At 66.2% G+C, this 57,671-nt stretch carries 51 protein-coding genes and 1 pseudogene (2 of these 52 cut by a window edge); 35 read left to right on the forward strand and 17 right to left on the reverse strand.

All coding sequences use genetic code 11. The features are described 5' to 3' along the window. Positions 1 to 266, forward strand: partial view of a non-ribosomal peptide synthetase gene (locus M8859_RS22170; protein WP_195071291.1) — the final stretch only. Its footprint begins 3,286 nt before the window's first position; only the last 266 of its 3,552 coding nucleotides appear in the window; its start codon lies beyond the left edge, outside the window; the stop codon is at positions 264 to 266. A 45-nt stretch (positions 267 to 311) separates the two neighbouring features. Here M8859_RS22170 and M8859_RS22175 read toward each other — a convergent pair whose 3' ends face one another. Beyond that, the gene (locus M8859_RS22175; protein ID WP_195071290.1) at positions 312 to 1,019 is read right to left on the reverse strand and encodes a siderophore-interacting protein; all 708 of its coding nucleotides are present in this window, start codon (positions 1,017 to 1,019) and stop codon (positions 312 to 314) included. A gap of 122 nt (positions 1,020 to 1,141) precedes the next feature. Between M8859_RS22175 and M8859_RS22180 the strand changes: the two genes are divergently transcribed. After that, positions 1,142 to 2,431, forward strand: coding sequence for a SidA/IucD/PvdA family monooxygenase (locus tag M8859_RS22180; RefSeq protein ID WP_249644095.1), 1,290 nt, complete (start codon positions 1,142 to 1,144; stop codon positions 2,429 to 2,431). 10 nt (positions 2,432 to 2,441) lie between these two features. Here the strand turns inward: M8859_RS22180 and M8859_RS22185 are convergent, their stop codons facing one another. After that, complete coding sequence (locus M8859_RS22185) at positions 2,442 to 3,107, reverse strand: GNAT family N-acetyltransferase (protein ID WP_195071289.1); 666 nt, start codon at positions 3,105 to 3,107, stop codon at positions 2,442 to 2,444. 264 nt (positions 3,108 to 3,371) lie between these two features. On the opposite strand from M8859_RS22185, the gene M8859_RS22190 reads away from it, so the two are divergent. Further along, positions 3,372 to 4,526, forward strand: coding sequence for an AMP-binding protein (locus tag M8859_RS22190; RefSeq protein WP_249644096.1), 1,155 nt, complete (start codon positions 3,372 to 3,374; stop codon positions 4,524 to 4,526). Positions 4,527 to 4,619: 93 nt separating this feature from the next. Here the strand turns inward: M8859_RS22190 and nbtC are convergent, their stop codons facing one another. The 3 genes from nbtC to M8859_RS22210 are packed head-to-tail and all read right to left on the reverse strand — an operon-like array spanning position 4,620 to position 11,014. Then, positions 4,620 to 8,861 carry a nocobactin polyketide synthase NbtC gene (gene nbtC / locus M8859_RS22200; protein ID WP_443678224.1) on the reverse strand — a complete coding sequence of 1,414 codons (4,242 nt, stop codon included), beginning with the start codon at positions 8,859 to 8,861 and terminating at the stop codon, positions 4,620 to 4,622. 55 nt (positions 8,862 to 8,916) lie between these two features. Further along, positions 8,917 to 10,239 carry a beta-ketoacyl [acyl carrier protein] synthase domain-containing protein gene (locus tag M8859_RS22205; protein ID WP_249644097.1) on the reverse strand — a complete coding sequence of 441 codons (1,323 nt, stop codon included), beginning with the start codon at positions 10,237 to 10,239 and terminating at the stop codon, positions 8,917 to 8,919. 16 nt (positions 10,240 to 10,255) lie between these two features. After that, positions 10,256 to 11,014, reverse strand: coding sequence for a thioesterase II family protein (locus tag M8859_RS22210; RefSeq protein WP_195071285.1), 759 nt, complete (start codon positions 11,012 to 11,014; stop codon positions 10,256 to 10,258). Between the two features lie 400 nt (positions 11,015 to 11,414). Here M8859_RS22210 and M8859_RS22215 point away from each other — a divergent pair, with 400 nt between their 5' ends. Together M8859_RS22215 and M8859_RS22220 are read left to right on the forward strand one after the other, a co-directional pair. After that, entirely contained in the window at positions 11,415 to 16,025 is a 4,611-nt protein-coding gene (locus M8859_RS22215) for a non-ribosomal peptide synthetase (RefSeq protein WP_249644098.1), read from the forward strand. Positions 16,026 to 16,066: 41 nt separating this feature from the next. Beyond that, positions 16,067 to 21,163 carry a non-ribosomal peptide synthetase gene (locus M8859_RS22220; RefSeq protein ID WP_249644099.1) on the forward strand — a complete coding sequence of 1,699 codons (5,097 nt, stop codon included), beginning with the start codon at positions 16,067 to 16,069 and terminating at the stop codon, positions 21,161 to 21,163. A 97-nt stretch (positions 21,164 to 21,260) separates the two neighbouring features. Here the strand turns inward: M8859_RS22220 and M8859_RS22225 are convergent, their stop codons facing one another. Both M8859_RS22225 and M8859_RS22230 read right to left on the reverse strand, forming a co-directional pair. Then, positions 21,261 to 22,640 (reverse strand): SagB family peptide dehydrogenase, encoded by a 1,380-nt coding sequence (locus M8859_RS22225; RefSeq protein ID WP_249644100.1) that lies wholly within the window; start codon positions 22,638 to 22,640, stop codon positions 21,261 to 21,263. Positions 22,641 to 22,684: 44 nt separating this feature from the next. After that, positions 22,685 to 23,662: an ABC transporter substrate-binding protein gene (locus M8859_RS22230; RefSeq protein ID WP_249644101.1), complete on the reverse strand. Its 978-nt coding sequence runs from the start codon at positions 23,660 to 23,662 to the stop codon at positions 22,685 to 22,687. 255 nt (positions 23,663 to 23,917) lie between these two features. On the opposite strand from M8859_RS22230, the gene M8859_RS22235 reads away from it, so the two are divergent. Continuing rightward, the gene (locus M8859_RS22235) at positions 23,918 to 25,087 is read left to right on the forward strand and encodes a DUF6545 domain-containing protein (protein WP_249644102.1); all 1,170 of its coding nucleotides are present in this window, start codon (positions 23,918 to 23,920) and stop codon (positions 25,085 to 25,087) included. Positions 25,088 to 25,127: 40 nt separating this feature from the next. On the opposite strand, the gene M8859_RS22240 is transcribed toward M8859_RS22235, so the two are convergent. Next, positions 25,128 to 25,562, reverse strand: a complete 435-nt coding sequence (locus tag M8859_RS22240) for a nuclear transport factor 2 family protein (RefSeq protein ID WP_249644103.1) — start codon at positions 25,560 to 25,562, stop codon at positions 25,128 to 25,130. A gap of 320 nt (positions 25,563 to 25,882) precedes the next feature. Between M8859_RS22240 and M8859_RS37700 the strand changes: the two are divergent. Next, positions 25,883 to 26,017: pseudogene (locus M8859_RS37700) on the forward strand (type IV toxin-antitoxin system AbiEi family antitoxin domain-containing protein); the annotation flags it as partial. 624 nt (positions 26,018 to 26,641) lie between these two features. On the opposite strand, the gene M8859_RS22245 reads toward M8859_RS37700, so the two are convergent. After that, positions 26,642 to 28,690 (reverse strand): M13 family metallopeptidase, encoded by a 2,049-nt coding sequence (locus M8859_RS22245; protein ID WP_236565372.1) that lies wholly within the window; start codon positions 28,688 to 28,690, stop codon positions 26,642 to 26,644. 360 nt (positions 28,691 to 29,050) lie between these two features. Between M8859_RS22245 and rplN the strand changes: the two genes are divergently transcribed. From rplN to M8859_RS22270, 5 genes are all read left to right on the forward strand, one after another. Further along, positions 29,051 to 29,419 carry a 50S ribosomal protein L14 gene (rplN, locus tag M8859_RS22250; protein WP_039795505.1) on the forward strand — a complete coding sequence of 123 codons (369 nt, stop codon included), beginning with the start codon at positions 29,051 to 29,053 and terminating at the stop codon, positions 29,417 to 29,419. 1 nt (position 29,420) lies between these two features. Further along, positions 29,421 to 29,738, forward strand: coding sequence for a 50S ribosomal protein L24 (gene rplX, locus M8859_RS22255; protein ID WP_040864865.1), 318 nt, complete (start codon positions 29,421 to 29,423; stop codon positions 29,736 to 29,738). 1 nt (position 29,739) lies between these two features. Next, on the forward strand, positions 29,740 to 30,303 hold the full coding sequence (gene rplE, locus M8859_RS22260) for a 50S ribosomal protein L5 (protein ID WP_040864866.1): 564 nt from the start codon (positions 29,740 to 29,742) through the stop codon (positions 30,301 to 30,303). Positions 30,304 to 30,307: 4 nt separating this feature from the next. Then, positions 30,308 to 30,493 (forward strand): type Z 30S ribosomal protein S14, encoded by a 186-nt coding sequence (locus M8859_RS22265; RefSeq protein WP_014981705.1) that lies wholly within the window; start codon positions 30,308 to 30,310, stop codon positions 30,491 to 30,493. Positions 30,494 to 30,892: 399 nt separating this feature from the next. Then, positions 30,893 to 32,446, forward strand: coding sequence for an acyl-CoA carboxylase subunit beta (locus tag M8859_RS22270; RefSeq protein ID WP_159922794.1), 1,554 nt, complete (start codon positions 30,893 to 30,895; stop codon positions 32,444 to 32,446). A 150-nt stretch (positions 32,447 to 32,596) separates the two neighbouring features. On the opposite strand, the gene M8859_RS22275 is transcribed toward M8859_RS22270, so the two are convergent. Beyond that, on the reverse strand, positions 32,597 to 33,256 hold the full coding sequence (locus M8859_RS22275; RefSeq protein ID WP_159922796.1) for a DUF8020 domain-containing protein: 660 nt from the start codon (positions 33,254 to 33,256) through the stop codon (positions 32,597 to 32,599). A 194-nt stretch (positions 33,257 to 33,450) separates the two neighbouring features. Between M8859_RS22275 and M8859_RS22280 the strand changes: the two genes are divergently transcribed. The 7 genes from M8859_RS22280 to M8859_RS22310 all read left to right on the forward strand — a co-directional run bounded on the left by M8859_RS22280 (position 33,451) and on the right by M8859_RS22310 (position 37,355). Beyond that, complete coding sequence (locus M8859_RS22280) at positions 33,451 to 33,912, forward strand: Fic/DOC family N-terminal domain-containing protein (RefSeq protein WP_201295192.1); 462 nt, start codon at positions 33,451 to 33,453, stop codon at positions 33,910 to 33,912. Next, positions 33,884 to 34,360, forward strand: a complete 477-nt coding sequence (locus tag M8859_RS37705) for a Fic family protein (protein WP_201295193.1) — start codon at positions 33,884 to 33,886, stop codon at positions 34,358 to 34,360. The genes M8859_RS22280 and M8859_RS37705 overlap by 29 nt, the downstream gene beginning before the upstream one ends. Positions 34,361 to 34,433: 73 nt before the next feature. Next, positions 34,434 to 34,796 (forward strand): hypothetical protein, encoded by a 363-nt coding sequence (locus tag M8859_RS22290; protein ID WP_249644105.1) that lies wholly within the window; start codon positions 34,434 to 34,436, stop codon positions 34,794 to 34,796. A 207-nt stretch (positions 34,797 to 35,003) separates the two neighbouring features. Further along, the gene (locus M8859_RS22295; protein WP_159922798.1) at positions 35,004 to 35,318 is read left to right on the forward strand and encodes a WXG100 family type VII secretion target; all 315 of its coding nucleotides are present in this window, start codon (positions 35,004 to 35,006) and stop codon (positions 35,316 to 35,318) included. A 14-nt stretch (positions 35,319 to 35,332) separates the two neighbouring features. Beyond that, complete coding sequence (locus M8859_RS22300; protein ID WP_249644106.1) at positions 35,333 to 35,632, forward strand: WXG100 family type VII secretion target; 300 nt, start codon at positions 35,333 to 35,335, stop codon at positions 35,630 to 35,632. After that, on the forward strand, positions 35,629 to 36,942 hold the full coding sequence (locus M8859_RS22305) for a polymorphic toxin type 24 domain-containing protein (RefSeq protein ID WP_249644107.1): 1,314 nt from the start codon (positions 35,629 to 35,631) through the stop codon (positions 36,940 to 36,942). The genes M8859_RS22300 and M8859_RS22305 overlap by 4 nt, the downstream gene beginning before the upstream one ends. Next, entirely contained in the window at positions 36,942 to 37,355 is a 414-nt protein-coding gene (locus M8859_RS22310) for a hypothetical protein (RefSeq protein WP_249644108.1), read from the forward strand. Before M8859_RS22305 ends, M8859_RS22310 begins: the two co-directional genes overlap by 1 nt. 392 nt (positions 37,356 to 37,747) lie before the next feature. On the opposite strand, the gene M8859_RS22315 is transcribed toward M8859_RS22310, so the two are convergent. Both M8859_RS22315 and M8859_RS22320 read right to left on the reverse strand, forming a co-directional pair. After that, positions 37,748 to 37,954 (reverse strand): DUF397 domain-containing protein, encoded by a 207-nt coding sequence (locus M8859_RS22315; protein ID WP_249644109.1) that lies wholly within the window; start codon positions 37,952 to 37,954, stop codon positions 37,748 to 37,750. Further along, a complete protein-coding gene (locus M8859_RS22320) occupies positions 37,944 to 38,843 on the reverse strand; it encodes a helix-turn-helix domain-containing protein (RefSeq protein WP_249644110.1) in 900 nt (299 codons plus the stop codon). Before M8859_RS22320 ends, M8859_RS22315 begins: the two co-directional genes overlap by 11 nt. Before the next feature lie 519 nt (positions 38,844 to 39,362). On the opposite strand from M8859_RS22320, the gene M8859_RS22325 reads away from it, so the two are divergent. From M8859_RS22325 to M8859_RS22335, 3 genes are read left to right on the forward strand one after another with little or no spacing between them, the layout of a single operon-like run. Continuing rightward, entirely contained in the window at positions 39,363 to 39,605 is a 243-nt protein-coding gene (locus M8859_RS22325; RefSeq protein ID WP_051168537.1) for a hypothetical protein, read from the forward strand. After that, a complete protein-coding gene (locus M8859_RS22330) occupies positions 39,602 to 40,138 on the forward strand; it encodes a hypothetical protein (RefSeq protein WP_249644111.1) in 537 nt (178 codons plus the stop codon). The genes M8859_RS22325 and M8859_RS22330 overlap by 4 nt, the downstream gene beginning before the upstream one ends. Then, on the forward strand, positions 40,135 to 40,344 hold the full coding sequence (locus tag M8859_RS22335; protein ID WP_249644112.1) for a hypothetical protein: 210 nt from the start codon (positions 40,135 to 40,137) through the stop codon (positions 40,342 to 40,344). Before M8859_RS22330 ends, M8859_RS22335 begins: the two co-directional genes overlap by 4 nt. 129 nt (positions 40,345 to 40,473) lie before the next feature. Here the strand turns inward: M8859_RS22335 and M8859_RS22340 are convergent, their stop codons facing one another. Continuing rightward, complete coding sequence (locus tag M8859_RS22340; protein WP_249644113.1) at positions 40,474 to 40,722, reverse strand: ribbon-helix-helix protein, CopG family; 249 nt, start codon at positions 40,720 to 40,722, stop codon at positions 40,474 to 40,476. A 109-nt stretch (positions 40,723 to 40,831) separates the two neighbouring features. Further along, positions 40,832 to 41,485: a Uma2 family endonuclease gene (locus tag M8859_RS22345; protein WP_249644114.1), complete on the reverse strand. Its 654-nt coding sequence runs from the start codon at positions 41,483 to 41,485 to the stop codon at positions 40,832 to 40,834. A 283-nt stretch (positions 41,486 to 41,768) separates the two neighbouring features. Here M8859_RS22345 and rpsH point away from each other — a divergent pair, with 283 nt between their 5' ends. The 9 genes from rpsH to map all read left to right on the forward strand — a co-directional run bounded on the left by rpsH (position 41,769) and on the right by map (position 47,348). Then, a complete protein-coding gene (gene rpsH / locus M8859_RS22350; RefSeq protein WP_039795549.1) occupies positions 41,769 to 42,167 on the forward strand; it encodes a 30S ribosomal protein S8 in 399 nt (132 codons plus the stop codon). A 14-nt stretch (positions 42,168 to 42,181) separates the two neighbouring features. Beyond that, the gene (rplF, locus tag M8859_RS22355; RefSeq protein WP_159922818.1) at positions 42,182 to 42,721 is read left to right on the forward strand and encodes a 50S ribosomal protein L6; all 540 of its coding nucleotides are present in this window, start codon (positions 42,182 to 42,184) and stop codon (positions 42,719 to 42,721) included. A 2-nt stretch (positions 42,722 to 42,723) separates the two neighbouring features. Then, complete coding sequence (gene rplR, locus M8859_RS22360; RefSeq protein WP_159922820.1) at positions 42,724 to 43,131, forward strand: 50S ribosomal protein L18; 408 nt, start codon at positions 42,724 to 42,726, stop codon at positions 43,129 to 43,131. Between the two features lie 70 nt (positions 43,132 to 43,201). After that, a complete protein-coding gene (rpsE, locus tag M8859_RS22365) occupies positions 43,202 to 43,861 on the forward strand; it encodes a 30S ribosomal protein S5 (RefSeq protein ID WP_159922822.1) in 660 nt (219 codons plus the stop codon). Continuing rightward, a complete protein-coding gene (gene rpmD, locus M8859_RS22370; protein WP_039795559.1) occupies positions 43,861 to 44,040 on the forward strand; it encodes a 50S ribosomal protein L30 in 180 nt (59 codons plus the stop codon). Before rpsE ends, rpmD begins: the two co-directional genes overlap by 1 nt. A gap of 1 nt (position 44,041) precedes the next feature. After that, positions 44,042 to 44,485 (forward strand): 50S ribosomal protein L15, encoded by a 444-nt coding sequence (rplO, locus tag M8859_RS22375; protein ID WP_195139484.1) that lies wholly within the window; start codon positions 44,042 to 44,044, stop codon positions 44,483 to 44,485. 171 nt (positions 44,486 to 44,656) lie between these two features. Continuing rightward, positions 44,657 to 45,979 carry a preprotein translocase subunit SecY gene (gene secY / locus M8859_RS22380; RefSeq protein WP_249644115.1) on the forward strand — a complete coding sequence of 441 codons (1,323 nt, stop codon included), beginning with the start codon at positions 44,657 to 44,659 and terminating at the stop codon, positions 45,977 to 45,979. After that, positions 45,976 to 46,521: an adenylate kinase gene (locus M8859_RS22385; RefSeq protein ID WP_159922828.1), complete on the forward strand. Its 546-nt coding sequence runs from the start codon at positions 45,976 to 45,978 to the stop codon at positions 46,519 to 46,521. Before secY ends, M8859_RS22385 begins: the two co-directional genes overlap by 4 nt. 29 nt (positions 46,522 to 46,550) lie before the next feature. After that, positions 46,551 to 47,348 (forward strand): type I methionyl aminopeptidase, encoded by a 798-nt coding sequence (map, locus tag M8859_RS22390; RefSeq protein ID WP_249644116.1) that lies wholly within the window; start codon positions 46,551 to 46,553, stop codon positions 47,346 to 47,348. A 749-nt stretch (positions 47,349 to 48,097) separates the two neighbouring features. Here map and M8859_RS22395 read toward each other — a convergent pair. The 3 genes from M8859_RS22395 to M8859_RS22405 form a co-directional block, all read right to left on the reverse strand. Further along, entirely contained in the window at positions 48,098 to 48,529 is a 432-nt protein-coding gene (locus M8859_RS22395) for a DUF4254 domain-containing protein (protein WP_159922832.1), read from the reverse strand. Next, on the reverse strand, positions 48,526 to 48,984 hold the full coding sequence (locus M8859_RS22400; protein ID WP_159922834.1) for a DNA-directed RNA polymerase subunit beta: 459 nt from the start codon (positions 48,982 to 48,984) through the stop codon (positions 48,526 to 48,528). Before M8859_RS22400 ends, M8859_RS22395 begins: the two co-directional genes overlap by 4 nt. 360 nt (positions 48,985 to 49,344) lie before the next feature. Further along, on the reverse strand, positions 49,345 to 50,868 hold the full coding sequence (locus M8859_RS22405) for a hypothetical protein (protein ID WP_223518775.1): 1,524 nt from the start codon (positions 50,866 to 50,868) through the stop codon (positions 49,345 to 49,347). A gap of 166 nt (positions 50,869 to 51,034) precedes the next feature. On the opposite strand from M8859_RS22405, the gene dtd reads away from it, so the two are divergent. The 4 genes from dtd to M8859_RS22425 all read left to right on the forward strand — a co-directional run. Next, positions 51,035 to 51,478 (forward strand): D-aminoacyl-tRNA deacylase, encoded by a 444-nt coding sequence (gene dtd / locus M8859_RS22410; RefSeq protein WP_249644117.1) that lies wholly within the window; start codon positions 51,035 to 51,037, stop codon positions 51,476 to 51,478. Between the two features lie 179 nt (positions 51,479 to 51,657). Continuing rightward, entirely contained in the window at positions 51,658 to 51,981 is a 324-nt protein-coding gene (locus M8859_RS22415) for a hypothetical protein (protein ID WP_249644118.1), read from the forward strand. Between the two features lie 13 nt (positions 51,982 to 51,994). Then, positions 51,995 to 52,495, forward strand: coding sequence for a YbaB/EbfC family nucleoid-associated protein (locus M8859_RS22420; protein ID WP_249644119.1), 501 nt, complete (start codon positions 51,995 to 51,997; stop codon positions 52,493 to 52,495). Positions 52,496 to 52,532: 37 nt separating this feature from the next. Then, positions 52,533 to 57,671, forward strand: partial view of a WXG100-like domain-containing protein gene (locus M8859_RS22425; RefSeq protein WP_249644180.1) — the 5' portion only. 7,401 nt of this gene lie beyond the right edge of the window; 5,139 of the gene's 12,540 nt are visible here — the first part of the coding sequence; it begins with the start codon at positions 52,533 to 52,535; its stop codon lies beyond the right edge, outside the window.

Here is a 57,671-nt window from a genome sequence, read left to right on the forward strand (position 1 = left end):
GCGTCGGCGTGCACGACGACTTCTTCCAGCTCGGCGGAGATTCGGTGCTGGCCACCACCGTCATCGCGCGCGTGCGCGACTGGCTGGACACCGAGCACGCGCTGGTTGCCGACATGTTCGCGTCCCGCACCGTCGCGGGACTCGCGCAACGACTTCAGAGCAGGGATCCACATGCCGACCGGCTGGCGCAGGTGGCCAAGATGTACCTGGAGGTATCCGCGATGAGCGACGACGAGGTGCTGTCGCAGACTCAGAGTATGGCCTGAGGCCGGGGAGAGGAGCGCCTCGCATCAGGGCGAGGCGCTACCGAACTACTTCCAGTAGGCCTGGTACTTGATCGAAGTCTTCGGCAACTGGTGGGTTGTCTTCAGAGCCTTAACGATCGTGCGGGTCGTGTGACCGTCGCAGCCGGCCCACGCGAAAACGTCCTTGGAGCAGTCCAACTCATGTGCTTGTTCGCGCAGCAGCCTTCCGTCATCGATGCGCTGCACCCAGGTCACCTGGTGGTGCGGCTTGTTGCGTACCGGAAGCGAGGTGTCGGATTCGTACTGCCATTCCAGCCAGACCCTCGCGGGCGCGTCGCCGATCGCGTCGAGCAGCGAATTGATCGCCGGCAGCGAGGCGGTGTCCCCGAAAATGACGTACTCGCTCGGTACGGTGTCGGGCAGCTGAAACTTCGAGCCGAGCACGGACGCCTCGATTTCCTCGCCGACCGCCGCTCGCTGTGCCCACGCGCTGGCCGGACCGCCGTGCAAAGCGAATTCGATGTAGAAGTGGTCGGCCGCGGGGTCTTGATCCACCAGGGTGTACGCACGATGGTGCAACTTGTCGGTGACCGCATCGGGGATCCACAACCGGATGAACTGGGTTGGGTGGACCGGATGGTCGGCGAGCAGACCGCCCGCGGCGAAGCCGATCCGCACATATTTGTCGGTGATGCTCTCGGTGGAGGTGACGCGCAGTCGATAGTCGTCGGCACGCCACAGCTTCAACATGACGCCGTTGGTTCCTTTACCCATGTGATTAAGGTTAGCCTAAGTATACTTGGAAGTCTTGTTCGCCGTTCTATCGGCGGCGGCACAGACGATCCGCTTCGCGGCCGGGCGCCGATCCGGTGGCTGGGATGAAGATGGGAGAACCGGTGGACAGACTTCTGGTGGTCGGCGCGGGTCCGAAAGCCATGGCCGTCGCGGCGAAGGCATACGTCCTGCGTGAACTCGGCCTGCCCGCGCCGCAGGTAGTTGTGGCGGAACCGCATGCGGTGGGTGGCAATTGGTTGCCGAACGGTGGCTGGACCGACGGCCAGCACCGGCTGGGCACCAGCCCCGAAAAGGATGTGGGATTTCCGTACCACTCCACCTGGGCACGCGGGCACAACCGCGAGATCAACGAGGCGATGATGGCGTTCAGTTGGACGTCGTTCCTCGTCGAACGCGGCACGTACGCCGAATGGGTCGACCGCGGCCGCCCCAATCCGCATCATCATGTCTGGGCCAAATATCTGCAGTGGGTCGCGAAGAAGGCCGAGGTCGAGATCGTGCCAGGGGCGGTGCGCAAGATCTCCGCGGCGGCCGACGGCTGGCTGGTCTCGGTGGTCGACGCGGACGGCGTTGCGTCCGAGATCGATGCGGACCGGCTGATGATCACCGGGCCGGGCGACAGCAGGCGTGCGCTGGCCGCTCATCCGAAAGTGTTGAGCATCGCCGACTTCTGGGATCTGGTCGGCCGCCGCCGGTTGCCGGTTTCGTCGCGAGCGGCGGTGATCGGCGGCGGTGAGACCGCGGGCTCCGCGATGGACGAGTTGGTCCGTCACGATGTACTGACCGTCTCGGTGATCTCGCCCGCCGCCACGATCTACACCCGCGGCGAGAGCTACTTCGAGAATTCGCTGTACAGCGATCCCGCCAAGTGGCGGGGGTTGAGCATAGAAGAACGCCGGGACGTCGTGCGGCGCACCGACCGCGGTGTGTTCTCGGTGCGCGTGCAGGAAAACCTGTTGGGCGACAATCGGGTTCATCATTTGCAGGGGCGTGTCGTGCGGGTGGCGGAGCAAGGCGAGGGCGTCGCGCTGACGTTGCGCAACGAGGGGCGCCCGGATCGGGTGCATGTCTTCGATCTGGTGGTGGACGCGACCGGCGGTCAGCCGCTGTGGTTCCTGGAGATGTTCGATGTCGACGCCGCAGATCTGGTGGAACTCGCGATCGGCGGCCCGATCACGCAGCCGCGGATCGAGGCGGCGATCGGCCACGACCTGGCGGTGACCGGCCTCGATGCAAAGCTCTACCTGCCGAATCTCGCTGGTCTGGCGCAGGGCCCCGGATTCCCGAATCTGAGCTGCCTGGGGGAACTTTCGGATCGGGTGCTGCAGGCGGCTCCGACCCGTGCGCGCTCGGTAGCCGTGCGCGCTCAGGGAGGTTCGGCCGGTCGCTAGACGCGGGCGGTCAGCGCCGGATCGCCGGTACGTCCTGCGGCTCACGCGGCAATGTGCACAGAGCGATCCGGCGGCCGGGCCGCACATCGAACTCGCCCAGTTCGAGCCAGCCGTTCTTGGCCAAAGCTCTGCGTACCGAGATGTTCTGGTGATCCGGATCGCCCATCAGGCGGCGGCATTCCGGTTCAGCGGCCCAGATGCCCTCGGCCAGGAGGCCGATCCACTTCGACATGACGCCTCGGCCGATCACGTTCTGGTCCGCGGTCGCGATATGGAAAGCCATGTCCCGTGGGTCGGCGTGGTAGAACCGCGCGCACTCGTCCTTCGCCGGCCGGTACAGCTCTACGTAGGCGACTTCGCGTCGGCCGAGTTCTGGCAAGTCGATGGCTGCGAAATCGAAACTGACGATGCATGGTCGCGAGTAAGTTCCGGCGAGCTGTGCGGCGATGTCGGCCCGTCTGCGCTCCGGGGGCCACGGTTGTTCCCAAGTCCGAGCCAGGTGGGGGAGGCTCATCCATTCGGCGATCGTCGCGGGATCGTCGCTGTCGGGATCGGCCACCCGAAGAGCGAACGGCTCGGGGAAATCGGGAATCACAGGTGCTGGGGCGGCGCGGACATCGTCGGGGATATCGGTCAGTTCTCGCTTGAGAACGTACGGCGTTCCAGTCGGATTCATCGTTCGGCGGCTCCTCGGTCGTCGCGGTCACGTTCGGCCGCAGCACTGGGTCTCGGGTTGTCGGTAAGGTTACCCTATGCTAAGGACGCTTCGGGTGGTTGCTCGGATCGACCAGGAATCGAAGCGCATACGTCGGTCCGGACCGCAACGACTGTTCCAGCCGATACCCGTGCTGCGGGAGCCGGCGCTACGCCGAGATCCTCGTGAGGGAGACGCATGCTTTCGAAGCCGGGCGCCGGCCGCGCGCCATCTGACAATTCGCCGGTGCGCCCGGTGCGCCCGGTGCGCCCGGTGCGCCCGGTGCGAGCCGAGCCCGGTGCCGGTATCGACGCGGGAGTTCGCGTGAACACTCTCGCGGTTCGAGATCCCGCCGGTTCGGCCGACGCCGATCTCGGCGGGACGGATGGGCTGACCGCTGACGAGCGACGGCGGGTGCTCGACGAGTGGGCCACCGGTGTGGAATTGCCCGAGGCGCCCGGCATCGCCGACCTGGTTCGCCGGGCTCGGATGATCCCCGGCATTCGTACCGCTATCCGCTGCGACACAGTGACTCTCACCTATAGCGATTTCTTCGCATGGCTGGATATGCCCGCGGTGGAAAGAGTGTCGGTGAACGCGTCGGTCGACCGCTTGGTTCGACTGGTGGCCATGCTCGGCGATGGAGCCATGGCCGTCGCCGGCGGGGCGCCGGAGATCGCTGTGCTGCCCGGTTCGGCACTGGAAGTGGCTGTCGAGGACCGCCGTACGATCGCCGCCGAACGTCGGTATGGAAAACCAGATTGCGTGTGGGGTTCCGCCGACGTGCGGCTGCTCTCCGCAGGGTGGAGCGACGCTCAGGTCACCGTCGAGCTGCTGGCCGCCCTCGCGGACGGTGCGACGTCGGTCGTCGCCACGCAGCCGCAGTGGAGCGACCCGAACGCGGTGGTCGAACTCATTGCGACATCCGCGGTAACCCACGTTACCGCCGACGTGGCTACGGTCGAACGTATCGCTGCCACGGGCGCCGAGCTACCGACGGTACGGCGCTGGGATGTTACCGGGGTCTGCCCTGCGCCACTGCTTTCCGGCCGACTCGTCACACAGTCGACGGAATCGATCGCCACGTTCGGTTATACGGTGCCCGCCTACGCTGGTGCGGTGACGCGCGGCTCGCTGGACGGAACCGGACACACGAGGCCGATCCCAGGCGCCAGAGTGCTGGTCTTGGACGAGTTTCGGCAACCGGTCCCGCCCGGAGTGATCGGCGAGGTCTACGTGGGTGGCGCCGCGCTCGGCGCCGAGGGTGGGAATCCGTCCGCCCGCAACCGTTTCGTGGACGATCCGTTCCTGCCGGAAGGCCGATTGTTTCGAACCGGCGATCGTGCAGGCTGGACCACGGACGGCTCGCTGGAATGCGCTTGCCGCGCTTGCCGTTTCTGATGAGGCGGCGTGATCGCGGTGGCCCAGCCGATCATGATCGGCGGGGCCACCGCCGCGGTGCAGCCGAGTACAGCCCGCTCGGGCTCCTTGCTCTCAGTCGCGGATCGCGGCGAAGATCCGCTGGTCGAGCATGTGCATCGGATGATCGGCGTCGGGCAGCACCAGCATGGGAGTGAACCCTGAACTGGTGAGCTGATCACGCCACTCGTCTTCGGTGAGGAAAATCCGCGCCCCGGCTCGGATGTCGGAACTGCCGGGGTGCGGTTGACCGGGGCCTGCCGACATCAGGAATTTCATGGATGTCAGCAGCTGGAAGTTCGCCCGGCACGCCTCGATGAAGACAACCGCGCCACCGGGGTTGAGCAGGTCGTGTAGCTGGCGGAGAGTTTCGCCGATGTGGTGGGCATTGTGCACGACATTGGCCGCGAGCACGATGTCGTAGGGCGGCTGCTCCCCGAGGTCGGTATTGAGGTCCATGATTCCGTATCGCATCCACGGATATTCGGAGAACCGCTTCTGCGCCGCGGCGAGGAAGAAGGTCGACAGGTCGGTGAAGTGGTAGTCCACGGACAGTCCCGACAGTCCGGCCAGGACATCATTGGTTGTTCCTCCGATACCGGCCCCCAATTCGAGTATCCGGATCGGTGATCGGTCGCGTTCCAGTCGCTCGGCTATGCCCGCGACGATCTCGCGGGCGGCGGTATTGAGATAGCTACTGATGATGTTGTCCCGATATGCGGCTTCGGCGGTGAGCATGTCGCCGTCGGGGAACAACAACTCCTGGACGCGAACGCGGTCCTGCGCGAGTTCGGTCAGGTGCTCATCGGACCGCTGCAGGAAGGTCGCGAACTCGGGCGAGTAGCCCAGGTCGGCGCACACTGCGAACAAGTCGGGACGAGCCGGCGCCGGTACCGGACCCACGGCGCGATAGCCGTGCGCCGGGACGTGCTCGAGACAACCGTGTGTCGTGAGCTCGTCGAGCCAGCGCTGTAGCAACCACCGATGTCGCGGTGCGAATTCCAGACGCGTGGCGATCTCGTCCACGGTGTGGACGGCGCCATCCCGCAGTACCGGATCCAGAGTCTCCATCATCGCTCGCAGCCCGAAGGTGTCCAGATCCGCGCGTGCGGAGCGCATTCGGTCGGGATCCAGATCGGCTGGCACTGCGTGCGCCGCTGCCAGCCGCGCACGCTCGGCGATGTCCACGGGCTTCGTGGCGTGCACTGCTCGCGCCGGGCGCACCGATTCCGCGGGAACGTCGGGCTGTTGGGAGGATACAGGGCGTGCCGGTGTGCCCGTCCTCGCCGGAATCGGCGCGTGCGAACGGACCAGCGCCACGACGTCATCGACGGACGCTCCGCCGAGAAGCTGCGCGACGGGCAGGTCGTGACCGAACTCCCCGTTGACTCGTCGACGGAATTCCAACGCCTGCAGAGAATCCAGACCGATCGCGACCATCGGAACGGAGGTGTCGATCGTAGCGACGCGATCCACACCTATGACCTCTGCCAGCAGCTTCACCATGCGTCGCGGCAAGTTCTCCCCGGCACCGGGTGCATGGTCCGCGGCGGCCGGTGCAGCCAGCTGCGACAGCAGGGGCCCGTATCCGTATGCCTCGAGAGCGGAATGCGCGCGGCTCCAATCGAACGCCGCGACGATGGCGTTCGTGTGGAGTCCATTCGATCCGAGTGCGATCGCGTCAGCGGGATTCATCGGAACGACGCCCGCTCCAGCGAGCTTCGCCGCGCCCGCGGCGCCGAGATCGAGATGTACCGTCCATTGCCCCCACTGCACCGAAACGCAATCGAGTCCCTCGGCCCGCAGCCGGTGCGCCATCGCATCGAGCATCCGGTTGGCGGCCGCGTAGACGACTTGTCCGCGTCCACCGATCGTCGCCGCCATCGAGGAACACAGCAGCACGCGGCAGTTCTGTGCGCGGGGGAGTACCTCCAGCACCTGCGAGATGCCGATGACCTTCGTCCGCAACGCCTGGTCGACCTTCTCGCTGGTGATCTGCGCCAGCTCGACATCCGAATAATCGACCGCGGCATGAATGATCAGATTCGCGGGCGTATCGCGATGTTCTTCCGCCAACCGCGAGACAGCGGACTTGTCGCGTACATCACAGCGTATGGTGCGGATTTCGGCCGTACCCGTCCGGCGAATGCGGGCCAACTGGTCGGCGATCGCCGGGGTCTCACCTGATCTGCCCACCAGCGTGATGCGGCGTGCGCCGTTGCGGGCGAAGTGAGCGCAGAACTCCAGTCCGAGGTTGCCTGTGCCACCGATGATGACGACGTTCTCCGGCCGCGCGCCGAGCGCATCCGGAGTCATCCGTTCCGCCTCGACGAGTCGCTTGGCGTACAAGCTGTCGCCACGCACCGCCAGTTCCGGTTCACCTGCGGTGTGTATCGCCGCGATGATCGCGCCGGCGGAATCCGGTCGCGTCTGTTCGGGCAACAGATCCAGATGGCGGAAGGCGACGCCGGGGTATTCGGCGCCGATGCACCGGAATCCCGCACTGGCCGCGGCGTGCACCGGGTGCGGCGGCGCGTCCTCGGCCACCACAGTTTCTCCGCCGGCCGTCAGCAGCCAGCAATCGGTCACTTCGCCACCCAATCCTGGCCACCACGATCGCAGTCCGAAGAATTCGGCGGTTCGCGCCACGGCGTTGTGGTCGTCCAGCGGCCCGGGGTTGGCGAGCAACACCACGACTGTGTCGACATCACCGCTGTCGCCGTCGTTCTCGATGTCGATCATGCGCGCCGTGGCGCCGTAGTTCTCCGCTTCGGCGCACAGCGCCGAAGCGAGTTCCGCACAGGCGCCGGTGTGATCGATGAGGCCGAGTTTGCGTGGCGGGACCAGTGAGCGTTGCACCAACCGCACCCAATCCTCGACCAGCAGTTGTGCGGGTGTCGCGGCGGCATTCTCCGGGTTGCCGGTGACCTGCTCGGTGACCGATGACGCGGCGGCGTGCTCGGCCGGTGGGGTAACCGGCCCGGCCGATGCGGCCGAGGGGGAGTTGTATGGCAACCACAACCGCAGCTCGTTCATCCGCACATTCGGGAAGTCGGGCAACGGCAGCGGAATCGTTTTCTCGGATTCGGTGCGCAGCCGGTCCCACGAGTAGTCCACGTCGCTGGTCGCCAGAACCGCCAGATTTCGCGCGAATTCGCTCAGATCGGTGGCGGTACGACTGGACGTACCGGTCACCGTAGCGCTGTGCTCGGCCGCGACAACGCTCAGATTCTCCTGGATCGACAGCTGCAACGTCGGATGTTCGGCGAGTTCGACGAAGGTGTCCACCTGTTGTGCGACCGCCGCGGCGATCGCCTTGTCGAATCGGACGATGTTGCGCAGATTCCAGAACCAGTACTCGTCGACGGGCAGGTCGGAGGTGATCGGGCCGCCGAGCGTGGCCCCGATGCACTCGATCTTCGTCTCGCTGAAGTAATGGCTGCTCAGCCTGCTCTTCACCGCATCCCGGACGTCGTCGCCGAGCTGGTTGATCGAACTGGTATGCGCGGGGTACCGGACGCGGATCACCCGGGCGAAGGTGCCACGCTCGGTGAGCGTATCCACGACGTCCTGCACTGTGCCGCGGTCACCCGATATGCCGACCATGTGCGGAGAATTGATCACCGACAACTGCGCCCATCCCGAGCGGCGCGCGAGCAAGTCCTCGCATTCGTCGCGGTCGGCGGCGACGACCGCCATCGCGTAGTCATCGGAGGCGATCCCGTCCACGGCGTGTGCCCGCGTGCCGACGATGAGGATCGCATCGGCCAGCGTCATCTTGCCCGACACATACGCCGCCGCGATCTCGCCCTGGCTGTGCCCGATCGTGACGTCGGGCTCGATGCCCACGGCCCGCCACATCGCGGCGAGCGCGGCCATCTGCAGGAACAGCGCAGGTTGCACGGTTCGCGCGCTGTCGTCGGCCGGGAAATCCTCATCGAGAACGTAGGTCAGCGGCGACGCGCCGAAGAGTTCGTGGAAGACCTCGTCACAGCGGTCGGCTTCGGCACGGAACGCGGGGGAGCCTTCGTAGTAGAGCCTGCCCATTCCGGGGCGCTGACCGCCTTGCCCCGGGAATACGAACGCGCGCCGGCGGGGCGTGGCGGGACCGTCGTTACGGACTACCGCAGGGTACGCAGTGCCCTCCGCGACGGCCCGCAGCGTGGTGGCGAGGTCGTCTCGGCCGGTGACCATAGCTACGGCTCTGTGTCGGCGCGCGACCCGGGTGCGGAACAGCATCTCCGCGACGCGGCGCGGTGATGCCTCGGGACGATCCGTGACGTAGGAGAGGATGGCCGCGGCCTCGTCTCGTAGCAGTTCAGGCGTATCCGCCGACAGGAGAACCGGAATGGTGCCGTCGGGCAGTCGATAGTCAGAAATCGTCGCGCTCCTCACGAACGGGCATCGCAATGATTGCGTGCGCATTGGCTCCGCCTGCGCCGAACGAGGACACGGCGCCGTAGCGCGCGCCGTTCGTCGGCTCCCACGGCAGCAGTTTCGTAGCCAGCCGCAGGCTCGACCGATCCCAATCCACTTTCGTAGTCGGGTTCTCCGAGAACAGGCTCGGCGGGATATGACCGTGCTCGCCGGCCAGCAGCAGCTTGATCAATCCGAGCATTCCCGCTGCGGCCTGCGCGTGTCCGGCGTTCGATTTCACCGAACCCAACAGCACATCGGCTCCCGCGCAGCCGTAGGTATTCTGCAGTGCGGTCAACTCGACCGGGTCGCCGGCGCGAGTAGCGGTGCCGTGCCCCTCGATCATTCCGACTTCGGCGGGGTCGATCCCCGCGATATCGATAGTTTTACGGATCAGCCGTTCCTGGGCATGCGCGCGAGGAACCAGGATGGGCTTCCCTTTGCCATTGTGGTTGGTAGCGGTGGCCAGGATGCGACCGTAGATCCGGTGTCCCAGCCGACGGGCGCGCGACTCGGGCTCGACGAGCACCACACCCGCGCCTTCACTCCACAGAGTGCCGGTGGCGTCGTCGGCGTACGACCGGCAATGCCCATCAGCCGAAAGGGCGTTGTTCTTCGCGAATTCGTAGAACGCCACCGGCGATCCCATCACGCAGACGGCGCCGGCGAGCGCCCATTCGCATTCTCCCGCTCGTACTGCCGCGGCCGCAAGATGCAATGCGGTCAATGACGACGCGCAGGCGGAGTCGATACACATCGACGGTCCGCCCAGACCCAGGCAGTGTGAGATCCGGCCCGCGACGCCCAGTTGTCCGAAGCCGACGATCCGATGTCCGCTGTAGGCGTTGACCTCCGCGCCTCGCGGGCCGTATTCCATCGGAGATGCGCCGATGAAGCAGCCGCCGTCCTCGCCGTCGAGCGCGCCGGGATTGATTCCGGCGTTTTCCAGTGCCTTCCACGCAACCCGCATGCCGACCCGCTGCTGTGGGTCCATCGCAATGGCTTCCCGTTGCGTGATGCCGAAGAAGGAGGGATCGAAGGCCGCTGCGCCGTCGAGGAATCCGCCCGCGTCGCGGACCTGTCCCCATCCGTCGATGCGGGAAACGGACAGCAGATCATCGAGCGGCCAACCCCGGTCGCGCGGGAACGGGCCGACCAGTTCCCTCGATTCGGCAAGCGCGGACCAGAACGAACGAGGGCTGTCGATTCCGCCCGGCGCCTCGACGGCCATTCCGGAAATGACTATTCCTTCACGGCTCTCGGCCGTCGCTGTTGTCATGACAGATCCCCGTTACTCACGCTGTCCGCTCGGGTTGCGCGCACGGCGCCAACAAATCCGCGATAGCGCCGGCGTGGTCGTTCAGATAGAAGTGTCCCCCGTCGAACATCGTGACCTCTATTTCCTCGGCGTGTTTGGCCCAGCCGTAGAGATCTCGCATCGTGACGACCGGATCCTGATCACCGCAGATCGCGTGGATGCGCGTTGTCACCTTGACGGTTTCGGCGCAGGAATAGGCATCGAATGCCTGGTAGTCGCGTTTGATGACCGGCAGCGCCATCTTCATGACCTCCCGGTTGGCGAAGACATCGGCGCTGGTGCCTTCCAACATGCCGAGGTGATCGAGTATTTCCTGGTCCTCGGTCGGATGCGGTGGTTTGTCCGCGGCGTGGCAGGGCGCGACCGCCGCCGAGATCGTGAGTTGTCGCACGTCGACACCGGCGGCTTCGGCAAGCCGGACGAACTCGAACGAGATCAGCGCTCCCATGCTGTGGCCGAATGTGATGATCGGGACACCGCGGTTGTATTCCGATTGCCGGAATTCGGCGAAGGCCCCTGCGGCGATTTCCGGGAGGGTGGCCAACGCCGGCTCTGTCGCTCGATCCTGGCGCCCCGGGTATTGGAAGACGATGACGTCGAAATTCCTGCTCAATGCCTGAGAGAAGACGCGGTAGGAGGATGCGCCGGCGCCCGCGTGCGGAAAGATCAAGAGTGGGAGGAGTTCAGCTGAATTCGGCTTGTGGAACTGCCTGATCCAACTCGGTCTGCGCTGCATGTACTACTCCACATCTCGATCGCTCTCGCTCGACGATCCGCACAGGAGGGCCGCACATCGAGCGCCGGAATCGAAATCCCGTGCCCTCCCGCATACGGTCCGCTGTGGCGAGCCTCGAGCCGAATGGTAGGTAAGGCTATCATAACTTGGACGACTGTACGTGTCTGCGCGGGTATTGCGTTGCGGGCCATGGATCTCCGCGTTCCGGCGGGCCATCGGGTCGCCGCCGGACCTGGTCGGAAGCGGACCGCCTGGCGGGGCAATATTGTGTAGGCTAACCTAAGTCGCTAGGTTGAGCGGGCCTGAGGGATATCAGGTGCAAGGCAACAGGTAGGTGAGTTCGATCCGCACTTTCGTTGTGGTGCTGATGTCCGAGAACAACCGCTGAGGAGTCGGCTTCATGTCGGAGAAGACACAAGCGCCCGTGGCCGCGCGTGATTCGGCGGCGCTGCCGGAAATCGAGGACGTGCTCGCGTTGAGCCCGTTGCAGGAGGGCCTGTTCTCCCTGGCCGAATTGGCCGGCGCGGACGATCTCTACATCATGCAGATCGAGATCGAGATCACCGGTCCGGTCGATGTGGCGCTGTTGCGCCGCAGCGTCGAGGCGATCGTGCGGCGGCACGCCAACCTGCGTGCGGTGTTCTGGGACCGGGATCTGCCCAGGCCGGTGCAGATCGTGCCGGGCTCCATCGAGCTGCCGTGGTTCGAACGTGCGGCTGACGCACGGGGATTCGCCGCCATCGCGGAATCGGAAGCGCGTCGCGGTTTCGACTTGGAGCGCGGCCCGGCCTTGCGGGTCGTGCTCGCGACGCTGCCCGACGGGTCGCGCAGGATGATTCTGACCGCGCATCACATCCTGATGGACGGATGGTCACTCGGCGTGTTCTTCCGCGAGGTCTTCGCGGTGTATCAGGCGGGTGGGTCAGCCGCCGCGCTGCCCGCGCCCCGGCCCTACCGCGACTACATCGGCTGGCTTTCGGCCCGCGACAGCGACGCCGACCTGCGCCTGTGGGCCGAGTACCTCGGCGATGTCGAGCCGCTCATCCTCGGTGACCGCTCATCATCGATCGTCAACACGATCGTGCCGGAAGTTCACAAGCTGACGCTCGACGCGGTCGACACCGGCCGGGTACGGCGCTGGGCGGGCGCGCACGGACTGACCATGAACACCGTGGTGCAGTTCGCCTGGGCTCTCGTGCTGGGCAGGCTCACCGACCGTCGCGAAGTGGTGTTCGGCACCACCGTCTCGGGACGACCCGATGAACTGTCCGGCGTAGAGACGATGATCGGGCTGTTCATCAACACCATCCCCGTGCGAATCCAGCTGGGCACGGGAGAATTCGATGCCGACCGGGTCGCCGGAACCTGCGCACAGCTACAGCGCGAGGCGGCGGCGATGCGGGACATCGGTTACTTGAGCTTGTCGACCATCCAGCGCGCGGTAGGCCGAGGTGCGCTCTTCGACACCCTTTTCGTCTTCGAGAACGCCCCGGTCGCCGACGTGTTCGGGACGATCACCACGACCGATGGCGCCCGATTCCAGATGTCGGTATCGCAAGGCCTCACTCACTACCCGCTGGCGGTGGTGTCGTATCTGCTGAACGGCGAGTTGTCGGTGGGAGTCGAGGCCGTCCCCGCGTTGCTCGGCCAGCTGTCGGTCTCGGATCTGGTCGCCCGGCTCGTCTCCGTCCTGCGTCGGCTGCCAACCCTCGGCGAGGCGGATCGGGGTGCGTTGGATGTGCTGTTGCCGCACGAACGTCCAAGACCTCCGGAGCGAACGGCGCAGGACGTACTCGGCGCGACGGTGCCGGAGCTGTTCGCCCGTCAGGTCGCGGCGACGCCGGACGCTCTCGCACTGACCACCGAGAACGAGCGGTACACCTACCGCGAGTTGTCCGAGTCCGCGTCCCGCTTGGCGACTGCGTTGACACAGCGCGGGATAGGCGCCGAAGACGTCGTCGCACTTGCCTTGCCGCGATCCGCGCGGTCGATCGTAGCGATCCTGGGGGTGCTCGCCACCGGGGCCGCGTACGTTCCGGTCGACATCGACCTCCCTGCCTCGCGCATCGAATCCATTGTGCGCCAATCCAAGCCGTGCCTTGCGCTGGTGGACGGCGGGGGCGCCGCCGCGCTGGCGGAAGTCGCCGGCCTTCCCTCCGTGCTCGCAGTGAGCGACGCGCTCGACACGCCAGGTCCGGCGATGGACTCACCAGCGTTCGAGCCCGCGCAGTGTGCCTACTTGATCTTCACGTCCGGTTCGACAGGAGAGCCCAAGGGCGTGATGGGTACCCACGCGGCGCTGGCGAGCTACTTCGCCGACCACCGCGACCGGGTCTACCGGCCCGCGGTGGCTCGATTGGGTCGGCCGTTGCGGATCGCGCACGCCTGGTCGTTGAGTTTCGACGCCTCCTGGCAGCCGCTGATCGGGTTGCTCGACGGCCATACGATCCACCTGTTCGATGCCGAGGACATGCGGGACGCGCAACGGCTCGTCGACGGCATGAACCGGCACCGAGTGGACATGATCGACACGACCCCTTCGATGTTCGCTCAGTTGGCGGCAGCCGGGTTGATCGATGATCGTGGCACCGCCGGACCTGCGGTCCTGGCGTTGGGTGGCGAGGCGATCGGCGTGCCGTTGTGGAAACAGCTGTGCGCGCTGCCGAATATCGCGGTGTACAACTGCTACGGGCCTACCGAGACGACGGTCGAGGCCGTGGTCGCCTCCGTGGCCGACGCCGCCGCGACGCCGGCGATCGGCGCTCCGACCGCGGGTATGACCGGATACGTCCTCGATTCGGGGCTTCGGGCGGTCCCGGACGGTGTCGTCGGTGAGCTCTATCTGTCCGGCACGCAGCTGGCCCGCGGCTACGTGGGGAAGTCGGGTGTCACCGCGGAACGATTCGTCGCGGACCCTTTCCGCCCCGGTGAGCGGATGTATCGCACCGGAGATCTGGTGCGGCGGTTGTCCTCCGGTGCTCTGGCGTATCTCGGACGCGCGGACGGCCAAGTGAAGATTCGCGGCTACCGCATCGAGATCGGTGACATCGAAACCGCGCTGCTGTCGTCTCCGCGGGTGCGTGCGGCCGCGGTGATCGCGGTACGTCGCCCGAGCGGGCCGACCCTGGTTGGGTTCGTGGTCGGCGCGGACTGCACGACCACGCAGGTGCGCGCAGACCTCGCCGAGCGCCTGCCCGCATACATGATTCCGCAGCGCATTCTGGCTCTCGACGCCCTCCCGGTGACCCCCAACGGCAAGCTCGACGCCCGGCAACTGGAGGCGATAGCGCGGGAAGCGCTGTCCGGCGCAGGGGCAGAAGCCCCGAAGACCGAGACCGAACGGAGCCTCTGCACTGTGGTCGCCGAACTGACCGGGGGCGCGAAGCCCGGTGTCGAGGAGGATCTGGTCGAGTTCGGCCTCGACAGTATCGTCGCCATCTCATTGGTGAACGCCCTGCGCGGGAGGGGAATATCGACCAGCCCGCGGATGGTGCTCACCGCGGGCACGATCCGGGAACTGGCCGCGCAGATCGATTCCGGAGCGACACCGAGCCGCGCGGCCACGGCGGAGGACTACGGCGCCGTCGGCCGAGTTCCCATCCTGTCGTGGATGCACGAGCACGGCGGATATCGCAGATTGTCGCTGTGCACCCTGCTGGAGCTTCCCCAGGAAATCGACCAGCCGACACTGACGGCCGCCCTGCAGTCCGTCCTGGACGGGCACGACCTGTTGCGGTCCCGCTTCAGCGAGACCGCCACCGGATACGACCTGCACACCCGCGAGCCGGGTTGTGTCCGCGCGGCCGAGATCCTGACTCGGGTGGAGGAGGGCGCGGACTTCCGGGAGACCCTCGCGACCCACGCGCGCAGCGCCGCGGCGCAGATCGACCCGCTCGCCGGTGACCTGGTGCGCGCGGTCTGGTTCACCCGATCCGAGGCTCCCGACCTGCTCCTGCTTTCGATTCATCACGTCGCGGTCGACCCGGTTTCCTGGTACATCATCTGCGCCGATCTAGCTGAGAGCTGGGCCCGGTTCACCCCGCAGGACCATACCGCCGCCGCGCGGATCTCGGCCTTGGATACACCGGGCGAGTACACCGGATACCGCTTGTGGGCGGAGCGGATCCGGGCGCGCGCCGGCGCGCCGGACGTTGCCGCACAGCGCGAATACTGGCTGCGCCAGTCCGCCGGACCGGATCCGGTGCTCGGTGCTCGGCGTCCCGATCCGAAGACCGACACGCTGTCCTCGTGTCACGTCCACCCCGTGCTGGTCCCGGTCGAGACTACGGCCGCGATTCTCGATGGCCTCGTCGGCGAGCTCGGCGTCCGCGAGTTCCTTCTCGCCGCGCTCACCATGACTTTGGCGACTTGGCGCGTCTCGCGTGGCCAGGATCCGACCGGCGGGGCATATGTCGCGATGGAAGGCCACGGTCGAGAAGACGGGTTGCTCGGCGAAGATATCGATACGTCGCGCACGGTCGGTTGGTTCACGAGCATATTCCCGGCGCGCTTCGGGGCGGGTACGGATTACGTGGATATTGTCGCGGCACAGGACGAACCGGCCAACGCGAGGGCACTGATCGATGCCATCGCCGCACAGCTGGCCGAGATCCCGAATCGGGGTCTGGATTACGGCGTGCTTCGCTATCTCGAGGAAGTACCCGAACTCGTCGGTGCACCGGAGCCGCAGGTGCTGTTCGACTATCTCGGGCGCCTCGATCTCGTCGGTGCGAACAAGCCGTGGACGCCGGTGACCGATACCGACCTGCTCGAGCGACTTCCGATGTCACCCGAACCCGCATTCCCGCTTCGGCACGCGATCGACGTGATCGCGGCCGTGCACGCGACCCCGGCGGGCCCGCAGTTGGTCACTCTGCTGCGCTGGAGCGACGCCGTGTTCACCGAAGCCGACGTGCATCGGTTCGCCGGAATATGGCGCGCCGCCGTCGCATCGCTCGAACGCGCGTTGTCGCCGATCTCGGTCGACCGCACAGCGGTTTCCGACCTGTGATCCGCCGGCCCGCAAGCTCCCCCGTCGATTGAAGGACGACCATGTCAGAAGATATTCTCGAGCGTCGGAAGCAACTACTGCAGCAGCGACTGCGTGCGCAGAACCTGCAGGCGCCTACACCGACAACCGTGCCTGCCCGAAGCGGTGGCGAGCCGAGCCCGCTTTCGGCCGCGCAGCGCCGCATGTGGTTCGTGCAGCAGCTCGATCCCGACGACACCACGCTGAACGTGTGCGTCGCTTACCGCTTGGACGGTGAGCTGGAGCCCGAACGGCTCCGTGCGGCGTGCGCCACCGTGGTGGCCCGGCACGAGATCCTGCGTACCACCTACCACGTCGACAAGTCCGGCGAGCCGTATCAGGTCTCTCGCGCCGAGGCCGAGTTCTCCTGGCAGGAGCATGACCTCACCGAACTGCCGGAAAGCGGCCGGAGCCGGCGGATCGAAGTACTCGCGCGCCGGGAGTTCGCTCGTCCCTTCGACCTGTCCTCCGATTCGCCACTGCGTGCGACGCTGGTGCGTACCGGCGCGGCCGAGCACGTCCTCATCTTGGTCGTCCATCACATCAGCTGGGACGACGATTCCTGGCCGGTGTTCTTCGCCGAGATGAACGCGGGCTATCGCGATGCCGTGCTGCCGGAGATCCGCGCGCAATACGTGGATGTCGACGCTGCCGGGCAGGACGGGGAAATCGTCGCCGCCGATCTGGATTATTGGCGCGCCGAGTTGATTCCTCTGCCCGAGCGACTAGAGCTGCCAGGCAAACACGCGGGAAGCGCGCGGTCGAAGAACGCGGGCCGTTGTGTGCGACGACTGGCGCCGGAGCTTCTGAGCAGGGTCGCCGCCATCGGGCGGGAGCACTCGGCGAGCCCGTTCACCGTCCTGCTGACGGCTTTCGAGGCAGTGGTGCATCGCTACACGGCGGCGACGGATTTCCTCGTATCGGTACCGGTGACCAACCGCACCGGCCGCGGCGCCGAGGCCCTCATCGGCTACTTCGGTAACACGGTGCTGATCCGCGCTACCCCCGATGGTGACGAGACCTTCGCCACCCTTCTCGATGCGACCAAAGCCACCTCCCTCGACGCATTCGCACACCAGCGTGCCGGCGTAGATCAGGTGATCCACGCGGTGAGCCCCGAACGAGTGGCCGGACGAGACGGCTTGGCACAGCTCGTCCAGCTGAGTTTCACCACGCGCAGCGCCGCCAATGGGTTCCGACTCCCCGGAATCGAGTGCACCGAATTGGCGCTGGGCAGCGCGGTCGCCCAAGAGGAACTGGGCCTGATGGTGATTCTCGATGACGCGGAGCCTCGCGTCGAGGCCACCTATCTGATCGACGAACTGGACGAGCGCCTCATCGAGCAGTTCCTCGACCACTACATTCAGCTGCTCGACAGCGCACTGCGCGAGCCGAACCGGCGCCTGCACGACATCGACATGCTCGGCGCCGATCGCGCCGACGTCCTCGAAGCCTCGCATGGCACGCTCGTCCCCGAGCGCCCGACCACGGTGGTCGCCCTGCTGGAGGACCAGGTCGCCGCGATGCCCGAACGTGTCGCGGTGGCTTCGGACGAGGTCGAACTCAGCTTCCACACGCTGAACCAGCGTGCGAATCGGCTGGCGCACTGGCTGATCAGCCACGGTATCGGCGCCGAGGATATCGTCGCGCTGAGAATGGCGACCTCCGTCGAATTCGTCGTCGGGACCGTGGCCACGCTCAAGGCAGGCGCGGCCTATCTGCCGATCGATCCCGCCTACCCGGAGGAGCGGATCGACTATCTGCTCGGCGACGCCAGGCCGAGACTCACCCTCGATGCCGAGGCATTCGCTGCGGCGGAAGGGGCCGCGGCGGCGCTGCCCGACACGAATCCGCTCGATTCGCAACGGGTTGCTCCGTTGCGACCGTCGAACACCGCGTACGTGATCTACACCTCTGGTTCCACCGGCAGGCCGAAAGGTGTCTGCGTTCCACACGAGGCGATCGCCGAGCATCTGACGAGCTTCGTCGCGCAGTGGGACCTCACCGCGCAGGACCGGGTATTGCAATCGACCTCGGTGAGTTTCGACGCATCGGTGGCGGACATCTTCCTCACCTTGGTGGCGGGCGCACGGGTGGTCATCCCGAAACCGCACGCCTACCGCGATATTCCCTACGTCGCGGACCTGGTAACCCGCCACGAGATATCAGTGCTGCACATGGTGCCCTCGATGCTGGCGACCTTTCTGATGCTCCCCGACGTCAATGACTGGCGGACACTCCGGCACGTCCCGGTGGGCGGCGAGGCGTTGCCTGGCGAGGTTGCCGACCGGTTCACCTCGCTCTTCGACGCCGAGTTGCGCAACCATTACGGGCCCACCGAAGCGGTTGTGTGCTCCACGCACATGGCGGTCGAGGGACCGCAGGGTACCGGGATCGTGCCGATCGGCGTTCCGAATCGCAACGTCTACGTCTACCTTCTCGATGATTCCTTGCAATTGGTGCCCAACGGCGTGGTCGGCGAGATCTACCTCGGCGGTCGCCAGCTGGCCCGCGGCTATCTGCATCGCCCCGGCCTGACCGCGGAACGCTTCGTCGCCGATCCGTTCCTGCCGGGCGGACGGCTGTACCGCACCGGAGACCTCGCCCGCCGCAACGCCGCCGGCGAGCTCGAATTCGTCGGCCGCGCGGACGAACAGGTCAAGGTGCGCGGATATCGGATCGAGCTAGGCGAGGTGGAAGCCGCGCTCACCGACCACAACGATGTCGCACACGCCGTCGTGGTGGTCACCGAGCACGAGTCGCTCGGTCCCATTCTCGCGGCCTACCTCGTGCCCGTGCCGGCCGCCGACCTCGACATCGACGCGGTCCGCGCGCATATCGCGGCAACATTGCCCGAGTACATGGTCCCGATGGCATTCACGGTGATCGACGAAATCCCGCTCACCGCGCACGGGAAACTCGACAAGCGCGCGCTGCCGACACCCGCACCGACGCTGGCGCGCACCTACCGGGAGCCACGGACGCCGACCGAGATCCGGGTGGCCGACCTCTACCGCAAGCTGTTCGACCGCGACCGGATCGGTGCCGACGACTCCTTCTTCGAACTCGGTGGCCACTCGCTGCTGGCGGCGCGGCTGATCTCGATGATCCGTGCGGAGTTCGGTATCGAGATCGACATGCGGGTTCCGTTCGACACCCCGACCGTCACCGGGCTGAGCGCGCATCTTGTCGCCCAGTTCCTCGACGAGTTCGGCGTCGACATCGATGAGGTCGCCGCATTCGACGAGCCGGGCGGTGAACCGGCCGGGGAGACCGAGACCGTTGCCGAGGCTCGGATATCCGCCCGGCCGGATCTGGTGCGACGGCCGCGGCCGGAACATATCCCGCTGTCCTACTCGCAACGGGTGTACTGGTTGCAGCGGCGGCTCGAGGGCGCGATCGACGGCGAGAACGTCGCTTATCCGCTCCGTTTCGACGGTCCGCTCGACCTCGAAGCCCTCCGTAGCGCCATCGATGACGTCGTGGCCCGCCACGAGTCGCTGCGCACCACGTTCCCGGAGCACGAAGGAACGCCGTACCAGCAGGTGCACCCGGCCGGCCCGGTGCCGGTGCCCACCATCGAACTCGGCGGTGGGGCGCTCGATGCCGCCGCCGAACTCGAGGGGGAGCTGGCACAGGACGCGACTTACGTCTTCGATCTGCAAGGCGAACCGCTGTTGCGACTTCGCCTGTTCATCCTCGATCCGCAGACGCATGTGCTATCGATCCTGATGCACCACATCATCGCCGACCGGCGCTCATGCCAGATCTTCGTCGCCGATCTCACGCGGGCTTATCGCGCCCGGTTGCGCGGCGAATCGCCGGACTGGCCGGAACTCGGCATCCAGTTCGCCGATTTCGCGATGTGGGAGCGCGAGGTCTTCGACCGAGGGCCGGGGCGCGGCGAGGTCAGCGCGTACGGGCAGGCGTTGCTCGATGATTGGCGCGAGGCGCTGGCCGGAATGCCGGACGAGATCGCCGTCGCCCACGACCGGCCGCGTCCACCGGTGCTCGGACACAACGGCCTGAGTACCACCAGGGTCGTCCCCGCGGCCACCTGGCAGATCGCCAAGGCGCATGCCGAGGCGGCCGGCGCGACCGACTTCATGCTGTGCCAGGCGGTGAGTGCCGCGACCGTGCACGCGCTCGGTGGGGGCGAGGACCTGCCGATCGGCGTCGCCGTAGCGAATCGCCTCGACGCGGTGACCGAGGACATGATCGGGCTGTTCGCCAATATGGTGGTACTGCGCAACGACCTATCCGGTGACCCGACGCCGCGCGCGGTGCTCGGCAGGGTGCGTGACTCGGCGCTGGACGCCATCACCAGGCAGGGCGTGCCCTTCGAGCGGTTGGTCGAAACGCTCAACCCGCCCCGGTCGCTCTCTCGCAATCCGCTGTTCCAGGTGGTGATGCATTTCCGCACCCGCGTGCAGCCGACCGACCTCACCGAGGACGGCGCGACGGTCGTGACCAGTATCGCCAAGTACTACGAAGTCTCGTTCATGGACTTCCACCTCGACTACACCGCGGAGGCCAATGGTGACCTGACGGCGCGGGTCGTGGTCAATTCGGATCTCTATGACGCGACGACCGGCGAGATCTTCGCTGATGTGCTGGTGAAGGTGATCGAAGCCTTCACCGAGCAGCCCGATCGAGCGCTCGGTGAACTGGATATCCTGCCGGATGGCTGGGATGCCACCAGATCTGTCGTACATCAGGCATCGACCGCGGTGGCGTCCGATCATCGGGTCGAAACCGCGGCCGCATCGCTGGAAACCGATACCGAGCGCACCCTGGCTTCGATTCTCGAACAGCTTCTCGACATCACCGATATCGGTCGTGAAGACGGCTTCTTCGCACTCGGCGGCGACAGTGTCATCGCGATCCAATGGGCCGCCAGGGCCGGCGAGGCAGGGCTACCGCTGGCGCCACAGATGGTGTTCGAGTATTTCACCATCGCGGAGCTGGCCGCCGCGGTGGACGACGCCATCGCGAATCCGCCCACCGCCGAGTCCTCCGAGCCGGAAAAGGAGGATCGCCATCACGCCCCGATGTCGGTTTCCGGCCTCGATGACGACGCGCTGCGGGCATTGCGCGAATCCTGGTCGGCGCGAGGCTGACCGCCCGCGTTACCGAAAGACGAGGTCCCAGCGCTTTTCGGCGCTGGGACCTCGTATTATGTTGTGCCTGGACAGGGATCGTTCGCGAGCGAGCGAGTCAGCGCGGTGGCGCCGAACCGACGATCATGCTGCCGACGCTGCACTCCTCCAATTCATCGACCCCCGCCGCCGCGACGAAAGCGGCGGTGTCGCCGAACCCTTGGGCGCATGCGCCGAGGCCCATGGCGGTCGCCGCCAGATAGAGCGTCTGCATCAGGACGCCGACATGTTTGAGAATAACGGCGTAGGCGACCTGCTCGTAGGTCCACATCACCCGGCCGGACCGTGCCGCCATGACGAGGAGAACCTGAGGTTCGGCGCCGTTGGTCAACGTCGCGGACGTGGACTTCAAAAGCCGGACTACCGCGGGCGAATCCGCCGCCGCGACCGGCCGCAGCACATGGTCGAACGAGTCGTAGTGGTACATCCCGGGTGCAAGACCGGCGACATTGCGCACGATCGGATAGATCTCCAGTTCGTAGACGCTGCCGCCCGAGGGGTAGGGGCGTGATACCAGTTCCTCCCCCTCGCCTGCCGGGCGCGTACTGCGGGTCCGGGCCGTTCGGTAAAGCAATTCGGCCAGCTGATCGCTGGTGATCGGCCGCGCGTCATCGAAAGCTCTGGTCGAAACTCGGTCCTCGAGCACCGTCGTCAAGGTCGGGTCATCGACCCTTGCGGCCGCCAGATCGGGGACGGTCAACGCGACCGGCTCGCCGGGATAGTTCGCCTTGCGTGCCGGTGGCTGCGCGAACCTGCCCTTCGCCCACTTGGTGGGGCCGAAGTTCTCCCAGGTGATGGTGCGGTCACCCAGGGTGCTGCGGCGATGGAACCACAGATCCGGCGGGTTCCAGCTGCGTGTGGTGAACTCCTGGTCCTCAGCGTCCGAATCCGTGACCAGGAAGCCGCACCAGTGCAGATCTTCGGTGAACCGCGAGATGAGCGCGATCGGCAGATCGATATCGGCCGCGGCAGGGTGATCGAGCAGTGTGAGCAGGCGTAGATCGTGGATGCGCAGGTCGCACCACGCCAGCGGGTGTTCCAGTACGAAGCCGTTCGAGTCCCGGTGCAGCACGGCGAACTTCGACAGCGTCACCCGTTCACAGACCGGCGCTGCCGGTCGTGGGCCGGGCAGTGCGAACGGACGGATGGTGTAGAGGTCGCGCTCGCTGTCGCGCACCGTGACAGTCAACCAGCCACCGCGGGCGAGCCGGTCCATCAGGTCCGTGACCTCGGCTCCGCCCGCTGCCGTGGACATCTCCGACACTGTCGCGGGGCCGCGGTTGAGCGCCTTCAGCGCTTGGAGCTGGCCGGCGGGGAGGCCGGTCAGCTTCTCGTTGCGCGGCGGATTCAGCAGAATCGCGCCCGTGGGCATCGTCAGGCAGGTGGCGTCCTCCCGCAAGGCGAACCTGGTCTGGTCGGGATATCTGACGGCGGGCAAACCGCTAACCTCCGCTTGTCGAACCAATTCGATCGGTGCGCTGCCTATTTCGAGGCCGCGGCGAACGCGGGCGAGATCTTGTCCAGGATGTAGGGCACCGAGAGCGCGGTCGGCTGGTTCACAGCGCTGATCTCCTGGGTGGTCAGGAACACGACCGAGCCCTTTTTCACGGCGGGCAGCTCGGCGTATCCCGGCAGGTTGCGATAGGCCTCATCCATGCCGGGGGAGTAGCCGGCCAACAACAGATCAGCGGTGAGTTCGTCGGCGCGCTCCGGCGACAGTGCCAGACGACCCTGGCTGGAGGGCTGCTCGGTGAGATTCTTCGGGATGGTGAGACCGAGCTGGGCGAAGACCTTGGCAGAGCCGTCGTTCTGGTCGGTGAGCACCATCAGCTGGGTGGGCCCGCTCAGCCAGGTGCTGGCGAAGGTCTTGCCTTTCAGTCCTGGGTTGGTCGCGATGATCCCCTCGATCTTCTTGTCCACGTTCGAGATCACCGCACTCGCCTCACCCTGCTTGCGCAGCACCTTGCCCAGCGTGGTCACCTGGTCCTGCCACGGGGTGACGGTGTCTTTGGTAAGGCCGGGCAGAGTGGGCGCGACCTTGGTGAGCTCGTCATAGTTCTTCTGATCGGCCAGAAACGTGTCGGCGAGAATGAGATCAGGCTCCAGCGCGGCGACCTGCTCTGCGATATTGCCCATCGGATTGAGAACCTTCGCGGATTCCAGTGACTTCGGCTCCCACGGGGGTGCGCTCTGGGAGACCATGGCGATGGTGTCGACGTAGCCGACCGGGTTCACGCCCAGCGCCAGCGTGGCATCCAGCCACTGGTTGCCGAGGGCAACGATCTTCTTCGGGGTTCCCTCGATGGTGGTTTCTCCACGCGCGTGGGTAATGGTGATCCGATCACCGGAAGCGGATTCGTCGTCCGACGAGCCGCACGCGGTGACGCCGAGTGTGAGTGCGCCGGCCAGCACGGCTACCGCCGCCCTCGCCCAAACGCGGGGTGCTCGAACACGCTTCATCGTTGAACCTCCTTCATCGGGGAACCTCCCCAACTCGGCGTAAAGAGCCGAATTCAGCCAAGGCTAACCTATCTTGCGGGTGCCTGAGAAGGCGGTCCGAGCGGCTGACCTCATCCACCTGTTCGCCTGCACCAGGCTCGACAGACACCGGAGGCATGCGCTCGAGCATCGGTTGACCGAGTGACTCGGATTGATCCATGCGCGAAGCGCGGCTCGATTGGCCGCCTTGGGTGTGGGGTTCTACTGTGCACCACGATGACATCAACACCGCCCGCTGTGTTCGCCGCGACGATGGTCCTCGTGGTCCTCGTGTCCATCGGACGCTGGTTGCTGGTCAACGACGCCGTAGCGGACCAGCTGATCAATCGCGCACTGAGATGGGACGTCGCAGCCGTGCTGATCGGCTACCTGGTGGCTACGGTCGGGGGTGAGGCGGCGCTGGGGCAGCAGCTGTTCATGAGTCTCGGCGTTTTCGCGTTGGCCTATTCCTATGGCTTCGCCAGGCTGCTGGACGGTGCCAGCCCAGAGGGCGTCGGCGCGCGGCAACGCCGATACAACGCGATCGCGGCGATATTCGCACTGGTCACTTGGGTATGCGCGGTGTCGGAGCGGCTCGGCGCCGACCTGCGCTCGGTCCTCGACTGGGAAGGGTTGCTGTGGTCGGTGTCGTGTTTGTTCACCGGCTGTATCGGTGTGCTGCTGGCTCGCGTATGCGTCCGGGAACTCCGGCTGGGGACGCCGGTCCTGCGGGAGCGACTGACGTACTCGGCGCTGCTCGTGTTCGGGCTCTACTGCCTGCTGTCCACGACGGGTGGGATCGTCCAGGTCGCGGGGGGTGCTGTACCGGGCTCTCCCGGCCTCGGATGGGCTGTTGCCTCGATCGTCGCGTTCGGCTTCCTCGCGGCCCTCGTATCGATTCCACTGCTGGAGGCGCTGATGATGCGCGCCGGCTTGGATCGGGACGCTCGCTATTGCCGCCGATTGCAGCCCCTGTGGAGTGATCTCACTACGGCGGTTCCCGAAGTCGTTCTGCCGCAGCGCCATTTCGAGTCGGCATCACGCTTGTACCGGATGACCGTCGAGATCCAGGACGCGCTGATTCTGCTCCGGCAGTATGCGCCGACATCGGTCAACCGGCAGGTGGCGGCCGACCGTCGGCAAGCCATTCGCGTCGCCTCCGCGGCGCGTCTGCAACAGTGCGGCGCGATCGCGCCCGCCGCCCCCGGCGATCACGCGGACCAGCTCCGTTACCTGCTGGACCTTGCGCGCCGCTGGCCGCGCGGCGTCGATCCGGCGGGTGAGCGGGACGGTTCGGCTCACCCATCGGATGGCGACGGGCAGCACGGGCGACTGTTCGGCGGATGGCGCGGTCACCGAAAGGTCCGAACGTTTCTCCACCGAACGCTTCCGCACCGAACAGCGTGATAGGCGCTCGCCAATGGCCGAAGTCTGTAGCGGTGGTCGGCTATGGCGCGGATTCGTCACAAGCGGCTGCGACCGCGGTGGTATCCCAATAGAAGGGACGCACCTCGGCGATGCGGCCGTCCGTGAACCCGATCGTCTGCAGGATCGGGAAGTTGATCTCTCGGCCCGTCGCGCGTGCCCGTGCGCGTATCTCGGTGTGTACCACGGCGGTTTCGCCGGTCGCCAGGAATCGTTGCGCGAGCAGGTCGAAAACCTCCCAGGTCGCACTCATCGCGCGGAAGAACCGCTCCATGCCGTCGTGGCCGCGCCAGGGTCCGCCATACGGCAGGCTCTCGGCCTGATGCAGCACCACCGAAGGGTGGAAGAAGGGAACGAGCAGCGCGAATGAGGCGCTGCCCGGTCCTCCTGCCGCCAGGTACTCCGCTTCGGCCGCGTACATCCCCGTCAGCACGGTCATCGGGTCGGTCGTGGTCATGCGGTCAGTCTGGTGGTTCGGCGCGAGCATGACCGGCGGTAATCGGACGTCGCGCTGATCAGCCCGCGGCGGACCCGTCCCGCCACGCCTCGCCTGGCGGGAACCGCGGCGGCAGGATCAGCCCGCCGCGACGGGCTCCTGGCGGGTGTCGTGGCGCAGGCCGATGGACATGACCTCGGACGGCTCATCCGAGTTCCCTATGGGTCCACCGTTCCGCTGCGTTCACCGAGTTGTCCACACCTGTGACGGTTGTGCACAGGGTTGGGAAATCAGCTGGTGGGCCACGATCTCGTGGTTGGGCCGCGAGGCATGCTCGGCGTATGCGACCAGGCTTGGAGCAATTGCGGGACAAGCAGTTCGGGGTGTTCACCGCGATGCAGATACAGCTCGAGTACAGCCGCGCCGAACTGCGCGCCCGGATCGATAGTGGTGAGTGGGTGCGGGTATTCCGTGGGGTGTACCGCGAGGCGGCTACCCCGGCGTCACCCGGCCTGCGGGTCGAGGCCGCGCGGTTGTCCTTGGGGCCGGAATCCCTGGTTGCCGCCTACCACACCGCCGCCGAGCTGCACGGGTTCGCCGTCTTGGACGATCGGCCGACCGACGTGCTGGGCATACGGGCCTCGCGCTCGCGTCGGCTCGTCGTGCATCGCGAGCGAGTCGATCCGGCGGAGTTGGAACTGGTGCGCGGGACCGTCGCCACCAACGCCGTCCGTACCGCCGTCGACCTCGCTCGCACACTGCCCCGGATGGACGCGCTGGCAACGCTGCACGCGGCGCTGCGCAGGGGAATCCCACCCGCCGCGCTAGCCGTCGAACTCGACAAGCACGTGGGTCGGCGTGGTCGACGGCAGGCAGCCGAATTGATCGCGACCGCCGCACGCGGCATGTCGGCCGACGTCGGGTGGTCCGCTGGACCGACGCTCGAGCTCATGCGCGCCGGGGACCGAGAACCGGTTCCGACGGCCCGGGTTCCGGACGTCGGTCCAGAGCCGTGTGGCGCCGCGAATTCGTCCGGGCCGCCGGCCGGCATCCCGCTGGGCGCGGGTTCGCCCCGCGCCCGCGGCTGCCGCGCCTTTGAATCAGAAGGTGACGCGCTGATCGGCCGGCAGGAACAGCTTGTCGCCTTCCTTCACCTCAAAAGTCTCGTAGAACTCCGCGAGGTTCCGGACGACCTGGTTGCAGCGGAATTCCGCGGGGGAGTGGGTGTCGGCGGCGAGGTAGCGGACCGTGAGTTCCTTGGTCTGCTTCTCCCGCCAGCTGCGGGCCCAGGACAGGAACATGGTGCGGTAGTCGGGGTTGTCGATACCGCGGCGTTTCTCCGCGATGCGGAAGGCGGCCAGCGTGATCTGCAGCCCACGGACATCGGCGAGGTTCTCACCGACGGTGAGCTCGCCGTTGACGTGCTGACTCGGCTCGAGGCCCTCCGGGACCAGCACGTTGTACTGCTCGACCAGTTGCTTGGCCTTGGCGTCGAACGCGGCGCGGTCCTCGGGTGTCCACCAGTCGCGGCGATTGCCGTCCCCGTCGTACTTGGAACCCTGGTCGTCGAAGCCGTGACCGATCTCGTGTCCGATGGTCGACCCGACAGCGCCGAAATTGACCGCGGGCAGGGCGTCTTTGTCGAAGAAGGGCGGCTGGAGATAGGCGGCCGGGAAGACGATCTGATTGGAGGTCGCCGAGTAGTACGCGTTCACCGTTTGCGGCGACATGCCCCATTCGGTCTTGTCGACCGGGGTGCCAAGGCGCGCGAACGCTCGCTTGACCTCGAAGTCGTTGATGGCGAGCAAGGACTCGATCAGCTTGCCCTTGGTGATCTTCAGCTTGGAGTAGTCGACCCACTTGTCCGGGTAGCCGATCTTGGGATCGATCTTGTCCAGCTTCTCCAGCGACGCCGTCCTGGTCGCGGGCGACATCCAGGTCGAATTGGTGAAGTTCTCCCGGTATGCGGCGATCACGTCGGCCAGCATCTCCTTGGCCCGCTCCTTGGCGTCGGGCGGGAAGTGCTCGGCCACGTACAGTTTCCCGAGCTGCTCGCCGAGCTTGTCGTCGACGATCCCGACGCCGTACTTCCAGCGTTCCGGGCGCTCGTCCTGCCCGTTGAGCACCTTGCCCTTGAAATCGAAGTTGGCGTCGTTGATGGCCTTGGGAAGGTAGGGGGCGAACTCCCGCAGCACGTACAGCCGGAGGTAGTCCCGCCACGTCGCGATATCCACCTCGGTCCACAACTGGCCCGCCGCCGTGATGAAGGACGGCTGGTTGACCACCATCGTCGCGAACAGCTCGCGCGGGCGGTCGGTGTTCCCGGCCAGCCACGGATCCCAGTCGAAGCCCGGGGCGAGCGCGGTCATATCGGCCCAGCTGTACAAGTTGTAGGTCGCGTCGGTGTCGCGGTTGCGCACGTTGTCCCAGTGCGCGGATGCGATCCGCTTCTCCAGGTCGAACACCCGCTGGGCGATTCCGGCCGGATCGGCCAACCCCGCGCCCGCCGCGATGCGCTCGAGGAAGGTTCGGTACTGCGCGAGCACCTCGCCGTACTCCGGCTTCCGGTAGTACTGCTCGCCGAGTCCGAGGCCGGATTGGCCGACGGAGGGGATGTAGGCGTCGGAATTCTTCCGGTCGACGCCGATGCCGAGCCCGATCAGCCCGCCGATCGGCAATTCGGCCATCACCTTCGCCAAGTCCGGCTTGGTGGCGGCTCCGTCGATCTTGGCGAACAACGCCGCCAGCGGGGTGACGCCGAGCCGTTCGATCTCGTCCCAGTCCAGGCGCGCGTCGTAGAGGTCCTTGATCTGCTGCGCTTCCGAGCCGGGCTCCGGATCCCGGATACCGTCGATGATCTCCCGCAGCTGCTGCTGTGTGCGCTCGGCCGCCTCGCTCGTGGAGCCGAAGGCGACCTTGTCCGGCGGCAGCTGGTATTCCCGCAGCCACTTCCCGTTGACGTGCCGGTACAGGTCGTCCTGCGGCCGGATCGTCTCGTCCGCTCCGGCGAGATCGACGCCGGTGAGCGTCCGGCTCGCGGGCTCGGCCTCGTTCGAGCACGCGACCAGCGCGGCGGCGGCGGGCACCGCTCCGAGTGCGATCAGGAAGGCACGACGATCCAGCTTCCCTGGACGACCGGTAGATGTCACGAGAATCCTCTCCCCGACGCGGCGTTGCCGCAGATGTACGAAGGCAGCCTTGCAGGACACGAGGCTACCGGCGCGGCGCCGGTCCAGCCTGGATTCGGGCACGGGCGCCGTTGTGTGTGGCCTGCGGGCTGCCCGGTCGCGCCCCCGATTTGGGAACGACCTGCGGATTCCCATACACTAGACCGGTTGCCTGCGGGAGCTGTGCCCGCAATCCGGCAGTGAACCCCCAGTGGTTGGTTCCGTGTTTCTTGCTCGAACCGAGAAAACCGCTGGCAGGCGCGCGTCCGGAGGGCAACCGACCATGCCCGTCGGGTCGGCAATCCGGCGTGCACATACGTCCAGGTCAAGGAGGACGCTGAAGTGATTCAGCAGGAGTCGCGACTGCGCGTCGCCGACAACACGGGTGCGAAGGAGATTCTCTGCATCCGCGTTCTCGGCGGTTCGTCGCGTCGCTATGCCGGTATCGGCGACATCATCGTCGCTACCGTGAAGGACGCCATCCCCGGCGGCAACGTGAAGCGGGGTGACGTCGTCAAGGCCGTCGTCGTGCGCACCACCAAGGAGCGCCGTCGTCCGGATGGTTCCTACATCAAGTTCGATGAGAACGCGGCCGTGCTCATCAAGGCGGACAACGACCCGCGCGGCACTCGCATCTTCGGCCCGGTCGGCCGCGAACTGCGCGACAAGAAGTTCATGAAGATCGTGTCGCTGGCTCCGGAGGTGCTCTGACATGAAGGTGCACAAGGGTGACACCGTGCTCGTCATCTCGGGCAAGGACAAGGGCGCCAAGGGCAAGGTCATCCAGGCCTACCCCAAGGAGAACCGGGTCCTCGTCGAGGGCGTGAACCGGATCAAGAAGCACGTCGCGAACTCCGCCAACCAGCGCGGCGCCTCCTCGGGCGGCATCGTGACCCAGGAAGCCCCCATCCACGTCTCGAACGTGATGGTCGTCGACTCCGACGGCAAGCCGGCCCGTATCGGCTACCGGACCGACGAGGAGAGCGGCAAGCGGGTCCGGATCTCCCGTAAGAACGGGAAGGACATCTGATATGACCACGACGGAAAAAGTGCAGCCCCGGCTGAAGCAGCGCTACCGCGAAGAGATCAAGGACGCGCTGAACAAGGAATTCGGCTACGCCAACGTGATGCAGATCCCGGGCGTGGTGAAGGTCGTCGTCAACATGGGTGTCGGCGACGCCGCCCGCGACGCGAAGCTGATCAACGGCGCCGTTGAGGACCTGGCCCTGATCACCGGCCAGAAGCCGCAGATCCGCAAGGCGACCAAGTCCATCGCGCAGTTCAAGCTGCGTGAGGGCATGCCGATCGGCGCCAAGGTCACCCTGCGCGGCGACCGGATGTGGGAGTTCCTCGACCGCCTGGTCTCCATCGCGCTGCCCCGTATCCGCGACTTCCGCGGCCTGTCGCCGAAGCAGTTCGACGGTAACGGCAACTACACGTTCGGCCTGAGCGAGCAGTCGATGTTCCACGAGATCGACGTGGACCGCATCGACCGTCCGCGTGGTATGGACATCACCGTGGTGACCACCGCGACCAACAACGAAGAAGGCCGTGCCCTGCTCAAGCACCTCGGCTTCCCGTTCAAGGAGAACTGAGCACATGGCAAAGAAAGCACTGGTCAACAAGGCCAACGCCAAGCCCAAGTTTGCGGTCCGCGCCTACACCCGCTGCCAGCGGTGCGGTCGCCCGCACGCGGTCTACCGCAAGTTCGGCCTCTGCCGCGTCTGCCTGCGCGAGATGGCGCACCGGGGCGAGCTGCCGGGTGTGCACAAGAGCTCCTGGTGAGCTCGCGCTCCTCGTGAGCGCACCCGGATAGCAAGACACCCGAGGGCACGGACTCACACTGAGTCCGTGCCCTCGCCTTTCATGGAGGCGCTTGCACCGCGGCAACACTGATCGGACGCGGTTCCCGCCGCGAACGCCGCGGTGGAGTGTTCGACCGAAGGTGGAATCCTGCGCCGGCTCACTGTCGGCCGCCGCGTCCGTGCCTTCGAGTCGCCTGAGGCGATCACCGCCATGGAACGGCGTCTTGCCAGTCCTTCGTTCCTCTGACTGTCGAGGATCTGATGTGTGGCCGACCCCGGCTGTGATTTGTCCCGGATATCCAGTTCGATGACACGTTTTGTGTCGATAGCGCTTAACGTCGCGGGGGCGCAACAGTTGGTTCGAAAGGTGGCGGCGAGCGTGACAGGTACCGAGGCGAAGCTCGATGAACTGCTCGAGATCCTGACGATCGCTGCGGAACCGGCGGGTGAGGCCGGTGCCGCCAAGCGGGAGAAGAAGGGCGTTCCGAGCGTTCGCCAGCGCGTGGACATGCTGCTCGACCGCGGGACGTTCATCGAGACCGGTGCGTTGGCTCGTCAGCCCGACCGACCGGATGCTCTCTACGGTGACGGGCTGGTCACCGGTCGCGGCCTGATCGGCGGCCGTCCGGTGGTGGTGATCGCCCACGATCAGACCGTGTACGGCGGGTCGGTCGGTATCACGTCCGCCCGCAAATTCATGCGGGCCCTGCAACTCGCGTTCGACAACGCATGCCCGGTAGTGACGATCAATGATTCCGGCGGCGCGCGTATCCAGGACGCGGTGGGTTCGATCGCTTCGTTCGGTGATATTTCCCGAGTGTTGGAGAAACTGTCCGGATATGTGCCACAGGTGTCGATCATTCTCGGCAAGTGTGCGGCGGGTTCGGTGTACGGGCCGATCAACACCGACGTGCTCATCGGCACCAGGGATTCCTACATGTTCGTCACCGGGCCGGAGGTGATCAAAGCCGTCAACGGTGAGGACGTCACCGCTGAGGAGCTCGGTGGCGCCGAGGTGCAGGCCAAACGCGGCACCCTGCATCACGTGGCCGACACCGAGCAGGAAGCCTACGAGTGGGCGCGCAATTACCTCAGCTACATGCCGACGAGTTGTCTCGAGCACCCGCCGATCGTGAACCCCGGCCTGGAGCCGGAGATCACTGCTACCGATCGGGAGCTCGACACGATCATCCCGGATTCCGATCGCGCCGGTTACGACATGCACGAAATCCTGCTGCGGATCTTCGACGATGGTGAATTCCACGAAATCCGCGCCGCGTTCGCACCGAATCTGATCACCGGGTTCGCCAGGGTCGACGGCTCTCCGGTCGGTGTGATCGCCAACCAGCCGTTGGTGCTGGGTGGTTCCATCGACGCCGCCTGCTCGGACAAGTCGACCTACTTCATCCGGCTCTGCGACGCGTTCAATATCCCGCTGGTGTTCGTCGCGGACACCCCGGGCGTGCTGCCGGGCCTCGAGCAGGAAGCCAACGGCGTGATCATCCGCGGCGGGCGGGTCCCGCGTGCGATCATCGAGGCGACGGTCCCGATCATCAACCTGGTCGTGCGCAAGTCTTACGGTGGCGCCTACGGCATGATGGCGGCCCGACAGGTAGGCGCCGATATCAGTTTCGCCTGGCCGACGGCCCGGATCGCTGTGATCGGCGCCGACAGCGCGGTCGACCTCATCGGCAAGCGGCAATTGGCGGCGGTGCCGGAGGAGCATCGGGCAGCGGCGCGCGAGTTCATGATCAACCAGTACAACGAGACGATCGCCACCCCGTGGATCGCCGCCGAACGCGGCTACATCGACGCGGTCATCGAACCGGCGCGTACCCGTCTGGAGATCCGGAACGCGCTGCGCCTGTTGCGGGACAAGCCGCCGGTCAAGCCGGAGTTCAACCCGCGCAAGCACCCGGTGTACCCGATGTGATCTTCCCGCCGCCTCTCGCGCGGCGACGGTGTGACCACCGAGCTTGCGCCGAGTAGCGAATCGCAGACGACCCGAAGAAAGGCGCTGCGGCGGATCAGCTCCGCCACAGCGCCTTTCGCGACTTCAGCTCAGCAGGTCAATCGCTGATTGTCAGGGCAGCACCTGCGGAATGACATCGGGTGCGACCGTACCCACGATCGCGCCGATCACGGCGCCCAGGATGGCGGTGGTCACCACGCCGACCACGGCGCACAGCGCGTAACCGACGACGAAGATCGCCAGGGTCGGGATGCAGGTGATGAGGGCGGCGACCGCGCCGACGCCCGCGCCCGCGGCCGCACCGTTCATGACCGGATCCGGGTACTGCGCTCCCGGATTCGTCGCGATGTCCTTCAGCTCCGCGCCCGTCGCTGCCGAGACCTCGGGTGTCGTCACCGACAGCGTCCGGCCGTCTTCGGACACCTCGGCATCCAGGGCGATGGTGGTTCCGGACGGCGTGGCCAGCGTGCGCGGAAGCTCGGTGACCGCCGCGCCCGCCTTGTTGACGACCTTGATCGAGGTCTCGCCGAGCTGGAAAGTGCCGGCATCCAGCGTTGTGGAGACGGTCCTCAGGTCCGGCGCGACGGTGGCGTTGTAGACGATGTCCGCGGACGTGCCCGTGGTCGAAATCGCCTGGGCCAACTGCGCCTGCTGCTCGGCGTAGTTGGTGGCCGATGCGGCTCCGGCACCGGCGAACGTAGTCGCCACGGCCAGCGGTAGCGCACCGATGAGCGCCTTACGACCGATCTGTATTGCAGCGCGATAGAACATTGAATTCATTTCCTCCCCGACCCCCGACACCCCCGACGTGGACGAATCGAACGTCGTATCGTGCGATGTGAACGCACTATTGGTAGCGATCGCACCGTCGTCAAGGCAAGTTCTGTGACATTGTCGACATTGCGGAACCGATTGAGCAACAGGGTATTTCGACCAGGCGCGGAGGTACGGCAAACCGAGAGCGAATGCTGTCGCAGGCATCGCCGCCGCATCGGGCGATTGCCGCAAAGCTCTTGTTCGGCGCTGTCCAGACGCGCTACCCCGGACGAGCAGGTCGACATCGTTCAGTGCGTCCCGGTCTACCCGTGCGTTTCGGCGTGGTGCAGCAATTCGATATCCGACCGGACCACGTGATCAGTGGATATGGCGGAACGTCGCCGGCACGGCGCGGTGCGGAGGTGGCGATCACCCGTCTCGATACGGAGGCGGTGGCGCTCGTCGAGACAGAAGCGTTGTCTCGGTTGCTGCTGCGCGCCGAGGCCATCGCATCGTCACGGATCGAGGGGTTGGTGGTCGGCGCGCGTCGACTGCTGCGCGCGGAGGCGGCGCGTCAGCTCGAAGGCGAATCATCGGACGTGACGGCCGCCGAGGTTGCTGGCGAATATCGATGCCATAGCTGTGGCCGCCAATGCGGTTGGCCGTGGTGAGTCGATCACCGAAGATGTTCTGCTCGAGATTCATCGACGGTTGCTCGCGGGCACCAGGCTCGCAGAGCACGGCGGATCTTTACGAGACGTACAGAACTGGATCGGTGGCAGCTCCTTCAATCCCTGCTCGGCCGCCTTCGTTCCACCACCGCCGGAGCTCGTACCCGAGTTGATGGAGGACTTGATCTCGTTCTGCAATAGCGACGATCTGCCCGCTGTCGCGCAGGCCGCCATCGCGCACGCGCAGTTCGAGACGATCCACCCGTTCATCGACGGCAACGGCCGAACCGGTCGCGCGTTGATCCACCTGATACTGCGCCGCCGGCGGCGTGGCCGAACGCGTCGTCGAGCCTGTGTCGCTGATTCTCGCCACGTGGAGCGACAGCTACATCGACGGTCTGACTCGCTTTCGGCACGTGGGTGCGCCCGATTCCGATCAGGCTACTGACGATCTGAACACTTGGGTGGCGCGTTTCGCCGCCGCCTGCACTCGTGCGGCGCAGGATGCTACCGCTTTCGAGATGAAGGCTGCGGAGTTGCAAAGGTCGTGGCGGGATCGAGTGGCGCCGGTGCGAGCGAACTCCGCGCTGGACCTGCTGCTCGGCAAACTGGTAGGAACTCCAGTCCTCACCGTAGCGACGGCGTCGGCACTCATCGGACGCAGTTTTCCTGTTACAAACGCCGCCGTGCAGCGTTTGGCCGAAGCCGGAATTCTCCGCCAGCTCAGCGTGGGCCGCCGCAACAGGGCCTTCGAGTCACCCGAGGCGATCAGTGCTTTCGCCGCCCTGGAACAGCGTCTCGCCAGCCCGGATGGCGACACGCGAACATCCGCCCCAGCACTGTCGCGTCCGGTGCCGTCGAAGAATATGCCGTCCGGCCGCTGACCGAGGGCCACAGGGGAGTTGGGGGCATGACGACGGACACAGCCACAGCAAGGCCTGCGTCGGCCTCGCACGTTCCGGCGACGGCACATTGCAGAGGGCGCGCGACAATCTCCTCGTGCGGACGGATGCCAGATCCGATGAATGACGGCGGCTGCGTGACTGGGGTACATTCGTCTGAATCATCCGCTGGCAGAGGGGGATAGAGGCGTGGCGGGGGAACAGCCATCACTGTCGATCGACACCGCTGAGGTCAAGGCGTTGGGACGCTTGGCATTCGATGTTGCCACTCAATGCCGGGACGGGTACTCCGCGCTGGAGACCGACGTGCGAGACATGTTGGAGAGTTGGACGGGGAACAATTCCGGCGCTTTCGCGGTCGGGTGGGAGGAGTTCCACCAAGGGGCGGTGCAGGTGTGGGACGCGCTGTTCGAGCTGGCGGAAAAGCTGGGTGTCACTGCCGACACCGTCCGTGAGACCGACCAGGCTTTCGCCACCGGCGTCAGCTCGTTGGACCTTCCTTGAAAGTGGGGCACCGCATGTCCGACGCACAGGCCTTCTCGGTGGATCTCGCCAAACTCGACAACTTGGCTGCCCGCATCCGCGGCTTCGCCGGGCTGCTGTCCGATCAGCTCGCGGCAATCGATCAGAAAGCCAAGGAGGTCGATGCCGCGTCGACCGGTGCCGTGATGACGGCCTACCGCGAGGCGCACGACGAATGGCTGGCGGGTGCTACGGATATCCGAGAAGGACTTACCGCCTTGGAGGAAGCCGTGAAGCTCACCCATGAGGGCTACACCGGCGCTGTGGCCGAGGGCCTGAGGATCCTCGGCATATGACGGCTCTGGCTGTCGATCCGAGGGCCTACTACCAAGCGGCCACCAACTGCTTCGACGCCGCGTCAGCGCTTCGCGACAGTTTTCTGTACATCTTCGCGGAGCTGTCCGCATGTGGATCGATGGCGGGCGTGGACGAGAACGGCCAGGAGTGGGCGCGTTCGTACAACACCTCAGCCTACGAGGCCGTGGGCTTCTTCCAGGATGTCCACTCCACCCTGTACGCGTACGGCAGCGCCCTCAACGACATCGGCTTCACTCATGCTCGAGCCGACGCCACCCTGAAGGGCGCGCCGCAACCGGACCGGCCCACGGACCCGGGCATGCCGGTTTTCGGACCCTTTTCGGTCCCCGCCTCCGCAGGCGGCCCTGGCCAGGGCATCGTGGACAAAGGCATCAATATCATCAGCCACATCGGCATACCTGTCCCTGACGGCGACACCGGGAAGCTCGCCAAGGCGGCCGACGCCTGGGACCGTCTCGGCACGATCTACCAGAACACGAACGCCCGCGACAAGATCACGATCGCTGCGAGCTTGTTCGACAGCGTCACCGCCGACGACGCGGGCTACATACGAGACGACCTCAAATCCCTCGCAAACTCGATTGATCAACTGCTGACCGCCTGCACGCAGATCAGCCAGTCCTGCATCGCGTATAAGGACGCGCTGACGGAACTCCGCGACGAGATCAAGGGCTTCCTGAAGTCCCTAGCTCAGGATCTCGCCATCGACGCCGCGATCACGGTCGGCCTTTCGCTGATCAGCTTCGGCGCAGGAGCGGTCACCGCCGGCAAGGCTCTGGACACGGTGCGGCGATGGGCGGGAAAGATCAAAGACGGCATCATCGCTTGGCGCGCACGCAAGGCGTTACAGATCGCCGGTGTCCGCCAGGAGGCGAAGGACGCCGCTGTCAAGGCCCGAAAAGTGGTTACCGACCTACGCGATCGATTGCGAGGGAAGAGTGGCGACGTCAAAAGGCCTCCGGTGAAGTCGCTCAAGAACGATCTCGACAACGCGCAGACATGGACTGGCGGAAATCTACCCACCCAGGGAGGGCCGCCGAACGGGTACCTGGTCAAACGCGATCCTCAAGGTAATATCACGAACTATTCGTACTATGATAGTGACGGGGTTGCGACGAAGCGGGTCGATTTGACTGGTGATTCGCATTATAATAAGGCGACGGGTCAAACCATTCCAACACCCCATGTGGTGGAAATTCAAAAATATGTGAAACCGGAGACCGGCGAGATCTTCGCTCGCACCGATCGAAACAATGTCCGGGCTGCGCTACCTGAGGAGATTCCATAGTGGACACCGGTGATGTCGATGCTGAGCTGTCGTCGATATTGGCGCGCTCCCGGAGTAGTGATAATGCTACAAGGGTCGAAGCGATACCTGATCTCGGACGTAAAATCCAATCCAGCAGTGCGCGAGAACGACTGCGAGAGATCATGATCGATGACGAGATCGTAACCATGCGAGTCGACGCGGCTGAGCAACTCGTCCGCGCCGGCGGGGAAGACGGATTGCTGGCGGTTCTGACTGAACTGGGTCGGCGCCGAAACGATCCTGATATCGATTACACCGCTTATATGCTGAGCGAGCTCGACAACTTCGGGGAGTTTCCTGTCCTTCGCACTGCTCTATCTATCGATCAGTCCAGATTGTCGCCTGACGCGAAGGTGGGTCTGAGTAACCTGCGTGAACTGATGAACAAATGACAAGCCGGATTTTATGCCCGATGTCGCGAAGTCGTCGCACGAGCGCGCTGACCGGTCCACGGTGAAGGGCAGCGGGTATCGGTGGTAAGGCTGGGTGTCGCAGTCGAGGCCGCGATGGAAAGCCATCTCCTTTCGGTCAGCGTTGCTGAGTAGGGGATCTGATCGGTGATACGGTCCGGCCGACGCGCGAGCTGGCGAACGTGCCTACCGGGTTGCGAAGCTTCCTCTTCGGTTGCAGGTCGAGACGTCGCATCAGAGCAATACCCGGTGACGCGTCATTGCGGCTGGGGGGCATGTTCTTCACCACTTGGCAGTAGCCCCTCAATCGTCGGTGGCGTGGTCGACAACAGCGAACCCGGCACCGCGAGGATGGGTGCTGGACTCGAAGCGGTTCAGTAGCGGTTGAATTCGCCGTCTTTGGTTCCGGCCAGGAAGGTGTCCCATGCGGCGGGGGTGAACGTCAGGGCCGGGCCGGTCGGGTTCTTGGAGTCGCGTGTGCCGACCGTGCCGTCGTCCAGGTGGGCGACCTCTACGCACTGGCCGTTGGACTCGCTGAAGCTGCTCTTGAACCAGCTTGCTCCGGATAGGTCAACGGTCACCGTCAAAACTCCTTGCTGCCCGGCGGAGCAGGTCGCGCGTGGTCTTCTCGTCCAGGGCCGTCTCCCGGATGGCGTCGGCCATTTCAGTGTAACGCTGCACCAATTCGGGCCTTTCCAAGTAGAGATCGCTGCTCATACCACCGTCGAGGTAGACGACCGGCGGTTCGATCGGCCTGCCTTTGTTGTCAGTGCCGAAGTCCAGGAGCACGAATGAGCCGTGCAGGATGCCGCGCGTGTATCCGGCTGAGCATGGGTGGATGCGCAGGGTGACGTTCGGCCGTGTGCTGACATCGGCTAGGTAGCGGTGCTGCTCTGACATCACTCTCGGTCCTCCGACGACCCGGTATAGCGCTGATTCGTCGAGGAGCACGTGCAGGTCCACAGGGCGCGTCTTGCGGGTGACGGCCACTTGCCTGTTGAGGCGCACCCGGACGCGTTGTTCGATTTCCTCGGCGGGACCGTCGTGCAGAAAAGCGCTGATCAGCGCCCGTGCATAGTCGGCGGTTTGCAGCAATCCAGGCACCTGCACGGCGTAAGACGTCAGCCGACGAGCTGACCGCTCCATGCCGACGTACATGTTGAAGGCATCCGAGAACAACCCGCCGAGCGGAGTGATCCCGTCCTCGTCCCGTGCCGTTGCCGCGCGCGATGCCAACCCCACCGCCTGTTCGGTGTGCTCGGGATTCACCTCGTACAGCATGCACAGCTCGCGCACGTCCTGGCGGCGGGGCTTCACGGCGCGGCCGGTTTCCAGGCGTTGCAGTCCGTTGAAGCTGAGCTGAACTTCCTTCGCGGCGACGGCGATCGTCAGTCCACGGCCTTCGCGCGCCTCGCGCAGAAATCTGCCGAGCTGGCGGCGCAGCAGCGTCGGCGACTCGATCTCGGTCATCGGTATTCCCCCCAGGCGAATGAATCCAGCACTCGGTCTGAACCGCATCCATTGATACCCCAAAAGTCGATGCTGTCTTGGGCTTTCGGAGAAGTTGTCCTGAATATGCGGATCTGGTCTGTGAGGCCGTGGTCCGGCTGGTGTGCTGTGCGTGCGCCAGGCCGCTGAACAGGGTTTTGTCGGTTCGAAGCGGCGAAGCGTTCCGCGATAGGGCGTACATCCGACTTACTCGACGGCAGGGGGATCACCATGCAGGAAGGCCCGTTTCGAGACACCCCGACCACCCGGTGCGCGTTCTACCGCCGTATAGGCGGACTCGCTGCGGGCGTTGACCCGCACACCGGACGCATCACGGTCCCGGCCGGAAGCGTATGGGGATTGGGGATGGCTGGGTATCTCGGTCATGAGGTCCGCGAGGAACTCCGGCGGCGTGGATGTGCGACAGGACCGATCGTGTCGTACCCGAGATCACGAAGCTGGGTCTTCCTTGTGCGACCCGATCTACCGGACTCTCCCACGGTGTTCGCCCAGCTGTATCGGGCCGGTATCGCGGTCTATGGTCACGGCCGGGTGATCGCTTTGCCATCTCCGGCCGACCGTCCTCCGGCGGTGCGGCATTGGGTCGAGCGGCCTCGCGACGGCTTCCGGCCCTCGGCGATGGTCGTGGTCACGGCGATCAGCCGATGCCTTCCGCCGCGAGCGATCGACTTGTCGGTGCTCGGCGCCGCAGGAGCTTCCGCGCCCACCAGGGGAGTGCGATGACCGTCGACCCGCGAACGCATCTGCACGAGAACGGATCTCGTGAGCTGTGCCTGCCCGGCACTCGAGCCTTCTTCGATATCTTCAACGGCCGGACGCGGCCCGCGGGCGCGATGATGGTGTCGGCCGTGGGATTGCTCGGCGTGTGGGTGCGGCATTACGAGCGCGGCAAGCGGGGTCGTCCGATGGACCGACGGCTCGCCTATCTGATGGACCTCCACATCTGGGCAATCGACCGACATGTCGAGGATCTGCTCGCGGCGGCGGGCCGAAAGGGTTACCGGCCCGCCGCTGACGCGCAGGAAATGCACTACTCCTATGGCGAGATGGTCAGCCTGCTCACGGCGGACTTCGTGCGATGCCGTCGCGAGGAGCGGCAACTCGGCGGGATCAGCGACGACCAGGTGCTCCACCATGTGCGGCACTGGGATGGGTTCAACGCCATGGTGGACGCGGCGGCCGCGGGGCGAGTACGCCTCGGTGCTTCGCGCACCGCGCAGACTGGGTCTTCCGGACCGCAGGAGCCGAAGACGTGACGACTCCACGCCCGGAGGAGCCAGATGTCCACTTGCGGGTCCAGCTCGACGGCGTGAGTCTGGACTTCGCCGCCTGCCACACCGCAGCTATGCGGTTCATTCGCGAGTGGCGCGCCGTGCGGCCCGCTGCCGACCTCACGGTGATTCCGGGTAGCACAATCGCGTTGCCGCGACTGCCGTGCGAACGCCTCTACCTCGAGCCGTGAAGGCGCTGACCAATCGCCAGTCCGACCATGACCACCAGCTCCCCTGCGATGGGGCTTCGCGAGTGGCACACCATCGAGAGGTCTACTCGGCCGATGGCGCAGTGGTGTGCCACTCGCGAACGGCGCGCCTCATCGGCGGTCTGGGTTTTCGCCGAAGTTACCGGCGAGGATGTCGTCGACGCGTGCGGCGAGTGTGGGATCGTTGCTGGCGAAACGCCTCAGACGCAGATGCTGGGATCTGCGGCGTAGCCGCAGTGCAGCCGCATGGATCGCCTGGCGGATGATCTCCGCATCGCTGACGCCGGTTCGCGCCGATGCGTCCTTGATGACGGCCAAATCGTCGGCATCCGCGTACACCGTGATCCGCTCGAGAGGCATGTGCACACTGTGGCAGAGGCGGTCGCGGACGCGCGAGCGGAAGCCGCCACGAGGATACGGCGGGGTACCTGGGAGATTTTTCGCTTGGGTGGTCCCACCGCCGGCGACGTCAGAACTCCAGGTCCGACCACGGGATGTGGATCGGGAACGGGAAGTCGATGGTGATGGCGTCGGAGGCGTTCGGTGACCACTCGCCGATCAGGAGGTAGTTGGCCGGATGCAGCGGTTGGACGTCGTGTGGGAGCTTGCCGGGGGTGGTTTCCAGTGCGTACGCGCGGATCATTGCGATGGTGCTCTTCGTGCGCGCGAGCGTCACCTCCCAGTACCAGGGGATGCCCGCATCGGCGTAACGCCTCTGCTCGTCGAAAGGATCGATCTCGTTGCTCGACGGAGAATGGATTCGGCCCACGAGTAGCACGTCTTGGGCGTGGATGTCCTGGTAGGGGGCGTCGAGGCGGCGGTAGACGACGACGTCGGGGGTGACGAAGTCCGACTTCCCGGTCTCGCCGAAGAACACGTTGGTTTCGAAGTCCACGCGCCACCAGCTTTGGGGCTGCTCGGCCATGCCGTCGCGTGCGCAGCGCTTGAGTGCGCTGGTCAGCGCGAAGGTGAAGGCTTGGTGTTCGGCGGGTCCGCGCCGTCGCCAGACGACGCGCCCGTTCCACAGTTCGATCTGCGCGGCGATCTCTTCGGGTAGCTGCTCGAGATCCTCCCAGGTCATGAACTCCGGCAGGTCGGGGCGTTCGACGCCTGGACTCGACATGGTCTTATGCTAGCCCGGTCACCGGCCATTTCCGCTGGTCATGAGCGGGACGAAACCGGGTGCTCACAGACCCCGATTTTGCCTCGGTGAACCCCTTGCCTACACTAGAGCGGTTGCCTGGGCACCTCCATGCCCGCATGCGTGCGCTCGGGCGATCGAACCTCCTCCGGTCGGCAAGTGTCGGCCGGACCATCCGAATTGTCGTAGGCCCACCGCCGGACGTGCCGATGCGCACGGCGGCGTTGTATGGGAACCGCGGCGAGAAAGGTGTCTAGGTCGAACCATGACCATGACTGATCCGATCGCAGACTTCCTGACACGTCTGCGCAACGCCAACTCGGCGTACCACGATCAGGTGAAGGCTCCGCACTCGAAGCTCAAGGCGAACATCGCCGAGATCCTCAAGCGCGAGGGCTACATCGCCGATTACCGGACCGAGGACGCACAGGTGGGCAAGACGCTCATCGTCGACCTCAAGTACGGCCCGAGCCGTGAGCGCAGCCTCGCCGGCGTGCGCCGTGTCTCCAAGCCCGGTCTGCGCGTGTACGCGAAATCCACCAACCTGCCCAAGGTGCTCGGCGGCCTCGGCGTGGCGATCATCTCCACGTCCTCCGGCCTGTTGACCGACAAGCAGGCGGCCAAGCAGGGCGTGGGCGGCGAAGTCCTCGCCTACGTCTGGTAAGGGAGGTCAGGACAATGTCGCGTATTGGTAAGAAGCCCATCGCCATTCCGGCCGGCGTCGATGTCGCCATCGACGGCCAGGACATCTCGGTGAAGGGGCCCAAGGGCTCCCTCTCGCTCACCGTCGCCGAGCCGATCACCGTCGCCAAGGGCGAGGACGGCCAGCTCGAGGTCGTCCGTCCGGACGACGAGCGCCGCAGCCGCGCGCTGCACGGCCTGACCCGCACCCTCGTGTCGAACATGATCGTCGGTGTGACCCAGGGCTACGAGAAGAAGATGGAAATCTTCGGCGTCGGCTACCGCGTCGCGCTCAAGGGCCAGAACCTCGAGTTCGCCCTGGGCTACAGCCACCCGGTGCCGATCGAGGCGCCCGAGGGCATCACGTTCGCGGTGGAATCGCCCACCAAGTTCTCCGTGTCCGGAATCGACAAGCAGAAGGTCGGCCAGATTTCGGCGGTCATCCACGGCCTGCGCAAGCCCGACCCGTACAAGGGCAAGGGCATCCGCTACGCCGGCGAGGTCGTTCGCCGCAAGGTCGGAAAGACGGGTAAGTGATCATGGCGCAAACCGCAAACCAGAAGGCCAAGCGCATCCCCCTGGGCAAGGACGTGTCGACGCAGCGTCGCCTGTCGAAGACTCGCCGTCACTTCCGCCTGCGCAAGAAGGTGGAAGGGACCACCGAGCGTCCGCGCCTGGTGGTCAACCGCTCCTCGCGTCATCTGCACGCGCAGCTGGTCGACGACTCGGTCGGCAAGACCATCGCCGCCGCCTCGACCATCGAGGCCGACGTGCGCGCGCTCGACGGCGACAAGTCGGCCAAGAGCAAGAAGGTCGGCGCCCTACTGGCCGAGCGTGCCAAGGCCGCCGGTGTCGAGGCCGTCGTGTTCGACCGTGGTGGGCACGACTACCACGGCCGGATCGCCGCACTGGCCGATGCCGCTCGTGAAGGTGGGTTGAAATTCTGATGCGTAGCCTGCGGAGCATCCAGGAAACACAGCTGAGCGTTCAGCTGATCATGAACGGAAGGAACGTCTGATGCCGGGACGTCAGAGGCGTGACGGCGGAAGCGGACCCGCCGGACAGAATGGCAGCGCCCCCGAGGGCGGCCGCGGCGACCGTCGCGGTGGCGGCGACCGCCGGGGTGGCGGTGACCGCCGCGACAGCGCCGCCGAGAAGAACCAGCTCGAGCGGGTCGTCGCGATCAACCGCGTCTCCAAGGTCGTGAAGGGTGGTCGGCGCTTCAGCTTCACCGCCCTCGTGATCGTCGGCGACGGCAACGGTCTGGTCGGCGTCGGCTACGGCAAGGCCAAGGAAGTTCCCGCGGCCATCCAGAAGGGCGTCGAGGAGGCTCGCAAGAACTTCTTCCGCGTCCCGATGATCGGCTCCACCATCACGCACCCGGTTCAGGGTGAGGCGGCCGCCGGTGTGGTCATGCTGCGTCCGGCCTCGCCGGGTACCGGTGTGATCGCCGGTGGCGCGGCTCGTGCCGTGCTGGAATGCGCCGGTATCCATGACATTCTGGCGAAGTCGCTCGGCAGCGACAACGCCATCAACGTCGTGCACGCGACTGTCACTGCCCTCAAGCAGCTGCAGCGTCCCGAAGAGGTCGCGGCTCGCCGTGGCCTGCCGCTCGAGGACGTCGCTCCTGCCGGCATGCTGCGTGCGCGCGCTCAGGCTGCCGGAGGTGTCAAGTAATGGCAGATCTCAAGGTGACCCAGATCAAGAGTTCGATCGGCGCCAAGAAGAATCAGCGGGACAGCCTCAGGACCCTCGGTCTGCGCGGTATCCGCAAGACCGTGGTCCGCGAGGACAACGCCCAGAACCGCGGGCTGATCAACGTCGTGCGCCACCTCGTGACCGTTGAGGAGGTCTGACATGACCATCAAGTTGCATCACCTGCGTCCGGCTCCCGGATCCAAGACCGCGAAGACCCGCGTGGGTCGCGGTGAGGGCTCCAAGGGCAAGACCGCGGGCCGTGGTACCAAGGGCACCAAGGCGCGCAAGAACGTGCCTGCCGCCTTCGAGGGTGGGCAGATGCCGCTGCACATGCGGCTGCCCAAGCTCAAGGGCTTCACGAACCCGTTCCGCACGGAATACCAGGTCGTGAACGTCGGCGCGATCGCGAAGCTGTTCCCCGAGGGTGGCGAGGTCGGCAAGGCCGAGCTCGTGGCGGCCGGTGCGGTTCGCAAGAATCAGCTGGTCAAGGTCCTCGGCGATGGCGAGATCGGCGTCGCGGTCCAGGTGACCGTGGACAAGGTCACCGGTTCGGCGAAGGAGAAGATCACCGCCGCCGGTGGCACCGTCACCGAGCTGGGCTGACGGTACTCTGCATGACAGCGGCATCGGACGAGTGAAGGCTCGTCCGGTGCCACTGTTAGAGTTCAGTAAGTTGTCTGCCAGCCTCGTCGTGGTTTTCGGCGTCCCTTCTGTGTCGAGCAGGGACATCGCTGAACATCCATGTCATGACCATGTCGTTCGCCAGGAGGATCAGTGCTTTCCGCCTTCGTATCGGCCTTCCGGACTCCGGACTTACGGCGGAAGATTCTCTTCACGCTGGGGTTGGTCGCGTTGTACCGCGTCGGTGCCGCGCTGCCGTCCCCTGGCGTCGACTACCAGGCGGTCCAGGAGTGCATCGACTTGGTCTCCGGCGGTGAGTCCGCCGGAATCTACCAGCTGATCAACCTGTTCTCAGGTGGTGCGTTGCTGCAGCTGTCGGTCTTCGCGATCGGCATCATGCCCTACATCACCGCGAGCATCATCATCCAGCTGCTCACGGTCGTCATCCCGCGGTTCGAGGAACTGCGCAAGGAAGGCCAAGCCGGCCAGTCCAAGATGACGCAGTACACCAGATACCTGTCAATCGCGCTGGCGATCCTGCAAGCCACCGGCTTGGTCGCCCTGGCGGCCCGCGGCCAGTTGCTGCAGGGCTGCCAGCAGGACATCCTGGCCGACACCAGCATCTTCGGCATGATCATCATCGTGCTCGTGATGACCGCGGGCGCGGCGCTGGTGATGTGGTTCGGCGAGCAGATCACCGAGCGTGGCATCGGCAACGGCATGTCGCTGCTGATCTTCGCGGGCATCGCCGCTCGCATCCCGACCGAGGGCAAGGCGATCCTCGACAGCCGGGGCGGCTTGGTGTTCGCCCTGGTGTGCGTCGCCGCGCTGGCCGTCATCGCCGTCGTGGTCTATGTCGAGCAAGCGCAGCGCCGGATTCCGGTGCAGTACGCCAAGCGCGTGGTCGGCCGGAAGATGTATGGCGGCTCCTCGACCTATCTGCCGCTGAAGGTGAACCAGGCGGGTGTCATCCCGGTCATCTTCGCCTCGTCGCTGCTGTACCTGCCGAACCTGGTCGCGCAGCTGACGGGAGCGCAGAACAACCAGGATCCGAGCTGGTGGCAGGAGATGATCCAGAAATACCTGGTGAATCCGAGCAACCCGGTCTATATCGCGATCTACTTCGGTCTGATCGTGTTCTTCACCTACTTCTACGTCGCGATCACCTTCAACCCGGAGGAGCGCGCCGACGAGATGAAGAAGTTCGGTGGCTTCATCCCGGGCTACCGGCCCGGCAAGCCGACCGCCGACTACCTCAACTACGTCCTGAGCCGTATCACCCTCCCCGGCTCGATCTATCTCGGTCTGGTCGCCGTGCTGCCGAACGTGTTCCTCGACATCGGTTCCTCCGGTGGTGTCCAGAACCTTCCGTTCGGCGGTACCGCGGTGCTGATCATGGTGAGCGTCGGTTTGGACACGGTGAAGCAGATCGAGAGCCAGCTGATGAATCGAAATTACGAAGGGTTCCTCAAGTGAGAGTTGTACTGCTCGGTCCGCCGGGCGCCGGTAAAGGCACCCAGGCTGTCCTGCTGTCGGAGAAGCTGGGCGTTCCGCACATCTCCACCGGGGACCTGTTCCGTGCGAACATCAGCCAGCAGACCCCGCTGGGTCGTGAAGCGCAGAAGTACATGGACGCGGGCGACCTGGTGCCCAGCGACGTGACCAACCGGATGGTGGAGGCGCGGGTCAACGAGCCCGACGCCGCCAACGGGTTCGTACTGGACGGATACCCGCGCACGGTGGACCAGGCCGACGCGCTGGAGAAGATCCTTGAGGACATGAACACCAAGCTCGACGCGGTCCTGCGCTTCGTCGTGCCGGAGGACACCGTCGTGGCGCGGATGCTCTCGCGCGGTCGCGCCGACGACAACGAGAACGTCATCCGCAACCGGCTCCGGGTGTACCGCGAGGAGACCGAGCCGCTGCTGGATCACTACGACGGCTTGGTCGTCTCGGTCGACGGTGTCGGCGAGGTCGACGACGTCAACGCGCGGGCACTTCGCGCGCTGGGCCACTGAGCCGGCTCGTGATGGAGCACTGAGGCCGGATGGTCTTCAATCGCAAGAAGAAGGTCGTGCCGTTCCGCACGGCAGGTGAGCTGGATGCCATGGCGGCGGCCGGCGCGATCGTCGGCCACGCTCTGGTGGCCGTGCGTGCGGCAGCCAAACCCGGGGTGTCCACCCTGGAGCTGGACGAGGTCGCCGAGCAGGTGATCCGGGAGGCGGGCGCGGTGCCGTCCTTCAAGGGCTACCACGGCTTCCCCGCGTCCATCTGCGCGTCGGTGAACGATCGCGTGGTGCACGGGATTCCGACCTCCGAGGAGATCCTGGTCGAGGGCGATCTGGTGTCCATCGACTGCGGGGCGATCCTCGACGGCTGGCACGGTGATTCGGCCTGGACCTTCGGCGTCGGCACGATCATCGAGGCCGACCGGCTGCTCAGCGAGGCGACCAAGTCTTCGATGGAAGCGGGCATCGCGGCGATGGTGCCCGGCAACCGGCTGACCGACGTCTCGCACGCCATCGAGCAGGGCACCCGGGCCGCCGAGAAGGAACACGGGCGCGCCTACGGCATCGTCGACGGCTACGGTGGTCATGCCATCGGACGAGAGATGCACCTCGATCCCTTCCTCGCCAACGAGGGAGAACCGGGGAAGGGTCCGAAACTCGTGGTGGGGTCGGTGCTCGCGATCGAGCCGATGCTCACCCTCGGCACCACCCAGACCAAGGTGCTCGGCGACGACTGGACCGTGGTCACCGTGGACGGCAGCCGTGCGGCACATTGGGAGCACACGGTCGCCGTTACCGAGGACGGACCCCGGATCCTCACGCTGCGTCCGGAGTAGCACGGCCGTCGGGCGGCCCGACTCGGCGACACTGCGCGGCGAGGAAACGAGCCGCACCGACGCCAGGATTCCTGGTCGATCCCGCCAAGTGGCCGCGTGCCGGCACTATGCGCCGACACGGCCACCGGTCGATACCCGGCATTCGCCGGATCGGTGACGTCGTTCCTTGCACCCGCGTCCTGCGCGTCGAGCCGAAGCAGTGCGCTCGGGGCGGTGCCCGTGCGGGGTGGAAGGGTTACTCCTCCTTGGTTCGATACTGTTCTGAACGATGCCGTCAGCGTATGGCCGGGCAAGTGGCGGCGACGTGAGTAGGCCGCTACTCGAATTCGCTTGGCACGCGCCGCAGTTCGATGTGATCGCGTCGGCCGGCTGACTCTGCGACGGTGACGGCGACACCCGTGACCTGGGTGTTTCGTGTGCGTAGGTAGTCCGCTCGGTCCGCGGCGCGCGGCGTCGAAGTGACGATCGACAGATAAAATCCGCCTTCGGCTGTCTCCGGGCGATAGCGCGGACAACCCTTGATACGGCTTGAACGACCCGTTACTCGGGCGATATCACCGGTGTGTGCGATCGGGGTGTGGCCGTCGAAGGCTCGGCGGTGCGCCGATGCAGATGCGGGAACAGCAGCGTTCGAACTCCTGCTCCCGGAACAGCGGATGGCTGGGGGAGAGCTACTTGTCCGCTGGGTGGCTGGGGACCGTCCGGACTCCCCAGCCATCCACCATGCGGATGGGGAGCCGGGGCGGAAATTACGACGCGCCGGGAAGTCTCCGCACGCCCGCGCAGACCTCGGCGGCAAGGTCGTCGTAACCGACGGCCAGTTCCGCCAAGCGCTGCCAGGCATCCCACAGATCCCACTCCGAGGCGCTGGCCAGAGCCGCGTAGGCGTTCGCGGTGAACTGGGCGAGGCGGTCGATCACGGCGCCGACGGTCTCGGTGTGCACGTGCGCGGCGCCGTGCGCGGGCGGCAGTTGCACAGTGATCCAGCGGTCGATGTCGCGAATCAGGCTCGCTCGCAACGCATCTATCTCGTCGAGCGATTCGCAACCCGCGCTGAGTCTGCGCTCGTGCAGCGTGGTCAGTTCGTGCGCACTGCGCAGCAGTGGGTTGCTTTCGTGCAATTCGCCTCGGCAGGCTTGCAATACTTGATGTTTCGCGGGCAGGGCGGCACTGGTCGTCATCGCCGAACCGTTCTCGTGCAGGCCCGGACGGTGTCGATGATGGACGAGCCGGAAGGACGGAAACGGCTGCGCGGAGCGATGATCCAGTGTCGATAGCCCGCATCGGCATCGGCGGGTGAGGGCAAGGCGATCTCGCCGCCGCTGGGCACGATCGATACGTTCAAGCGGAACAGCTCCGCGAACAGCCGCACGTCGTCGGGTAGATCCGGGCGGGTCAAGAAGGTCCACCGTTTGGAACGCACGTGAGAGATGATCGGACCCATATCGATTCGGCGATGGGTGAGGTCGTCGCGAACTTGCTGCCCCAGCGCGGCGGGCATCGTGATCGCGCCGACGAAGCCGGCGCGCAGGACGATACGGCCGATATCCGGATGAACTCCGGCGGGCAGGTCGCAGGTGTGTCGATAGTAGGCGCATCGGGCGGTCGGGGTGTCCGCCAACGCCAGTTGGTCCATGAGGCCCTCGGGTAGCTTCGTGTGATTGTTTACAAGCCGCCCGGTCGGCGCTGCGGCAGCGATGCTGTGATCCGGAGCACCGTGCGGGCGTTGTCTCAGTAGAGCACTCCATGGAACAAATCAAACATTCCGTTCAATTAGTTCTCGAGAAATTCGTTCGCCCGCTGGTTACCGGTGGGTGCGGTAACCAGCGTGGTCCGGTGCGCGGCCACGCGTTCACTTCGGCGTACATATTTCCTGGTCAAATGACCTATGCGGATGCGAGAGCGGAAACCTCGGGCATTTTGTTCACCGCCACCGCGACCATGGGCGCTACCTTGCCGCAAATCGATCCCGCGCCAGGGGCATCCCTACCGCGGCTCAGGGCGTGGTGCGGAAGAACAGCACTCGGTCGCCGTGCTCGGACAGTGGCGTGTGCACACTGATCTGGCGCAGCCCGCTGTCCGGCAGATAGGTGAGGTTGGCGAACACCTTCGTGTTGCCGAAGGCCGCGCGCAGTTTGGATTCGGTCGCCCGGTCGGGGTTGTAGAGGGCCAGCATCTCGAAGTTCAGTGGTGCGAGCGGTTTGTCGAGGGGAGCCTGCCCGGCCGGACGTCCGAGCGCGGCGTACTGGGTGGCCGCGCCGTGCTCGTACCAGCACAGTTCGTAGGCGACGTTCTCCGTGACCGTGATGGCCGCGACCGGCCAGTCCTGGGAGAGTCGCAGCGCCAGGGGATTCTTCGCAACCGGCGTCAGCTCCCAGTTCAGGCTCAGGACCGTCACCCAGCCGCCGTAGGGCTGGTCGATCAGCACGATGTCGTCGCCCAGGGTGGTCGAGGTGTTCAGTTCGGGTTCGCGGGTCTTCCAGTTCGACTCGTGGGTGCCGAAGTAGCTCTCGCGATCGAGCGGGTAGGCGTCATCGACGGCATAGGCGGCGATGATCGCGGCGCGCACCTGGGCGATGGCGTCGCGTTCCGGTAGATACACGCTCAGCGCGCCGAAGGTGGAGCCGATCTGCACGGGCATCGCGGGCTGATCCTGCTCGGCGCCCGGCGCGAGCGGCCGCAGGCCGACCAGGGCCAGCTTCCAGTTGATCTCCTCGACGGTCGACAGGTCGCCGGAGGACTTGAACATGACCTGCTGCTGGGTCAGGCGACCCGCCTGTTCCAGCGTGCGGCAGCCCAGTTCGAGCAACGCTCGGTGCGACTTCGGGGTGAGGTCCAGGTCCTGGATGCCGCACGCGCGCAACCGGATCGACATGGTGGTCGAGGTCAACGCGGCGTACCGCTCCCGGTACATGGCGATGGCCTGCTTGCGCGAACGGCCGACCATGAGCGTCCGCAGCAGCGTGCTCAGGCTGGCCAGGTATTTGCCGGACAGCTCCGGGTTCGCCGCGGCCAGGGAGGCGCGGATGCGGGCCGCCTCCTCGGTCGCGGCGACCGCTGCGTCCTGATCCAGCCTGCCCAGCCAAACCCCGCATTTGGACAATCCGTCGGCGCACGGGCCCGCGACCTCGGGATGCGCTCGCGCCACTTGACGGTAGACGTCACAGGCGCGCCGGATCGTCGTGGTCGCCAGCTCTCTGCGGCCGCTGTGCCGTGCCGCCTGCTCGAACGAGCGCAGCGCGTCGTTCAACTCGCCGGCGAGACGGGCGGTCAGCACTTGGCCCCGGGACAGCAGGCGCAGGCGGATCGCCACCGCTTCTTCGGCGGGCGCCAGCGCCTCCCTCGTGCGGTCGCGCGTGGAGCCGTTGGTCTTGGTGGCGATCAATCCCTTGGCGAGTTCGCCGAGGGAGGTGGCCAAGCGCAATTCGGACTCGACCGTACGGTCGAGCGCCGCATACCGATCCGCAGCGATCTGACGCTCCATCGCGTCCAGATCCATCGCGCTCCTCGTTTCCAGCATGATCCTCCGCCAACGCGCGGCAACCGCGCAACGCAACCGTCTGCGCACCGAGTTTGTCATGGTTGCCGCCCGCGCGCACCTGTATCCGGCCAGGCAGACAGGGCCGTGCGGCGGGCGGCCACCCACGGGTCGGCCCGTGCCGGACGAGAAGGCATGATCGAGGGCTGTGCGAGCCCTATTACAGCGCGTGAGCTCGGCGCAGGTAACCGTCGACGGCCAGGTCGTCGGCCGTATCGACCCGGCGGCCGACGGGGTCCCGCACGGCTTGGCCGCCCTGGTCGGCGTGACGCACTCCGACACCGAGGAGACCGCGAAGGCATTGGCCGACAAAGTGTGGCGGCTGCGCATCCTCGACGGCGAGCGATCGGCGGCGGATCTGCGCGCGCCGATTCTGGTGGTCAGCCAGTTCACGCTGTACGCCGACACCAGCAAGGGGAGGCGCCCGTCCTGGTCGGCGGCCGCCCCACGGGCGATCGCCGAGCCCCTCGTCGACCTCTTCGCACACACGTTGCGCGAATTCGGAGCGACGGTCGCCACCGGACGGTTCGGTGCGCACATGCACATCGACTTGGTGAACGATGGCCCGGTCACCCTCATGCTGGAGATGTGAGCGGTCGCTACCGGAAATCGTTGGCAGCGGCTGGATCCGATGACCTGCGCCGCGGTCGACCGGGAACGCAGTCTGTCCGCAAACGCCGAGGAAGATCCCGTTCACGTTGACGTCACCGGTGATTAGTCATCCGGTGTTACCGTGGGTGGGAAGGAATCGAGGGTGGAGGAGCGGACGCGATGGCGGACAATGTCGAATTCGATGAGCATCTGTTCCGCAAGGCGGCCCAGAAGACGGGGCATGTCCAGGACCGGGTGACCGGCATCATCGACAGGTTGAGCACGTCGATCGCCTCGCGCGGAAACTGCTGGGGCAACGACACCATCGGCCGCACCTTCGCCAACGGTCCTGACGGCCAAGGCGGTTACACCACCGCCCGCGACAACCTGATCAAGGGCGGACGCAACGTGGCGGGGACATTCGGCAACTTCAGCGAAGGACAGAGGAAGACGGCCGACCTGCTGCGGGACATGGAGCAGGGCAACCGCGACGGCGTGCGGTGATGCGGGGCCCCCGATGACGAACGAGCAAGTCAAGTCGGACTTGGCCGAGATCCTCGACGGTGTCCAGGAACAGATGCGGATCATCGCCCGGTTGCAGCAGGAGCGCGCCGAACTCACCGGCCGCGCGACGGTGCGCGGCAAGCGGGTGACGGTGGTCGTGAACGCCGACAACACGGTCATCGATACCCAGTTCGGCGCGAACATCGAGGACCTGAGCTATGCCGAGATCGCCAAGGCGATCACCGAGGCCGCGCAGCAAGCCAGCGCCGATGTGGCCCGCAAGACCCGAGACCTCATGGCGCCCCTCGATACTCACCGCGCACGAATGCCGAAGTTGTCCGATCTGGTCGAGGGCATGCCCGACCTGCGGGCACCGGAACCGGTCCCCGCCCCGACGGCGCCGCCGAACGCCCGTGAACGCAGGGATTTCTCAGACGGCAGCGGCATGCGTTTCACCGACACCGAGACCGTAGAACGCGATCGTGGTGGATCGGTCACCGATTCGAGCTGGTGAACTCGGTAGCCGCACCGGGCGATCGAGGTAACCGGCCATGGCTATCGAGCTGCCCGCGGCACTGAAGTACCTCGAGCCGATCGTCGGCATGGAGTGGCCCGAGGGCAACGAGGACCAGATGTGGGCCTTGGGCGGTGACTGGCGTACCGCCGCGAGCGAGTTGCGCTCGGTGATCCCCGACATCGAGGCGGCCAAGAGCGCCTCGACGACCGCGTATCCGTCAGGTGACGGTTACGAGGAAATGGTCAAGGCCTTCGACAGCTTCCTGCAATTCAGCGGAAGCAACCCGCAAGACGACCAGACGCTGGCGAAGCTGGCCGACTACTTCAAGGAGATCGGCGACTCGGCCTACGACGTCGGCACCGAGATCGAGTACGGCAAGTTGATGTACTGGTCCTCGCTGGCGTTGCTCGCGGCCGAGCTGGCGGCCTCGTTCTTCTCCGGTCCGTTCAAGCCCGCGGTGGACGCGGCGGCGATCGCGCTCACCAGGATCGCGGTCCGCATCATCGGTCAGCGGTTGGTGCAGGCGGTGATCCAGCGGGTCGGGCGGATCGTCGCGAACCGGTTCGTGAATTTCCTGCTCCGGCATGTCGCGATCGACACGATCCTCGGCACCATGCAGGAACTGGGGGTGCAGGCCTACCAGGTGGAGCAGGGGCACCGCAAGAACATCAACGTCGAACAGGTCATCGTGACCGCCGTCAGCTCCGCGGCGGGCGGTGCGGCGGCCGGACCGCTGGCCGAACGGGTCGGCAACGCGCTGACCCGGAAGTTCGGCCCGGAATTCAATCCGTATCTGCACGGCGCGATCACCGGGACGACGGCGGGATTGGCGGGGGCCGGAGCGGGTTTCGTGGCCGCGACCGCGACTCAGTTCGGGTTCGACGTGGCCACGGACGGGTTGGACAAGGCGCTGCAGAACCTGGGGAACACGCCGGTCGACTGGCGGATGTTCACCGCCGGCGCCTCCAACGGCGCCATGACCAGCGTGACCAAGGTCGGTTCCGCTCAGATGTGGAACAAGCTGATGCCGACCACGATGAGTCGTCCCGACCTGGGAACCCGGCTGGACAGTCTCTTCGCCGACGTGGGGCCACGCGTGGGTTTCCGGCCCGATGGCGCGGGAACGCCCGGAGCGGGTGACGGCAGCGGCCTGGCTCCCGGTGCTGGGACACCCGACCTCGCGGGTGGGTCGAACAATCCGGGGGGATCGAACGGTGCGGGTGCGCCGCGCGCCGGGATGCCCGCCGCCGGGAACAGCAGCAACACAGCGACGAGCCCCGCGAACTCGGATACGTCACGCTCCGGCGCAGCCGACGATACCGCTGCCACTGGTGGAGACCAGGTGTCGAGCGCCGACTCCAATGGGGCGCGGCAGGACGGCAATCAGGCCGGGCGCGACGGTGGGTCCACCACGGCGACATCGACATCCGGTGATCAGGGTTCCTCCGGCGAGCGTGCGTCGTCGGGGGAGCGAACATCGTCAGGCGAGCAGTCCTCGTCGAGTGAGCAGTCCTCCTCGGGGGAGCGGTCCACATCGGCGGAGCAGTCCTCGTCCGGGGAGCGGTCCACGTCCGACACCGGGGCGGGACTCGCCGACGAAGGAAAGCAAGACCGCGGGGCAGGCGCCGATCGTTCTGAGGAATCCAATATTGCTGCGGGACAACAGAACAGCGCCGTGTCGGGGGATCCGGCGGGTACGCAGCGCGGCACCGTCGATGGCGTGCAGAGCCCGGAGACACGGTCGCTGTCGGACGCGCCGACGCCGAGCGCGACGCCGGTCGCGGGCACCCCGCTGACCGGCCCGGCGGCCACACCGCCCACCGGGCCGACCACTGCGAGCGTGCCACCGTCCAGCAATGTGGCGCCGGGAACGGCGGCGTCGCCCGCTTCGCCCGGATCGAGCGACGCGCGGCCCGCGCCGGCCGCGGATCCGCGCGGCCAGGCCGCCGCGCCGGACAGCGACGCGGGTCGCAAGGCGCCCTCCGACAGGGTCCGGGCCGGGGTCGCGGATCGCGGCTCACGTTCGGGCGGCGACGAGCCCGCCGTGCGGGCGGGCAAGGCCGACTCCGAGGCGCCGCGCGCCGAGGGTGAGTCCCGCCAGGACGGGCAGACGCGTCGAGAAGGGGATACGCGCAGCGACGGTGGGACGCGCCAGGCGGGTGCGGACCGACCCGAGGACGAGACTTCGCGATCCCGCGCCACTCCGGAATCCGACGACGGCCGACGCGACAGCGCCGAACCACTCGTGCTGCCGCTCGCCGGTGAAACCGGCGAGTCCAGAACCGCGCGCCGCCCGGGTCCCGACACCGATGGTCCGGCTCGCAGGAACTCGGACGACACCTCCCGGAACGATCCGGAATCCGATGCTCCGCGACAAGATTCGAGGAACCGCGGGGAGTGCGCCCGGCTCTCACTCGAGGAGATCCAGCAGGCCACCGGAAGCAACACCATCCGGCCACCGGACGAGCCGGTCGGCGAGCGCGGCATGTCGCTGCGTGACATCCAGCAGGCTGCGGGTGGCCGCCTGTGGGACTACCCGGACGGCGGACCCGACCAGCCTCGCCACCAAGGCATCGCCGACGAACTGCTGCGAATGGCCGCTGGGATGGATCCGCGCGATATCGCCGAAGGCCGTGGGCCGCGCGCCCTGGTGGTGGACGAATACGTCGGCCCGGTGGACGAGCACGGGGTCGGCGCCCATGCCTATACCCTGACCGTGCGCATGGATCCGGACACCGGCGAATTCCACATCGAGGTGTCCGATCCGGCGGCGGGAAGCCGCAGAGGGTTCCCGCCCGACCTGCCGATGGACGTCCGCACGGTGTCGGCGATCCTGTTCGACGGTGCGGGAAACGCGTTGCGGCCCAGCGGATCCGACCCGCGAGTGCGTCCGACCGACGACCGCCCGATCTACAACCCCGACGGCGAGATCGCCGGTCGGAGCGGCGACGAATCGCCGAAGCGGTTACAGGCACGGATGCGGGCCGAGATGGCCGACATGCGCGCCCGAGGAGAGGCCGAGCGCGCGCGGCGCCTGCGCGACCTGCTGGGCCGCATCGACGACGCGGATCTACCGGAAGGAGTGTCGAGGCGGTCGCTGCGGGTCAGGGCCGCGCAGGCGGAATGGCATGCCCGCGAGTTCCGCAAGAACGCCGACACGTGGTGGCGGGTTGCGGGCGGCAGACCCCCGGACGATGCCCGGATACCGCCGCGTTCGCCTGCGGACCCTGCGCCGGCTTCGGAACCTTCTCGCGTCGGTTCGAACCCATCGGACCCGGCACGGATTCCGCGGGGCGATCGCGATCCGGACGCCGAGGACGAGGCTCGGCGGCCATCCGATCCGACGACCCCGCCGCGCGACGCGGACGACGCAGCGCCGGCGCCGGAGGATCGGAGGGTGGCGCCACCGGCCCGCGACGGTGCGCAGCACGATGACGCGGCACAGACCTCGCACGACCCCACACCCGACGAGACGCCGGATTTCCTCGGTGAATCCGACGACGTCGAGGAGCGATTGGAGCGCGGAGCGGACGACGATGTTCCGGCCGGCATGTTCCGCGACGCCGACGGGCTGCTGCACAAGTTCGGCGATCGTCCCGACTCCTACCGTGATCCGGACGGCACGTGGCACCACGAGGACGACGGTCCGGGCACCTACCGCGACGACAGCTTCCGGTTGCGCAACGCGCAGAACAATGAGTACATCTCCGATCATCTGACGAAGCGGCCGTACCGGTTCCTGGCCGATCCCGGCCCCGAGCGTGCGTACCCGGTGGTCGACGAGGTGATCGCCGAGCAGATCGCGAAGGCGGTCACCGAGCGCAAGACGTTGCAGGCGCAACGCGACGCGGCCAATGCCGCGGTCAAGCGTCATATGGCGGAGTTCGGGATCGAAGAGATCAGCGACCTCGCCGAGAACCAACTCGCCAAGCGGGTGGAGAGTCTCGAGATCGAGATCCTGGAGTCGGAACTCTCCGACGACGAGAAGCAAGCGAAACTGGATCGTCTCGGCGCGATGGAGCGCAACGCCGCGGAGTTCAACCGGCTGGGTCCGCCGCTGGTGAAGGCGTCGAAGACACTCGGCGAACTGGGCGGCAGGGCATTCGCGCTCGATGCGGATCAGCGGCCGGGTGCGGTGCTGCTGGCCCCCTTCGAGGGCGCGATCGATGGTGCGGACACCGTCGACATCGCGGTGCTGGTCCCTGGTGCGGACGGCGGGCCGCCGAGGCTGGTGGTGATCGAGGCCAAGGGCGTCGGTTCGCAGCTCGGTGGCTCCAAAACGGCCGAAGCGCAGCAGGGTTCGCCGGAGTATCTGCGCCGCACGGCCGCGATCGATAAGAATCTGCGGCGGATCCTGACCGAGACGCCCGAGGAGATGGCCGCGCGCGGTGTCGATCCGGACAGTGCGGCGGGCCGCGCCCTGCTGCGGGCACGTGAGCAACTGCTCCAGGCGCACCGGGACGGGACGCTCGAGGTGGAATACCACCTCGTGCACGTCTCCAAGAACGGGCACGTCACCGCCAGCCAGTTCAATCTCGAACGTGACGGTGTGCTGGTGCGCATCGACGTCATCGGCGGGATCGAATCGCCCGCGCTGGTGCGAACACCGGATCAGGCGACACCCGCCGACGCACCGGCACGCGCTGCCGACGACTCGGCGCTTCCGCCGCAAAGCGACAACGGTGATGCCGCGTCCGCTCGGCAGCTGCTCGGCGTGCCGGGCGAGGACGAATGGTCGCCCCTGAGTCCGGAGGAGGTCGGCGAGCGGCTGCGGGAGCACCTGCGCGACGCGATGGACGATCCCGGATTCGAGGTCTTCGGGTTCGACCTGCCCGGTCTCGATCCCGAGGTGGTGCGGGAGTACGCCAGGGCGATGGTCGATCTGTTCGACCGGTACCCCACCGTGGACCTGCGCAGTGTCGGCATCGGCGGGCTGCCGCCCAAGGTGATCGGCATGGCGCAACCGCGGCTGGATGCCTCGGGGCGCATGTTCACCGACTCGATCGTTCTCAGTTACGACCACGCGACCAGCGCGCAGACCTTCCGGGATCGGATGCAGGCCGGTGTCGACAACGGCCGGTTCTCCTCGGAAGTGTTGCGCCGTCCGGTGCGGGCCGTCGTAGCGCACGAGTACGGTCACGCCCTGGACTACGCGAGTCAGCAGAGTGCGCGG

It is taken from the genome of Nocardia sputi (genome assembly GCF_023501985.1).

Bases quoted from the DNA above. Each gene is read 5' to 3' on its own strand.
- M8859_RS22175 (WP_195071290.1), bottom strand. From the start codon at position 1,019: ATGGGTAAAGGAACCAACGGCGTCATGTTGAAGCTGTGGCGTGCCGAC.
- M8859_RS22185 (WP_195071289.1), bottom strand. From the start codon at position 3,107: ATGAATCCGACTGGAACGCCGTACGTTCTCAAGCGAGAACTGACCGAT.
- M8859_RS22205 (WP_249644097.1), bottom strand. From the start codon at position 10,239: ATGACAACAGCGACGGCCGAGAGCCGTGAAGGAATAGTCATTTCCGGA.
- M8859_RS22210 (WP_195071285.1), bottom strand. From the start codon at position 11,014: ATGCAGCGCAGACCGAGTTGGATCAGGCAGTTCCACAAGCCGAATTCA.
- M8859_RS22215 (WP_249644098.1), top strand. From the start codon at position 11,415: ATGTCGGAGAAGACACAAGCGCCCGTGGCCGCGCGTGATTCGGCGGCG.
- M8859_RS22220 (WP_249644099.1), top strand. From the start codon at position 16,067: ATGTCAGAAGATATTCTCGAGCGTCGGAAGCAACTACTGCAGCAGCGA.
- M8859_RS22230 (WP_249644101.1), bottom strand. From the start codon at position 23,662: ATGAAGCGTGTTCGAGCACCCCGCGTTTGGGCGAGGGCGGCGGTAGCC.
- M8859_RS22235 (WP_249644102.1), top strand. From the start codon at position 23,918: ATGACATCAACACCGCCCGCTGTGTTCGCCGCGACGATGGTCCTCGTG.
- M8859_RS22240 (WP_249644103.1), bottom strand. From the start codon at position 25,562: ATGACCACGACCGACCCGATGACCGTGCTGACGGGGATGTACGCGGCC.
- rplX (WP_040864865.1), top strand. From the start codon at position 29,421: ATGAAGGTGCACAAGGGTGACACCGTGCTCGTCATCTCGGGCAAGGAC.
- rplE (WP_040864866.1), top strand. From the start codon at position 29,740: ATGACCACGACGGAAAAAGTGCAGCCCCGGCTGAAGCAGCGCTACCGC.
- M8859_RS22265 (WP_014981705.1), top strand. From the start codon at position 30,308: ATGGCAAAGAAAGCACTGGTCAACAAGGCCAACGCCAAGCCCAAGTTT.
- M8859_RS22275 (WP_159922796.1), bottom strand. From the start codon at position 33,256: ATGTTCTATCGCGCTGCAATACAGATCGGTCGTAAGGCGCTCATCGGT.
- M8859_RS22280 (WP_201295192.1), top strand. From the start codon at position 33,451: ATGCTGTCGCAGGCATCGCCGCCGCATCGGGCGATTGCCGCAAAGCTC.
- M8859_RS22290 (WP_249644105.1), top strand. From the start codon at position 34,434: ATGAAGGCTGCGGAGTTGCAAAGGTCGTGGCGGGATCGAGTGGCGCCG.
- M8859_RS22300 (WP_249644106.1), top strand. From the start codon at position 35,333: ATGTCCGACGCACAGGCCTTCTCGGTGGATCTCGCCAAACTCGACAAC.
- M8859_RS22305 (WP_249644107.1), top strand. From the start codon at position 35,629: ATGACGGCTCTGGCTGTCGATCCGAGGGCCTACTACCAAGCGGCCACC.
- M8859_RS22320 (WP_249644110.1), bottom strand. From the start codon at position 38,843: ATGACCGAGATCGAGTCGCCGACGCTGCTGCGCCGCCAGCTCGGCAGA.
- M8859_RS22330 (WP_249644111.1), top strand. From the start codon at position 39,602: ATGACCGTCGACCCGCGAACGCATCTGCACGAGAACGGATCTCGTGAG.
- M8859_RS22340 (WP_249644113.1), bottom strand. From the start codon at position 40,722: ATGCCTCTCGAGCGGATCACGGTGTACGCGGATGCCGACGATTTGGCC.
- M8859_RS22345 (WP_249644114.1), bottom strand. From the start codon at position 41,485: ATGTCGAGTCCAGGCGTCGAACGCCCCGACCTGCCGGAGTTCATGACC.
- rpsH (WP_039795549.1), top strand. From the start codon at position 41,769: ATGACCATGACTGATCCGATCGCAGACTTCCTGACACGTCTGCGCAAC.
- rplF (WP_159922818.1), top strand. From the start codon at position 42,182: ATGTCGCGTATTGGTAAGAAGCCCATCGCCATTCCGGCCGGCGTCGAT.
- rplR (WP_159922820.1), top strand. From the start codon at position 42,724: ATGGCGCAAACCGCAAACCAGAAGGCCAAGCGCATCCCCCTGGGCAAG.
- rpsE (WP_159922822.1), top strand. From the start codon at position 43,202: ATGCCGGGACGTCAGAGGCGTGACGGCGGAAGCGGACCCGCCGGACAG.
- rpmD (WP_039795559.1), top strand. From the start codon at position 43,861: ATGGCAGATCTCAAGGTGACCCAGATCAAGAGTTCGATCGGCGCCAAG.
- rplO (WP_195139484.1), top strand. From the start codon at position 44,042: ATGACCATCAAGTTGCATCACCTGCGTCCGGCTCCCGGATCCAAGACC.
- map (WP_249644116.1), top strand. From the start codon at position 46,551: ATGGTCTTCAATCGCAAGAAGAAGGTCGTGCCGTTCCGCACGGCAGGT.
- M8859_RS22395 (WP_159922832.1), bottom strand. From the start codon at position 48,529: ATGACGACCAGTGCCGCCCTGCCCGCGAAACATCAAGTATTGCAAGCC.
- M8859_RS22400 (WP_159922834.1), bottom strand. From the start codon at position 48,984: ATGGACCAACTGGCGTTGGCGGACACCCCGACCGCCCGATGCGCCTAC.
- M8859_RS22405 (WP_223518775.1), bottom strand. From the start codon at position 50,868: ATGCTGGAAACGAGGAGCGCGATGGATCTGGACGCGATGGAGCGTCAG.
- M8859_RS22415 (WP_249644118.1), top strand. From the start codon at position 51,658: ATGGCGGACAATGTCGAATTCGATGAGCATCTGTTCCGCAAGGCGGCC.
- M8859_RS22420 (WP_249644119.1), top strand. From the start codon at position 51,995: ATGACGAACGAGCAAGTCAAGTCGGACTTGGCCGAGATCCTCGACGGT.